The 53,782-nt window shown below is 68.3% G+C and carries 62 protein-coding genes (1 of these 62 cut by a window edge); 13 read left to right on the top strand and 49 right to left on the bottom strand.

Going from position 1 to position 53,782, the window contains the following annotated elements:
• On the bottom strand, positions 1-260 hold the 5' portion of the coding sequence (locus tag AC2YHT_RS10730) for a polyprenyl synthetase family protein (RefSeq protein ID WP_487289645.1). It extends 637 nt beyond the left edge of the window; only the first 260 of its 897 coding nucleotides appear in the window; the start codon lies at positions 258-260; its stop codon lies beyond the left edge, outside the window.
• Positions 261-411: 151 nt separating this feature from the next.
• Here AC2YHT_RS10730 and amaB point away from each other — a divergent pair, with 151 nt between their 5' ends.
• The 3 genes from amaB to AC2YHT_RS10715 all read left to right on the top strand — a co-directional run bounded on the left by amaB (position 412) and on the right by AC2YHT_RS10715 (position 4,908).
• Complete coding sequence (gene amaB, locus AC2YHT_RS10725) at positions 412-1,938, top strand: L-piperidine-6-carboxylate dehydrogenase (RefSeq protein ID WP_487289643.1); 1,527 nt, start codon at positions 412-414, stop codon at positions 1,936-1,938.
• A 290-nt stretch (positions 1,939-2,228) separates the two neighbouring features.
• On the top strand, positions 2,229-3,158 hold the full coding sequence (locus tag AC2YHT_RS10720; RefSeq protein WP_487289641.1) for a hypothetical protein: 930 nt from the start codon (positions 2,229-2,231) through the stop codon (positions 3,156-3,158).
• 118 nt (positions 3,159-3,276) lie between these two features.
• A complete protein-coding gene (locus tag AC2YHT_RS10715) occupies positions 3,277-4,908 on the top strand; it encodes a Na+/H+ antiporter (protein WP_487289640.1) in 1,632 nt (543 codons plus the stop codon).
• Positions 4,909-5,096: 188 nt separating this feature from the next.
• On the opposite strand, the gene AC2YHT_RS10710 is transcribed toward AC2YHT_RS10715, so the two are convergent.
• The 3 genes from AC2YHT_RS10710 to AC2YHT_RS10700 all read right to left on the bottom strand — a co-directional run bounded on the left by AC2YHT_RS10710 (position 5,097) and on the right by AC2YHT_RS10700 (position 7,754).
• Complete coding sequence (locus tag AC2YHT_RS10710; RefSeq protein WP_487289639.1) at positions 5,097-6,629, bottom strand: acyl-CoA carboxylase subunit beta; 1,533 nt, start codon at positions 6,627-6,629, stop codon at positions 5,097-5,099.
• 73 nt (positions 6,630-6,702) lie between these two features.
• Positions 6,703-7,029 carry a YnfA family protein gene (locus AC2YHT_RS10705; RefSeq protein WP_487289793.1) on the bottom strand — a complete coding sequence of 109 codons (327 nt, stop codon included), beginning with the start codon at positions 7,027-7,029 and terminating at the stop codon, positions 6,703-6,705.
• Positions 7,026-7,754: an ATP12 family chaperone protein gene (locus tag AC2YHT_RS10700; RefSeq protein WP_487289637.1), complete on the bottom strand. Its 729-nt coding sequence runs from the start codon at positions 7,752-7,754 to the stop codon at positions 7,026-7,028. Before AC2YHT_RS10700 ends, AC2YHT_RS10705 begins: the two co-directional genes overlap by 4 nt.
• A gap of 116 nt (positions 7,755-7,870) precedes the next feature.
• Between AC2YHT_RS10700 and AC2YHT_RS10695 the strand changes: the two genes are divergently transcribed.
• Together AC2YHT_RS10695 and AC2YHT_RS10690 are read left to right on the top strand one after the other, a co-directional pair.
• On the top strand, positions 7,871-9,310 hold the full coding sequence (locus tag AC2YHT_RS10695) for a DUF1800 domain-containing protein (protein ID WP_487289636.1): 1,440 nt from the start codon (positions 7,871-7,873) through the stop codon (positions 9,308-9,310).
• Positions 9,307-10,551, top strand: coding sequence for a DUF1501 domain-containing protein (locus tag AC2YHT_RS10690; protein ID WP_487289634.1), 1,245 nt, complete (start codon positions 9,307-9,309; stop codon positions 10,549-10,551). Before AC2YHT_RS10695 ends, AC2YHT_RS10690 begins: the two co-directional genes overlap by 4 nt.
• A 63-nt stretch (positions 10,552-10,614) precedes the next feature.
• Here AC2YHT_RS10690 and AC2YHT_RS10685 read toward each other — a convergent pair whose 3' ends face one another.
• The 3 genes from AC2YHT_RS10685 to crcB are packed head-to-tail and all read right to left on the bottom strand — an operon-like array spanning position 10,615 to position 13,471.
• The gene (locus AC2YHT_RS10685) at positions 10,615-12,105 is read right to left on the bottom strand and encodes a 2OG-Fe(II) oxygenase family protein (RefSeq protein ID WP_487289633.1); all 1,491 of its coding nucleotides are present in this window, start codon (positions 12,103-12,105) and stop codon (positions 10,615-10,617) included.
• Positions 12,102-13,091, bottom strand: a complete 990-nt coding sequence (locus tag AC2YHT_RS10680) for an RluA family pseudouridine synthase (RefSeq protein WP_110118191.1) — start codon at positions 13,089-13,091, stop codon at positions 12,102-12,104. Before AC2YHT_RS10680 ends, AC2YHT_RS10685 begins: the two co-directional genes overlap by 4 nt.
• Positions 13,088-13,471, bottom strand: a complete 384-nt coding sequence (gene crcB, locus AC2YHT_RS10675; RefSeq protein WP_110118190.1) for a fluoride efflux transporter CrcB — start codon at positions 13,469-13,471, stop codon at positions 13,088-13,090. Before crcB ends, AC2YHT_RS10680 begins: the two co-directional genes overlap by 4 nt.
• A gap of 113 nt (positions 13,472-13,584) precedes the next feature.
• Between crcB and AC2YHT_RS10670 the strand changes: the two genes are divergently transcribed.
• Both AC2YHT_RS10670 and AC2YHT_RS10665 read left to right on the top strand, forming a co-directional pair.
• Entirely contained in the window at positions 13,585-14,745 is a 1,161-nt protein-coding gene (locus tag AC2YHT_RS10670) for a hypothetical protein (RefSeq protein ID WP_487289631.1), read from the top strand.
• Positions 14,746-14,882: 137 nt separating this feature from the next.
• Entirely contained in the window at positions 14,883-16,115 is a 1,233-nt protein-coding gene (locus AC2YHT_RS10665; protein ID WP_110118188.1) for a hypothetical protein, read from the top strand.
• Positions 16,116-16,163: 48 nt separating this feature from the next.
• Here the strand turns inward: AC2YHT_RS10665 and AC2YHT_RS10660 are convergent, their stop codons facing one another.
• The 10 genes from AC2YHT_RS10660 to AC2YHT_RS10615 form a co-directional block, all read right to left on the bottom strand.
• Complete coding sequence (locus AC2YHT_RS10660; RefSeq protein WP_487289630.1) at positions 16,164-16,670, bottom strand: CC0125/CC1285 family lipoprotein; 507 nt, start codon at positions 16,668-16,670, stop codon at positions 16,164-16,166.
• A 38-nt stretch (positions 16,671-16,708) separates the two neighbouring features.
• Complete coding sequence (locus AC2YHT_RS10655) at positions 16,709-17,494, bottom strand: RluA family pseudouridine synthase (RefSeq protein WP_487289629.1); 786 nt, start codon at positions 17,492-17,494, stop codon at positions 16,709-16,711.
• A 5-nt stretch (positions 17,495-17,499) separates the two neighbouring features.
• Positions 17,500-18,801 (bottom strand): replication-associated recombination protein A, encoded by a 1,302-nt coding sequence (locus AC2YHT_RS10650; protein WP_487289628.1) that lies wholly within the window; start codon positions 18,799-18,801, stop codon positions 17,500-17,502.
• Between the two features lie 69 nt (positions 18,802-18,870).
• Complete coding sequence (locus AC2YHT_RS10645; RefSeq protein WP_487289627.1) at positions 18,871-20,301, bottom strand: Do family serine endopeptidase; 1,431 nt, start codon at positions 20,299-20,301, stop codon at positions 18,871-18,873.
• 101 nt (positions 20,302-20,402) lie between these two features.
• Complete coding sequence (locus tag AC2YHT_RS10640) at positions 20,403-21,668, bottom strand: TCR/Tet family MFS transporter (RefSeq protein ID WP_487289626.1); 1,266 nt, start codon at positions 21,666-21,668, stop codon at positions 20,403-20,405.
• A gap of 167 nt (positions 21,669-21,835) precedes the next feature.
• The gene (locus AC2YHT_RS10635; RefSeq protein ID WP_487289624.1) at positions 21,836-22,309 is read right to left on the bottom strand and encodes an SRPBCC domain-containing protein; all 474 of its coding nucleotides are present in this window, start codon (positions 22,307-22,309) and stop codon (positions 21,836-21,838) included.
• Positions 22,306-22,626, bottom strand: coding sequence for an ArsR/SmtB family transcription factor (locus AC2YHT_RS10630; protein WP_487289622.1), 321 nt, complete (start codon positions 22,624-22,626; stop codon positions 22,306-22,308). The genes AC2YHT_RS10635 and AC2YHT_RS10630 overlap by 4 nt, the downstream gene beginning before the upstream one ends.
• On the bottom strand, positions 22,623-22,964 hold the full coding sequence (locus AC2YHT_RS10625) for an MmcQ/YjbR family DNA-binding protein (protein ID WP_487289621.1): 342 nt from the start codon (positions 22,962-22,964) through the stop codon (positions 22,623-22,625). Before AC2YHT_RS10625 ends, AC2YHT_RS10630 begins: the two co-directional genes overlap by 4 nt.
• Positions 22,961-23,404, bottom strand: coding sequence for a VOC family protein (locus AC2YHT_RS10620; protein WP_487289620.1), 444 nt, complete (start codon positions 23,402-23,404; stop codon positions 22,961-22,963). Before AC2YHT_RS10620 ends, AC2YHT_RS10625 begins: the two co-directional genes overlap by 4 nt.
• Before the next feature lie 99 nt (positions 23,405-23,503).
• Positions 23,504-24,763 (bottom strand): alkaline phosphatase family protein, encoded by a 1,260-nt coding sequence (locus tag AC2YHT_RS10615; protein ID WP_487289619.1) that lies wholly within the window; start codon positions 24,761-24,763, stop codon positions 23,504-23,506.
• A gap of 161 nt (positions 24,764-24,924) precedes the next feature.
• Here AC2YHT_RS10615 and AC2YHT_RS10610 point away from each other — a divergent pair, with 161 nt between their 5' ends.
• Genes AC2YHT_RS10610 through AC2YHT_RS10595 form a run of 4 tightly spaced genes read left to right on the top strand, consistent with a single transcriptional unit; the run spans position 24,925 to position 27,550 of the window.
• On the top strand, positions 24,925-25,827 hold the full coding sequence (locus tag AC2YHT_RS10610) for an ABC transporter ATP-binding protein (RefSeq protein WP_487289618.1): 903 nt from the start codon (positions 24,925-24,927) through the stop codon (positions 25,825-25,827).
• A complete protein-coding gene (locus AC2YHT_RS10605; protein WP_487289617.1) occupies positions 25,817-26,623 on the top strand; it encodes a DUF2705 family protein in 807 nt (268 codons plus the stop codon). The genes AC2YHT_RS10610 and AC2YHT_RS10605 overlap by 11 nt, the downstream gene beginning before the upstream one ends.
• The gene (locus tag AC2YHT_RS10600) at positions 26,620-27,267 is read left to right on the top strand and encodes a hypothetical protein (RefSeq protein ID WP_487289616.1); all 648 of its coding nucleotides are present in this window, start codon (positions 26,620-26,622) and stop codon (positions 27,265-27,267) included. The genes AC2YHT_RS10605 and AC2YHT_RS10600 overlap by 4 nt, the downstream gene beginning before the upstream one ends.
• Positions 27,268-27,325: 58 nt before the next feature.
• Positions 27,326-27,550 (top strand): hypothetical protein, encoded by a 225-nt coding sequence (locus AC2YHT_RS10595; RefSeq protein ID WP_487289615.1) that lies wholly within the window; start codon positions 27,326-27,328, stop codon positions 27,548-27,550.
• A 116-nt stretch (positions 27,551-27,666) separates the two neighbouring features.
• Here the strand turns inward: AC2YHT_RS10595 and rplQ are convergent, their stop codons facing one another.
• The 27 genes from rplQ to rpsJ form a co-directional block, all read right to left on the bottom strand.
• Positions 27,667-28,080, bottom strand: a complete 414-nt coding sequence (gene rplQ / locus AC2YHT_RS10590) for a 50S ribosomal protein L17 (RefSeq protein ID WP_110119927.1) — start codon at positions 28,078-28,080, stop codon at positions 27,667-27,669.
• Between the two features lie 196 nt (positions 28,081-28,276).
• Positions 28,277-29,293 carry a DNA-directed RNA polymerase subunit alpha gene (locus tag AC2YHT_RS10585; RefSeq protein WP_101715822.1) on the bottom strand — a complete coding sequence of 339 codons (1,017 nt, stop codon included), beginning with the start codon at positions 29,291-29,293 and terminating at the stop codon, positions 28,277-28,279.
• A 73-nt stretch (positions 29,294-29,366) separates the two neighbouring features.
• Positions 29,367-29,756: a 30S ribosomal protein S11 gene (rpsK, locus tag AC2YHT_RS10580; RefSeq protein WP_058348453.1), complete on the bottom strand. Its 390-nt coding sequence runs from the start codon at positions 29,754-29,756 to the stop codon at positions 29,367-29,369.
• Between the two features lie 13 nt (positions 29,757-29,769).
• On the bottom strand, positions 29,770-30,138 hold the full coding sequence (gene rpsM, locus AC2YHT_RS10575) for a 30S ribosomal protein S13 (RefSeq protein ID WP_110119926.1): 369 nt from the start codon (positions 30,136-30,138) through the stop codon (positions 29,770-29,772).
• Between the two features lie 172 nt (positions 30,139-30,310).
• Entirely contained in the window at positions 30,311-30,880 is a 570-nt protein-coding gene (locus tag AC2YHT_RS10570; RefSeq protein WP_487289613.1) for an adenylate kinase, read from the bottom strand.
• A gap of 120 nt (positions 30,881-31,000) precedes the next feature.
• Positions 31,001-32,356, bottom strand: a complete 1,356-nt coding sequence (gene secY, locus AC2YHT_RS10565) for a preprotein translocase subunit SecY (RefSeq protein ID WP_487289611.1) — start codon at positions 32,354-32,356, stop codon at positions 31,001-31,003.
• Between the two features lie 283 nt (positions 32,357-32,639).
• Complete coding sequence (gene rplO / locus AC2YHT_RS10560) at positions 32,640-33,125, bottom strand: 50S ribosomal protein L15 (protein WP_110119923.1); 486 nt, start codon at positions 33,123-33,125, stop codon at positions 32,640-32,642.
• Positions 33,126-33,276: 151 nt separating this feature from the next.
• The gene (gene rpmD, locus AC2YHT_RS10555; protein ID WP_099579521.1) at positions 33,277-33,462 is read right to left on the bottom strand and encodes a 50S ribosomal protein L30; all 186 of its coding nucleotides are present in this window, start codon (positions 33,460-33,462) and stop codon (positions 33,277-33,279) included.
• Between the two features lie 3 nt (positions 33,463-33,465).
• Positions 33,466-34,071 (bottom strand): 30S ribosomal protein S5, encoded by a 606-nt coding sequence (gene rpsE, locus AC2YHT_RS10550; RefSeq protein ID WP_110119922.1) that lies wholly within the window; start codon positions 34,069-34,071, stop codon positions 33,466-33,468.
• Positions 34,072-34,081: 10 nt separating this feature from the next.
• Entirely contained in the window at positions 34,082-34,432 is a 351-nt protein-coding gene (rplR, locus tag AC2YHT_RS10545) for a 50S ribosomal protein L18 (protein ID WP_487289608.1), read from the bottom strand.
• Between the two features lie 3 nt (positions 34,433-34,435).
• Positions 34,436-34,969, bottom strand: a complete 534-nt coding sequence (gene rplF / locus AC2YHT_RS10540; protein ID WP_110119920.1) for a 50S ribosomal protein L6 — start codon at positions 34,967-34,969, stop codon at positions 34,436-34,438.
• A gap of 18 nt (positions 34,970-34,987) precedes the next feature.
• Positions 34,988-35,386 carry a 30S ribosomal protein S8 gene (gene rpsH / locus AC2YHT_RS10535; protein WP_110119919.1) on the bottom strand — a complete coding sequence of 133 codons (399 nt, stop codon included), beginning with the start codon at positions 35,384-35,386 and terminating at the stop codon, positions 34,988-34,990.
• A 10-nt stretch (positions 35,387-35,396) separates the two neighbouring features.
• A complete protein-coding gene (gene rpsN / locus AC2YHT_RS10530) occupies positions 35,397-35,702 on the bottom strand; it encodes a 30S ribosomal protein S14 (RefSeq protein WP_110119918.1) in 306 nt (101 codons plus the stop codon).
• A 22-nt stretch (positions 35,703-35,724) separates the two neighbouring features.
• On the bottom strand, positions 35,725-36,282 hold the full coding sequence (gene rplE / locus AC2YHT_RS10525) for a 50S ribosomal protein L5 (RefSeq protein ID WP_487289607.1): 558 nt from the start codon (positions 36,280-36,282) through the stop codon (positions 35,725-35,727).
• Positions 36,275-36,589, bottom strand: a complete 315-nt coding sequence (gene rplX, locus AC2YHT_RS10520; protein WP_110119916.1) for a 50S ribosomal protein L24 — start codon at positions 36,587-36,589, stop codon at positions 36,275-36,277. Before rplX ends, rplE begins: the two co-directional genes overlap by 8 nt.
• Entirely contained in the window at positions 36,589-36,957 is a 369-nt protein-coding gene (gene rplN, locus AC2YHT_RS10515; RefSeq protein WP_058348440.1) for a 50S ribosomal protein L14, read from the bottom strand. Before rplN ends, rplX begins: the two co-directional genes overlap by 1 nt.
• 19 nt (positions 36,958-36,976) lie before the next feature.
• The gene (rpsQ, locus tag AC2YHT_RS10510; RefSeq protein ID WP_101715813.1) at positions 36,977-37,216 is read right to left on the bottom strand and encodes a 30S ribosomal protein S17; all 240 of its coding nucleotides are present in this window, start codon (positions 37,214-37,216) and stop codon (positions 36,977-36,979) included.
• Between the two features lie 10 nt (positions 37,217-37,226).
• Entirely contained in the window at positions 37,227-37,418 is a 192-nt protein-coding gene (gene rpmC, locus AC2YHT_RS10505; protein ID WP_110119915.1) for a 50S ribosomal protein L29, read from the bottom strand.
• A 5-nt stretch (positions 37,419-37,423) separates the two neighbouring features.
• The gene (rplP, locus tag AC2YHT_RS10500) at positions 37,424-37,855 is read right to left on the bottom strand and encodes a 50S ribosomal protein L16 (protein ID WP_109455088.1); all 432 of its coding nucleotides are present in this window, start codon (positions 37,853-37,855) and stop codon (positions 37,424-37,426) included.
• A 12-nt stretch (positions 37,856-37,867) separates the two neighbouring features.
• Positions 37,868-38,617, bottom strand: coding sequence for a 30S ribosomal protein S3 (gene rpsC / locus AC2YHT_RS10495; RefSeq protein ID WP_110119914.1), 750 nt, complete (start codon positions 38,615-38,617; stop codon positions 37,868-37,870).
• Positions 38,617-38,997 (bottom strand): 50S ribosomal protein L22, encoded by a 381-nt coding sequence (rplV, locus tag AC2YHT_RS10490; protein WP_058348435.1) that lies wholly within the window; start codon positions 38,995-38,997, stop codon positions 38,617-38,619. Before rplV ends, rpsC begins: the two co-directional genes overlap by 1 nt.
• Positions 38,998-38,999: 2 nt before the next feature.
• On the bottom strand, positions 39,000-39,278 hold the full coding sequence (gene rpsS / locus AC2YHT_RS10485) for a 30S ribosomal protein S19 (RefSeq protein ID WP_012285669.1): 279 nt from the start codon (positions 39,276-39,278) through the stop codon (positions 39,000-39,002).
• Between the two features lie 3 nt (positions 39,279-39,281).
• Positions 39,282-40,118 (bottom strand): 50S ribosomal protein L2, encoded by an 837-nt coding sequence (gene rplB, locus AC2YHT_RS10480; protein ID WP_110119913.1) that lies wholly within the window; start codon positions 40,116-40,118, stop codon positions 39,282-39,284.
• Between the two features lie 3 nt (positions 40,119-40,121).
• Positions 40,122-40,418, bottom strand: coding sequence for a 50S ribosomal protein L23 (locus AC2YHT_RS10475; protein WP_110119912.1), 297 nt, complete (start codon positions 40,416-40,418; stop codon positions 40,122-40,124).
• Positions 40,418-41,056 carry a 50S ribosomal protein L4 gene (rplD, locus tag AC2YHT_RS10470; protein ID WP_487289604.1) on the bottom strand — a complete coding sequence of 213 codons (639 nt, stop codon included), beginning with the start codon at positions 41,054-41,056 and terminating at the stop codon, positions 40,418-40,420. The genes AC2YHT_RS10475 and rplD overlap by 1 nt, the downstream gene beginning before the upstream one ends.
• Entirely contained in the window at positions 41,056-41,820 is a 765-nt protein-coding gene (rplC, locus tag AC2YHT_RS10465; RefSeq protein WP_110119910.1) for a 50S ribosomal protein L3, read from the bottom strand. Before rplC ends, rplD begins: the two co-directional genes overlap by 1 nt.
• Before the next feature lie 14 nt (positions 41,821-41,834).
• A complete protein-coding gene (gene rpsJ / locus AC2YHT_RS10460; protein WP_004616952.1) occupies positions 41,835-42,143 on the bottom strand; it encodes a 30S ribosomal protein S10 in 309 nt (102 codons plus the stop codon).
• A gap of 616 nt (positions 42,144-42,759) precedes the next feature.
• On the opposite strand from rpsJ, the gene AC2YHT_RS10455 reads away from it, so the two are divergent.
• Positions 42,760-43,515 (top strand): outer membrane protein, encoded by a 756-nt coding sequence (locus AC2YHT_RS10455; protein ID WP_487289602.1) that lies wholly within the window; start codon positions 42,760-42,762, stop codon positions 43,513-43,515.
• Between the two features lie 194 nt (positions 43,516-43,709).
• On the opposite strand, the gene AC2YHT_RS10450 is transcribed toward AC2YHT_RS10455, so the two are convergent.
• The 5 genes from AC2YHT_RS10450 to fdhD all read right to left on the bottom strand — a co-directional run bounded on the left by AC2YHT_RS10450 (position 43,710) and on the right by fdhD (position 49,953).
• Positions 43,710-44,552: a GIN domain-containing protein gene (locus AC2YHT_RS10450; protein ID WP_487289601.1), complete on the bottom strand. Its 843-nt coding sequence runs from the start codon at positions 44,550-44,552 to the stop codon at positions 43,710-43,712.
• 102 nt (positions 44,553-44,654) lie between these two features.
• Positions 44,655-45,560, bottom strand: a complete 906-nt coding sequence (locus tag AC2YHT_RS10445) for a transcriptional regulator (RefSeq protein WP_487289600.1) — start codon at positions 45,558-45,560, stop codon at positions 44,655-44,657.
• A 45-nt stretch (positions 45,561-45,605) separates the two neighbouring features.
• Positions 45,606-46,775, bottom strand: coding sequence for a GNAT family N-acetyltransferase (locus AC2YHT_RS10440; protein WP_487289599.1), 1,170 nt, complete (start codon positions 46,773-46,775; stop codon positions 45,606-45,608).
• Positions 46,776-46,828: 53 nt separating this feature from the next.
• Positions 46,829-49,138 carry an FdhF/YdeP family oxidoreductase gene (locus tag AC2YHT_RS10435; protein WP_487289598.1) on the bottom strand — a complete coding sequence of 770 codons (2,310 nt, stop codon included), beginning with the start codon at positions 49,136-49,138 and terminating at the stop codon, positions 46,829-46,831.
• Positions 49,138-49,953, bottom strand: a complete 816-nt coding sequence (gene fdhD, locus AC2YHT_RS10430; protein ID WP_487289597.1) for a formate dehydrogenase accessory sulfurtransferase FdhD — start codon at positions 49,951-49,953, stop codon at positions 49,138-49,140. Before fdhD ends, AC2YHT_RS10435 begins: the two co-directional genes overlap by 1 nt.
• 357 nt (positions 49,954-50,310) lie before the next feature.
• On the opposite strand from fdhD, the gene AC2YHT_RS10425 reads away from it, so the two are divergent.
• Entirely contained in the window at positions 50,311-53,262 is a 2,952-nt protein-coding gene (locus AC2YHT_RS10425) for a TonB-dependent receptor domain-containing protein (RefSeq protein ID WP_487289596.1), read from the top strand.
• Positions 53,263-53,782 lie beyond the last annotated feature (520 nt).

Here is a 53,782-nt window from a genome sequence, read left to right as displayed (position 1 = left end):
ACCAGCGAGGCGGCGTGGATCATCTCGAAGGCGCAGGCCGCGTCCAGCGCCGCGCCTTCATTGGCGCCGAACGCCTCGGCGGCCAGCAGCACCAGCATCGGACGGAAACGCTTGCCCGGGGCCAGCAGCGAATAGCGCACCGCCTCGACCAGGCGGTCGGGCGCGGTGCCCGGCGCGGGCGCCAGCTCGGCCAGGCGACGATCGACGCGAGCGCGCAGGGCCTCGACGCGCGTCGGGAGTCCCTGTTGGATTTGTTGCAACGTGCCCTGGTCGTCCATCTCGCGAGTCGCGCCGTACGTAGCCACCCCGTCGCGGGCGATTCATTTGAAGGCGCCCCGGCGCTGCGTCAACCCAAGCGGGTCGCGGTATGCGGGTCTTGACCCGACGCCCGAGGGGCGCGTCCATGGCGGCATGTCCAAGCCCCTCCCCGCTCCCGCCGCCCACGCCCGCGAGATCCTGGCCCGCCTGGGTGTCGATGGACTGTCCGCCGACGGCGGCAGCCCGGTACGCTCGCCGATCGACGGCCAGGTCCTGGCCCATGTCGCCTTCGACGACGCCAAGGCCATCGAGGCCAAGGTAGCCGGCGCGGCGCGGGCCTTCCGGACCTGGCGCTGCGTTCCGGCCCCGCGCCGGGGCGAACTGGTGCGGCTGTTCGGCGAGGAATTGCGGGCCGCCAAGGCCGACCTCGCCGCCCTGGTGACGCTGGAGGCCGGCAAGATCGCCTCCGAAGGCGCCGGCGAGGTGCAGGAGATGATCGACATCTGCGACTTCGCCGTCGGCCTTTCGCGACAGCTGCACGGCCTGACCATCGCCTCGGAGCGCCCCGGCCACGCCATGCGCGAGACCTGGCACCCGCTGGGTCCTGTCGCGGTGATCAGCGCCTTCAACTTCCCGGTCGCGGTGTGGGCCTGGAATGCCTGCCTGGCCCTGGTTTGCGGCGATCCGGTGGTCTGGAAGCCGTCGGAGAAGACGCCGCTGACGGCGCTGGCGACCCAGGCCCTGCTGGAACGGGCGTTGGCCCGCTTCGGCGACGAGGCGCCGGCGGGCCTGTCGAGCGTGGTGCTGGGCGGCCGCGACGCCGGCGAGCGCCTGGCTCGCGATCCGCGCATTCCGCTGGTCAGCGCCACCGGTTCGACCCGGATGGGCAAGGCCGTCGCCCCGCTGGTGGCCGAGCGCTTCGGCCGCTCCATCCTGGAGCTGGGCGGCAACAACGCCATGATCGTCACGCCCAGCGCCGACCTCTCCCTCGCTTTGCGCGCCATCGTGTTCTCGGCCGCCGGCACGGCCGGCCAGCGCTGCACGTCCCTGCGCCGACTGATCGTGCACGAGAGCCTGGTCGACAAGGTCAGCGACGCCGTCGCCGCCGCCTTCGAGCGCCTGCCGGCCGGCGATCCGCGCCAGGACGGGGTGCTGCTCGGTCCGTTGATCGACAAGGGGGCCTACGAGGCCTTCGTCCACGCCCTCGACCAGGCCCGGGCCGACGGCGCCGCTGTGGTCGGCGGCGAGCGGCTGCGCGAAACCGAGGCGCCCGACGCCTTCTACGTCCGCCCGGCCGTGGCCCGCCTGCCCGCCCCCACCGCCGGCATGGCCCGCGAGACCTTCGCGCCCCTGCTCTACATCGTGCCCTATGCCGAGTTCGACGAGGCGGTGGCGATCCAGAACGACGTCCCCCAAGGCCTGTCGTCCTGCGTGATGACCAACGACGTGCGCGAGGCCGAGGGCTTCCTCAGCCCCTGGGGCAGCGACTGCGGCATCGCCAACGTCAATATCGGCCCGTCGGGCGCGGAGATCGGCGGGGCGTTCGGCGGCGAGAAGGAGACCGGCGGCGGACGCGAGAGCGGCTCCGACAGCTGGAAGCAGTACATGCGCCGCCAGACCGCCACGGTGAACTATTCCGGCGCCCTGCCCCTGGCCCAGGGGGTGCGGTTCGACCTGTAGGGCGAGGCAGTTTTTATCCGCCCACCATCCTCAAATCCGTCCTTCCCCGCGCAGGCGGGGATCCAAGCTGACTTTCAGGAGAGACAAGGCCGTGGGAGATCCGCGACCTCGGCTTGGATCCCCGCCTTCGCGGGGATGCTCGGTGAAGGGTGGCCGAGCTTCCTGAATGACGAATCCAGCTCCAAGTCAGCTTGGCCATATCAACTCTTGGAGAAGGTGAGAAAATTCACACTCCCAGGTTGTTGCGCGAACTAGCGTGCGCCCGCTCATTCCGAGCCGGAGGCAACGTCATGTCGGCCTATCCCATCGCCATCTACGGCAACGGCCTGTTCCAGGACGGCTATCCCACCCCGCCCGTGCCCTATGCCGAGCAGGCGGCGCAGCTGAACCAGGGCATCACCACCGTGATCCTGTGGTCGATCCACATCCATGCGGGCGGCGACCTCTATCTCAACGACACGCTGTTCGTGCAGAACGGCAAGATCCAGTACGCCACCGACGGCAAGAGCGGGATCAATCCGGACTTCCCCGAGTTGATCAAGGCGCTGATGAACTGCGGCGGCAGCGTGCGCGACCTGATCGTCTCGGTCGGGGCCTGGGGCACCACCAGCGACTTCACCGCCTGGCTGGGCTCGCGCGACGCGGTGAAGACCAACCTGGCGGCGCTGAAGTCGGCCTTCGGGGTCAGCGGCGTCGACTTCGATTACGAGTCCCAGACCGGCTACACAAACGACGAGCAGAAAATGATCGTCACCCTGACGCTCGACGTCGGGTCGCTGGGCCTCTACGCCACCTACTGCCCCTACACCGTCCCCGACTTCTGGACCGGCGCGCTCAGCGCGGTCTACGCCCAGAACGGCCAGTCCCAGATCGTCAAGTGGATGAACCTGCAGTGCTATGCGGGCGGCGCCAGCAACACGCCGAGCGACTGGATCGCGGCCGTGCAGGGCACGCCGAACATCGGGGTGACCAACCCCGGCGCGTTCATCGTGCCGGGCTATGCGGTGGAAGGCGCCGACGGCGGCGATCCCAGCTATATCGAGCAGGCCTTCGCCCAGTCGGCGGGAACCGGCGTCACCGGCGGCTTCCTGTGGAACAGCGGCGGCATCTGGTCGACCGAAGCCTCGAATGGAGGCGAACCGACCCCGGCCGACTACGCCCAGGCGATCACCGCCGGCCTCGGCGCGACGACGACCGCGCGCGAGCCGGTGGACGCCTGACGCCCAGGCCCTGAAGACCCTCGCCTCTCGGGTTCGCCCGGGAGGCGAGGTTTGTGGGTCGCGCCGCCGGACGCATCACCCTAGGGTAACCTCGCCCCCAACGGAGACGAGGTAACGCGTGGAGACTGTCGAGATCGTTCTGGCCCTGCTGGCCGCCGTCGTCCTGAGCGGCGCCGCCGCCCGGTTCCTGCCCCTCGCCGTTCCCGCGCCCCTGGTGCAGATCGGCCTGGGCGCGCTGATCGCCCTGGTCACCAAGACGCCGGTCTCGCTCGATCCGCACCTCTTCTTCCTGCTGTTCCTGCCGCCGCTGCTGTTCCTCGACGGCTGGCGGATCCCCAAGGACGAGTTCTTCAAGGACTTGCCGGTGATCCTGGAGCTGGCGCTGGGCCTGGTGGTGCTGACCGTGGTCGGGGCCGGGTTCTTGATCCACTGGATGATCCCGGCCATGCCGCTGGCCGTGGCCTTCGCCCTGGCCGCGGTGATCTCGCCGACCGACCCGATCGCGGTGTCGGCCATCGCCCAGCGGGTGCCGATCCCCAAGCGCCTGATGCACATCCTGGAGGGGGAGTCGCTGCTCAACGACGCCTCGGGCCTGGTCTGCCTGCGCTTCGCCATCGCCGCGGCCCTGACCGGCAGCTTCGTGCTGCACGAGGCGGTGCTGAACTTCGCCTGGGTGGCCCTGGCCGGCGTCGTCGTGGGCGTCGCCTCCACCCTGGTCGTGACTACCCTGAACGCCTGGCTGACCCGCTCGGGCGCCGAGGACGCCGGTCCGCAGACCCTGATCAGCCTGCTGATCCCGTTCGCCGCCTATCTGCTGGCCGAGCGGGTGCACGCCTCGGGCATCCTGGCCGCCGTCGCAGCGGGCGTGGCGATGAGCTTCTCGGAAGTCGCCCGCCAGACCGTGGCCGCCACCCGCGTCCGCCGCAACATGGTCTGGGACACCCTGCAGTTCACCGCCAACGGCGTGATCTTCGTGCTGCTGGGCGAGCAACTGCCGTCGATCCTGGCCGGGGCGGTCGAGACCGTGCAGACCACGGGCCACCACGAGCCCTGGTGGCTGGGCGTCTATGTGGTCGCCATCACCCTGAGCCTGGGCGCGCTGCGCTTCGCCTGGGTGTGGGGCTCGCTGAAGCTGACCCTGCTGCGCGCCAAGCGTCGCGGCGACGAGCGGTCCAGCCCGGACTGGAAGATCATCGCCGCCACCGCCTGCGCCGGGGCGCGCGGAGCCATCACCCTGGCCGGCGTGCTGACCCTGCCGCTGGTCACCGCCTCGGGCGAGGCCTTCCCCGCTCGGGACCTGGCCATCTTCCTGGCGGCCGGCGTCATCGTGCTGTCGCTGCTGATCTCGGCGACCGCCCTGCCGCTGCTGATGAAGAACCTGCAGCTGCCGCCCGACACCGCCAGCCACGAGCAGGCCGAACGCGCCCGCGAGGCCCTGGCCATCGCCGCCGTCCAGGCCGTGGAACAGATGCAGGCCGCCTCGCCGCATGCCGCCGACGCAGACTTCCAGACGGCCTCGGCCCGGGTGGTCGACATCTATCGCGACCGCCTGGACGGCCTGGCCCAGACCGGCGAAGCGGCCCTGGCGGCCCGTCGCGGACGCGGCTTCGAGAAGGAGGTGCGGCTGGTGGCCTTGCAGGCCGAGCGGCAGGCGCTGCACGGGCTGATCCGGCAACGCACGCTGGACGGAGAAGCGCAGGCCAGGCTGACGCGGGAGATCGATCTGGCGGAGGCGAGGCTGAGGGTTTGACGGTAGATCCTCCCCCTCTGGGGGAAGTTGCTGCTGAAGGGCGGAACACCCCTCCCGTAAAATCCCCGCGAAAGCGGGGACCCAGGTGTTTTATCGTCGAGCGCCTGGGACTTCAGAAAAAGCCTGGGTCCCCGCTTTCGCGGGGATTTTACGGATTGAGAGGAGCGTTCTGCGGGCGGCCGGCATCGTCAAAGCGGAATGTTGTCGTGCTTCTTCGTCGGATTGGTCAGCACCTTGCCCTTGAGCGAGTGCAGGGCCCGGACGATGCGCTTGCGGGTGCCATGGGGCATGATGACGTCGTCGACATAGCCGCGTGAGGCGGCCACGAACGGGTTGGCGAAGCGGTCCTTGTATTCGGCCTCGCGGGCGGCGAGCGCTTCGGGGTCCTTGGCCTCCTGGCGGAAGATGATCTCCACCGCCCCCTTGGCCCCCATCACCGCGATCTCGGCGGTCGGCCAGGCGTAGTTGACGTCGCCACGCAGGTGCTTGGAGCTCATCACGTCATAGGCCCCGCCATAGGCCTTGCGGGTGATCAGGGTGACTTTCGGCACGGTGGCCTCGGCGTAGGCGAACAAGAGCTTGGCGCCGTGCTTGATCAGCCCGCCGTACTCCTGCTTGGTGCCCGGCATGAAGCCCGGCACGTCGACCAGGGTGACGATCGGGATCTCGAAGGCGTCGCAGAACCGCACGAAGCGGGCGGCCTTGCGGGAGCTGTCGATGTCGAGCACCCCGGCCAGCACCTGCGGCTGGTTGGCGACGACGCCCACGGTCTGGCCGTCCATCCGCGCGAAGCCGCAGACGATGTTCCTGGCCCACTCGGACGAGATCTCGAAGAAGTCGGCCTCGTCGACGATCTTCAGGATCAGCTCCTTCATGTCGTAGGGCTTGCCCGGATCGGTCGGGACCAGACTGTCGAGGCTGGCCTCCTGGCGATGCGGGTCGTCGAAGCTGGGACGGATCGGCGCCTTCTCGCGGTTGGACGAGGGCAGGAAGTCGATCAGGCGGCGCACCTGGGTCAGCGCCTCCAGGTCGTTCTCGAACGCGCCTTCGGCCACGCCCGACTTGGCCGCATGGACGCGGGCCCCGCCCAGCTCCTCGGCGGTGACCACCTCGTTGGTGACGGTCTTGACCACGTCCGGCCCGGTGACGAACATGTAGCTCGTATCCTTCACCATGAAGATGAAGTCGGTCATGGCCGGGCTGTAGACGTCGCCGCCGGCGCAGGGGCCCATGATCACGCTGATCTGCGGGATGACGCCCGAGGCCAGAGTGTTTTCCAGGAAGATGTCGGCATAGCCGGCCAGGCTGTCGACGCCCTCCTGGATGCGCGCCCCGCCGGCGTCGAACAGGCCGATGATCGGCGCGCCGGCCTTCATCGCCTGGCGCTGGACCTTGACGATCTTGGCCGCGTGCGCCCCCGACAGCGAGCCGCCGAACACCGTGAAGTCCTTGGAGAACACGAACACGACCTTGCCGTTGATCGTGCCCCAGCCGGTGACCACCCCGTCGCCGGCCACCTTCTGCTCGGCCATGCCGAACTCGACGCCCCGGTGCTCGACGAACATGTCGAACTCCTCGAACGAGTCCTCGTCGAGCAACAGGTCGATCCGCTCGCGGGCCGTCAGCTTGCCCTTGGCGTGCTGGGCGGCGACGCGGCGCTCGCCGCCGCCGGCGCGGGCCTGCTCACGACGACGATCCAGCTCTTCGAGGATGTGTTGCAAGGTCTTGGGCTCCAAGCAGGGACTGGAACCCAAAGGCGTAAAGAGCCCAGGCGGGGCTGGCAAGGCGCAGCCTTCAGGCTGCTCTCGGTCCAAACAGGATGATCGCCGCGCCGGCGAGGCAGACCACCGCCCCGATCAGGTCCCAGCGGTCGGGACGCACCTGCTCGACCGTCCGCATCCAGACGATGGACGAGGCGATGTAAATCCCGCCATAGGCCGCGAAGGCCCGGCCGGCGGCGTCGGCCTCGACCTTGGTCAGCAGCCAGGCGAAGGCGACCAGGGCCACGACGCCGGGGATGGCCCACAGCGCCGAACGGCCCTGCCGCAGCCAGGTCCAGAAGGCAAAGCAGCCGCCGATCTCGCAAGCCGCGGCCAGGATGTAGACGAGGAAGCTCTTCACCGTCGCAAGGCGGCGAACCACCGCTCGAGCGCGGCCGCCTCGAGCGCCAGGTTGGCGGCGCGGGTCACGGCCTCGTGGTCGTCGCCCCACTGCTCGGCCTGATAGATCTCGTCGAGGCGGGAGAGATCCAGCGCCTTCTGGCCGGTGACGCGGCCGGCGCGTAGGGCCAGGGCCAGCACCGTCGAGCCCAGCAGGCCGGCGGCGTAGGCCACGCCTGTCAGGCTGAAGTCGTCCAGGGTCAGGGCCAGGGCCTCGACCGTGGCCAGGGTGGCCGGCGGCTGCGGGGCGTGGATGATGCCGGTGACCGGCGTCAGCGCCACGCCGTGCTCGGCCTTGGCCCAGTCGAGCATGGCGCCCCATTCGCGCTCCTGGCGCTCGATCAGGGGCGTGGGGCCGTCGGCGCGGTAGCACAAGAGGTCTGAGCCGGCGTAGGCGGCGACCTCGCGGGCGACCTCGGCCCGGGTTTCGGCGATGCGGTCGATGGCGGTGAAGGCCAGGCGCGTGGCGGGCATGGCCGTGGAGTCGATGACCTTTGCCTGGGCCTCCCACTCGCCGGCGACGACCTGGGCCAGGGCCAGGGTCGGCAGGGCCAGCGGCTTCTTCTGCGGCGACTTGGGCGTGCGGCCGTCCAGCAGCACCGGATAAGCGCCGTCCTTGGCCTCGCCGGCGGTCGCGGCCTTGTAGAAGCGGCGCGGCTTGTCGATCAGGTCGGGCTTGTCGGACACGGGAAAGGCTCATTTCTTGGATAGGGACGAAGCAAGAGCGTCGCCGCCGCGTTGAATGAGCGATCGTCAACTGGACTGCAAGCCAGACCGCAAACCAGACCTTGGGGAGAGCCGCCTTGAGCCTGCCTTCGAAGGACCTGATGGCCGCCCTGGCCGCCACCCGCTTCGGGATGGGCGCGCGACCGGGCGAGCTCGACGCGGCCCGAAGCGATCCCAAGGGGTTCCTTACCGACCAGATCCGCCGCGAGGGCGCCGACCAGCCGCAAGGCGACGGCGACAGCGCCGCCACGCGCTTCGCCGCCTTCGCCGACTACCGCATGGAGCGGCGCGCCATGCGCCAGGAGACGCGGGCGATCAAGGGCGAGGACGGCATGAAGCCGATCCCGCTGGTCGACGCCAAGCCCGGCCGCGACGCCCTGCAGCAGGCCCAGAAGGACGCACAGCGCTATCTGCGCGACAAGACCAGTGACGACTTCCTCTGCCGCGCCCAGCTGGCCTGCGACACCCCGGCCGGCTTTCGCGAGCGCTGGGCGCTGTTCTTCGCCAACCACTTCACGGTGTCGGCGACCAAGCAGCAGACGGCGGTGATGATCGGGCCGTTCGAGCGCGAGGCGATCCGGCCCAACGTGTTCGGGCGCTTCGAAGACCTGCTGGTCGCCTCCAGCACCCATCCGGCCATGCTGACCTATCTGGACCAGGCCCAGTCGATCGGCCCGACCAGCCGGGCGGCGGGACGCGGCAACAATCGACGAGTTGGGCTGAACGAGAACCTGGCCCGCGAGATCCTGGAGCTGCACACCGTCGGCGTCGACGGCGGCTACGCCCAGGCCGACGTCACCGAGTTCGCCCGCGCCCTGACAGGCTTCAGCATCGGCCGGGCCCAGGATCCGGACGCCGGCGCCTTCCTGTTCCGCGTCAACGCCCACGAGCCGGGCCAGCGGACCATCCTGGGCGCGCGCTATGTCGAGGACGGCGAGGGCCAGGGGCTGGCGGTGCTGAAGGCGCTGGCGAACGATCGGCGCACCGCCCGCCACGTCTGCGGCAAGCTCGCCCGCCACTTCGTCGCCGACGATCCGCCGCCGACCCTGATCGCGCGTCTGGAGAAGCGCTGGATGGACACCGGCGGGCGGCTGGATGAGGTGGCGCAGGCCCTGGTCGAGGCGCCGGAGGCCTGGGATCCGGACGCGGCCAAGATCAAGACGCCCTACGAGTTCGTGGTCTCGACCTGGAGGGCCGTGGGCGGCCGGCCGGAGAAGATCGAGAAGCTGAACCCGATCCTGACCAGCCTGAACCAGAAGCCGTTCACCCCGCCCTCGCCCAAGGGCTGGCCCGAGGAGGCGCAGGCCTGGGCCTCGCCCGACGGGCTGATCAAGCGCATGCAGTGGGCGCAGGGCTTCGCCTCGGCCGTCGCCGACACCCGCGATCCCGACGCCCTGGCGCGCTCGGCTCTGGGGGCGCGCCTGACCGACCCCACGGCCCGCGCCGTCGCCCGCGCCGAGACGCGCCGTGAAGCCTTCGCCCTGCTGGTGATGAGTCCGGAGTTCCAACGCCGATGACCGCTGCCTCGCCCTCCTCCTCGCGTCGTTCGTTCCTGGCCGCGGCCGCCAGCCTGGGCGTGGCCGTCAGCTTCGTCGGACGACAGGCCCACGCCGCAAGCGGGACCAAGAAGCTGATCGTCGTGGTCTGTCGCGGCGGCATGGACGGGATGTCGGTCGCTCCGCCGGTGGGCGATCCGGACTACGCCGCCCTGCGCGGGGCCATCGCCATCAAGCCGGAAGAGGCGCTGAAGCTGGATGGGACCTTCGGCCTGCATCCGTCGCTGACCGCCGTCCACGCCCTGGCGCTGAAGGGCCAGGCGCGGATCGCCCCGGCCATCGCCACGCCCGACCGCGCCCGCTCGCACTTCGAGGCCCAGGACGTGCTGGAGACCGGCGAGGCCAAGGTCTATGGCGCCGACAGCGGCTGGCTGAACCGCACCCTTCAGGTGATGGGGCCGGGCAGGACCGAGGCCCTGTCGGTGGGCGGCACGGCGCCGCTGATCCTGCGCGGACCGGTGCAGGCGGCCAGCTGGTCGCCCGGCAAGGGCGTCGACGAGACCGCGCGCCTGCCCACCCTGCTGCAGGACCTCTACAAGGGCGACGCCCTGCTCGGCCCCGCCTTCGCGCGCGGGTTGGAGACCGAGGCCATGGCCCAGGCGGCGATGACAGCCATGGCCCCTGCCCCGACCACCGCCCAGGGAATGGCGCCCGCCATGAATGCGCCGGGCGGTCGTCCCGCCGACAACCGCCAGGGTCGCGAGGCCGCGCGCAAGCTGGGCTCGACCCTGGCCGGCTTCATGCGCCAGGCCGACGGCCCGCAGATCGCCGCCCTGTCGCTGGACGGCTTCGACACCCACGCCGGCCAGCCCGGCCAGATCGCTACGCGGCTGGCCTATCTGGACGCCGTGCTCGACGGCCTGCACGAGGGGCTGGGTCCGGACTGGAAGGACACGGTGGTGGTCGCCGCCACCGAGTTCGGCCGCACGGCCCGGGTTAACGGCACCGGCGGCACCGACCATGGCACAGCCTCAAGCGCCCTGGTCCTGGGCGGGGCCTTGAAGCCCGGCGGGATCATCGGCGACTGGCCGACGCTGAAGGAGATCGCCCTGTTCGAGAACCGCGACGTCGCTCCGACGCTGGACATGCGCGGCCTGTTCAAGGGCGTGCTGGTCGATCACCTGGGCGTGGATCGGGCGGCGGTGGAGCGCAAGGTGTTCGCGGATAGCGCGGAGGCAAAGGCGGTGACGGGGCTGGTCTGAGACCGCTCGATCCCTATCCGTAAAACCCCCGCTTTCGCAGGGATTCTACGGAGTTTTGGAGACCTAACCAGGAACCGCGTCGAAGGCCATGGTCAGACGGCGGGTGTCGCCGGTGAAGGGCACGGTGCCATGCCACATGTAGGACGGGAACAGCACCAGGGTCCCCGGCGCGGGCTTCACCGCGTGCTCGGCCGCCAGCTTCGGCGCCGTGGCGCAGCCGGGCTGGCCGAACTTGATCCAGCCTTCGCGCTTGCTTTCGTCGTCCACGCCCGGCGGCAGGTCGATGTAGAAGGCCGACGACACCCAGCCCTGCGGGTGGACGTGGTCGGTGTGGAAGCCGTTCGGCTTGAGGCTGACCGACCAGCCGCCCTGGATGACCGCCCGCCCAGTGCGCCGGGCGCGGAGCGGATCGCTCCCCTCCCCGATCTCGGCGGCGTAGCGCTCGACGGTGGCGCGGGCGCTGGCGAAGAAGGCCTGGAACAGCGGTTCAGGCGAGGAATGCAGCGACTGCACCTGGGCGCCGCCGCGCAGCGACTGCTGCAACGGGTGGGTTTCCAGGTCGTGCAGCTGGCCCAGACGCGTGCGCAGGTCGGCCAGGAAGCTCGGCAGGTCGGGCCACCCCTGCGGCGTCGGCAGGACGTAGGGCCGCACGAAGGCGTCGTAGTCGTGGAGCACGCCGTAGCGAGGATCGCCCAGGATCCGCCAGGCCGTGGCCTGCAAGGCGAGCGCGTGCTGGTCGTAGGGCAAGGCGGCCACCACCGCGCCGGCCGCCGAGGACGCGCCGCCCGCGTCGCCGGTCGCCAGAAGGGCTTCAGCCAGGGCCTTGAGCACGGGAGCGGCGTTGGGCGCCAGGCGGGCGGCCGCCTGGGCGTGGGCCAGGCCCTCGGCGCTGTCGCCCAGTTCGGCGGCGGCGTGGGCGGCGGTCAGCAGCAGGTAGATGTCGCCCGGATGGCGACGCAGGCCGCCGCGCAGAGTATCGAGCGCCTGGGGCAGCTTGCCGGCGAACTCCTCGACCAGGGCCTGAACCTGCAGCAGGCGCGGGTCGGACTGCCCGGCCAGCACAGCCTTCAGCGGCGCGAGCGCGTGGTCGAGGTCGGCCGTCCGCATCCAGCGCAGCTGGGCCAGATCCCGGTGGGCGTCGACGAAGGCGGCGCGCCGGGCGATCGCGCCCTCGAAGGTGGCTTCCGCCTCGTCGTAGCGGTGCTGGAACTGGATGGCGCGGGCCAGGACCAGCCAGGCCTCCGGCGCGTCGAGGCCCAGGGCCATGGCCTTGCGCACGGCGGCTTCGGCTTCGGCCTGACGGCCAAGATCACCGTTGGTGGCGGCAAGATTGTACCAGGCCAGCCGGTCCTGCGGCGCGGCGCGGGCGGCGCGTTCGTTGAAAGGCAGAGCCTGGGCATGACGCCCCAGGCCCTTGAGCGCGGCGGCGTGGACGATCAGCAGGCCCGGCATGGCGGTGGCGCGCGCGGCGCCCTCCGCCGTCAGGGCGGCGGCCTGATCGGCGCGGCCTCGGCCCAGGAGATCCCAGGCCTGCTGAACGAGGTTTTGGTTCATCGCCGCTTGGTTTGGCGCCGGGCGAACGGGTTCTGCTCGGCCTCGTCCTCGGAGAAGCCGAACTTGGCGAAGCCGGCCTGCATCTCGGGGCTCAGCGGAGCCTCGATGTGCAGCATGCCGGCGCTGGGGTGCGGCAGCAGGATCGAGCGGGCGTGCAGCTGCAGCTTCAGCCCTTCCGAAAGCTGGGCCGACTTCTCGTCGCCGTACTTGGGATCGCCCAGGATCGGGTGACCGATGGCCTTCATGTGGGCGCGCAGCTGGTGGGTGCGGCCGGTGTGTGGGCGCAAGGCCATGAAGCTGACGCGCGGGCCGGCGCGGCTGATGGTGACGAACTCGGTCTCGGCCGGCGAGGCGTCCTTGTCCTTCGGGTCGGCGGGCACGACGATCTCGCGGTCGTTGACGCCGCGCTTGGCCAGGTGCAGCTCGATGACGCCCTCGGTCGGGTGCGGATTGCCGACGACGATCGCCCAGTAGGTCTTCTGGGCCTTGCGCTTGGCGAAGGCGCCCGAGAGGCGGGCCGCGGCGCTGGGGGTCTTGCCCAGCAGCAGCACGCCGGAGGTGTCGCGGTCGAGGCGGTGCACGAGGCGCGGACGGTTGACGCCCTCGCCCCAGGCGCTGAGCAGCTTGTCGATGTGCTTGGTAGTCTTGGTGCCGCCCTGCACGGCCAGGCCGGCAGGCTTGTTGAGGGCCAGGACGTCCTCGTCCTCGTAGAGCACCAGCGAGCGGGCGTAGGCGATGTCGCGCGCCGACAGCTTGCCCTTGTCGGCCGGATCGGGCGCGTCGGGCAGCGGCGGCACGCGAATCTGGCTGCCGGCCGCCAGCTTGGTGTCGGCCTTGGCGCGCGAGCCATCGACCCGGACCTGGCCCGAGCGGAACAGCTTGTTGAGCTGGACGTGGTTCAGGTGCGGCCAGCGGCGCTTGAACCAGCGGTCGAGGCGGACCCCGTCCTCGCCCCCATCGACGTAGATGGTGCGAACTTCTTTCATGCGAACATCCTGCGGGCGAGATAAAGGCCCGCGAAAAGGGCCGTCACGGCGAACACGACGCTGACGGCGGTATAGGTGAAGGCCGAGCCGTAGGCGCGCTTCTCGATCATGAGCGCGGTCTCCAGCGAGAAGGCCGAAAAGGTGGTGAAGCCCCCGAGGACGCCGGTTCCCAGCAGCACCCGGAAGGTTTCCTGCTGGCCGGCCGAGCGGAAAGCCAGCCAGCCGGTCAGCATGCCCATCAGGAAGCCGCCGACCAGGTTCACGGTCAGGGTGCCCCAGGGCCAGCCCGGTCCGATCCAGCGCAGCGCGGCCGTTCCCACGAGATAGCGGGCGACGGAGCCGGCGGCGCCGCCCACGGCGACGAGAAGCACCTTGGTCATGGGCCCCTTATGCGCCGACAGGCCCTGAACGCCAAGGTGCGAACGCCAAGGCCGGCTTGACCTTGGGTGACAGCCACGCTTAGCGTCGCCGCGTTAACTCTCGCGGAGATGGTATGCGCAAGTTCCTCGCACTGGCCCTGGCGCTGTGCGCCACGCCCGTCCTCGCGCAAGGCCCCGTTCCTCAAGGCTCGACCAAGCCTCCGCTGCCGCTGGCGCCGCCGGTTCCGACGCCGGCCGCCCTGGCGCCGGTGACGCAGATCCGCAGCTATGGCCCGCCGCCCGCCGTCGTCCGCTGCGATGGGCGCGACGTCCGCGTGGTCGAGAGCGCCGCGTTCCATCCCGACGTCGCGGTTCGCTACATCCCGCCCGGCGCCTCGCCGGAAGCCTTCCCCTTTGACGAGGGCAAGATCAGCGCCCTCACCTTCGCCATCGACGCCAAGGGCGCGCCGATCGACATCCGCCGCGTGGCCGAGATCCAGGTCGATCAGAACCTGATCGCCGCCTTCGCCCGCTGGCGCTTCGCCCCCGGCCAGGCGGCGAGCGGCTGCCGGCTGGAGGTCTCGCAGACCTATACGCCGCTGGCCAAGGCGCCGACGGCCATCCTGCTGGAGCACGTAGCGACGCGGAAGCGCGAGGCCTCACCCGTGGTGCGCGCCGCTCTCTCGGCGCGCGGCGACTGCGGCAAGGCTCCTCGCCGCGCCCCGGCCCTGATCAGCTATCCCGACCTGCGCCGGTTCGACGACCGCGACTTCGCCGGCGCCTGGGCCGGCGTGCTCTACGACATCGACGCCGAGGGCGTGGTGCGCAACGTGCGGATCGCGGCCCAGGGTGGCGATCCGGTGCTGGCCGACCAGGCCGCCTTTGCGATCGCCGAGTCCCGGTTCCAGTCGGGCAAGCCGGTGAAGGGCTGCTATGGCGTGCAGGCCGCCCGCCCCCGGCCGACCGATGCGCCGCCCCGCACCCCGACCAAGCCGATCAAACGACCCGAGATCGCCTGCCGCGTCGAGCGCGCGGCCCTGAACCTGTCGCTCGACAAGGCATATCCCGCCCCGTTCGCCCGCGAGCGGGTCGAGGGCTGGGCGCTGCTGCAGTTCGACATCACGCCCGAGGGCCGGATCTGGCCGATCGAGATCCTGGGCGCCCAGCCCGTGGAGACCTTCGGCCTGGCGGCCCGTAGCATGCTGTACAAGGCCCGCCCCGACCGCTCGGTGTGGGGCCAGAAGGGCTGCCTGATCCCGGTCACGTTCGCCATCCCCGACATCGTCGAGGATTAACGCGCCCGGAACCAAGCGGGGCCTTGCCGGGCAAGGCTTTGAAGACAAGGTAAAGACGACCTAAACCCTCTTCCTGCACCGGAGGTTAAGGGCGAGGAGGTCAACCTCTGATCTCCTCCCGCGAATCCCACGGTCCGATGCCCGCCTCCCTGCCTCCCAAGGACGACACGACCGAACGCCTGGCCCTGCCGCCGGCGATGCTGAACCGGCTGGCCAGTTCCGACCTGATCGGTCGCGGCTCGGTCAACGTGATCAGCATCAAGGCCATCCGCCGCTGGGCCGGCGACTGGTGGGAGCACAAGCGCACCGACGTCTGGACCTATGTCGAGCGCAAGCTGAACGAACATCTCGACCGCGCCGACCTGCGGGGGCGGGTCAGCGAGGACGACTTCCTGATCGCCACGCACAACGACCAGGGCCTGTCGGCCCAGGCCGCCAGCATCCGCATCCTCGAGGACGTGCTGACCCACCTGCTGGGCGCGGCCGAGCTGCGCGACATCGGCGTGCGCTCGGTGATCGGGGTCGAGGCCGGCGGCGTCGTCTGCCGCACCATCGATCCGTCCGTCGTGCTGGCCGCCCGCGCGCGCCGCGACTCCGAGCGCTCGCCGTTCCGCACGGACATGGACGTCAGCGACGAGATGCGCCGCACGCCCGTGGCCTTCACCACCAGCGGCGGCGCGGCCCTGCGGGTCGACTTCGCGCTGGAGCACGTGATCGGCCTGCGCCGCAACGTCACGACGGCCATTCGCGTCGAGCCGATCGTCACCCACCTGGGCACCGGCCGCTCGATCAGCGGGCGGGCGATCACCAAGCTGGCCGACAAGGACATCGCCTTCATCGACGAGGCGACGCTGCGCTACGGCGCGGCCTTCGCCAAGGCCGCCCAAGGCAACGAGCGCCCCGACCTGGTGCTGCCGGCCTCGTTCCGCACCCTGGGCACCCAGCGCGGCCGCGACCTGCTGACCGGCACCTCGGGCCTGTCGCTGGCCTTGCTGCGCGGCGGAGTGATGATCGAACTGGTGGACGTCACCCGCGGCACGCCCGCCGGGCGTCTGCTGGAAGTGGTCGGCCTGCTAAAGGCCCTGACCCGCGGCGTCGTCGCCCGCGTGCCGCCGGACAAGGAAGCCTTCAAGCACCTGCGCGACGCCCGCCTGGCGGGGCTGACCCTGGACGCCTGCGACCTGAGCGGACCGGCCGAGAAGATCGCCGCCGACATCATGGCCTTTGGTCGCGAGGCCCGCGGCCTGGCGCCGATGGTTTCGCTGCAGGGCCTGCCGGCGGAAGGCTATTTCGCCGCCGCCGAGACCGCAGGCCTCAGCCACGCCTCGCTGCGGGCGGCTCACCCCTACGCGGCGCGCGTGGCGGCCTGAGCCCTTTTCCGTACCCCCTGCGAAAGCGGGGTACGGATATGAGTGGGTTCAGACCCGGCCCATGCCCTTGCCGATGGTGTTGACCACGCTCTGGGCGTCATAGGCCTCGCCCGGCGGGCGCGGCCCCTTGCCGAACACGACTTCCAGCGTGGTGCTGAGCGCCGGGCCGGGACCGAGATTGAAGCTCGTTCCCAGACCCAGGCCGACGCCGGAACGGCGGCCATAGCTGCCCGAACCGGCGCCGACCGAGAAGGTCGGACCTCCCCCGCCCCCCGTCGACTGGGTGATGCGGTCGGCGACGCGGAACCAGCTGTAGCCGTCGGCCAGGGCCAGCTCGGCCGCCCGCAGCAGGGCGTAGTCGGTCACCTGGCCGGCCGGCGCGCCGGGGCCGCCGCGGAAGGTCACACGATAGCGCCCCTCCTCCATCTTGTACTGGGCGAAGCCGACGTCGGTGGCGGCGGCCTGCGGCCGGTAGACGGTGGGCTTGGCGGTGGCGCAGGCGCCCAGGACCAGAGCGCTGGCGGCGAGGACGCAGACGAGGCGGGCGGACTTCATGGCGTTTCTCCCTTGCCTCTCAAACGGCTCGGCCAAGTTCAGCGTTCCGGGAGCGCCAAGTCCAGCTTTTCCAGCACGGCCTTCATGTCGTCGGGGACCTCCGCCTCGATCCGCCGCTCGCCGCCTTCGGGGTGGGGAAACACCAACCGCGCGGCGTGCAGCATAAGCCGAGGCACCGGCGCGCCGGCCAGCATCAGCGCACCGCCGTAGCGGCTGTCGCCGGCGATCGGCCGGCCGATCGAGGCCATGTGGACGCGCAGCTGGTGCATGCGGCCGGTGTCGGGGGAAAGCTCGACGAGCGCGGCCTGGGCGTTGGCGGCCAGGGTGCGATAGCGGCTGCGGGCGTTTTCCGCGTCCGGATGATCGTCCTCGCAGACCCGCATATAGGCCTCGCGGCCGATGGATTCGCGGCGCAGGGCCTTGTCGATCTGGCCGCCGCGCGGCTCGGGCGCGCCCGGCGCGACGATGGCGAGGTAGGTCTTGCGGAAGCGCTTGCCCATCAGCGCCTTGCCCAGGAAGGTCGCCGCCGGCTTGGTGCGGGCGGTGAGGATCACGCCCGAGGTGTCGCGGTCCAGGCGATGGATCAGGCGCGGACGCGGCCGGTCGCGGCGGGCCAGGGCCCACAGCAGATCGTCCAGAGTATGGGCCTTGATCCGGCCGCCCTGGCTGGAGAGGCCGGCGGGCTTGTTGAGCACGAAGACGCTGTCGTCCTCGTGGATCACCAGTGAGCGCGTGAAGGCGATCTCGTCCGGCGTCAGTTCGATCGGGCTATCGGAGGCCTTGGGCTTGGGCGCGGCGGGCGGACGGCGGGGCGGTTTGGACATCGCCGTCACTTACCGCCCCGGCGCAGTTGGCTCCAGTGGTCGAGGCGGTCCTTGACCTTGGCCTCGGCGCCGATGGGCTTGGGCTCGTAGAACTTCGGGCGGGCCATGCCGTCGGGGAAGTAGTTCTGGCCCGAGACGCCGCCCTCGACGTCGTGGTCGTAGGCGTAGCCGTCGCAATAGCCGAGGGTCTTCATCAGCTTGGTCGGGGCGTTGAGGATGTGGGAGGGCGGCATGAGGCTGCCGGTCTCCTTGGCCGCGCGGCGGGCGGCCTTGTAGGCGTTGTAGACGGCGTTGGACTTGGGCGCGCTGGCCATGTGGACCACGGCCTGGGCCAGGGCGAGCTCGCCTTCGGGCGATCCGAGGAAGTCGTAGGCGTCTTTCGCCGCGGTGGTCAGAAGCAAGCTGAGCGGGTCGGCCGCGCCGATGTCTTCGGAGGCCATGCGCACCAGGCGGCGGGCGATGAACAGCGGGTCCTCCCCGCCCTCCAGCATCCGCGCCAGCCAGTAGAGGGCCGCGTCCGGATCGGAGCCGCGCACCGACTTATGCAGGGCGGAGATCAGGTTGTAGTGCTCTTCCCGGTCCTTGTCGTAGGCCGGGCGGCGCTTCTGCAGCAGTTGGCCCAGCTGGGTCGGATTGAGCGGCGTGTCCGTGCCGATCGACAGCAGGGTCTCGGTCAGGGTCAGCAGGTAGCGGCCGTCGCCGTCGGCCATGGCGATCAGCACCTGGCGGGCCTCGGCGTCGACCGGCAGCTTGCGGTTCTCGGCGGCTTCGGCTTTCGCGAGCAGGCTCTCCAGCGCCGTCTCGTCCAGGCGCTTGAGCACGAACACCTGGGCCCGCGACAGCAGGGCGCCGTTGAGCTCGAACGAGGGGTTCTCGGTCGTCGCGCCGACCAGGGTGACGATCCCCTCCTCCACGAACGGCAGGAAACCGTCCTGCTGGGCGCGGTTGAAGCGGTGGATCTCGTCGACGAACAGCAGGGTGCTCTGGCCGGCCTGGCGGCGCATGCGGGCCTGCTCGAAGGCCTTCTTCAGGTCGGCGACGCCGGAGAAGACGGCCGAGATCTGCATGAACTCGTAACCGCCGGCCTTGGCCAGCAGGCGGGCGATGGTGGTCTTGCCGGTGCCGGGCGGGCCCCAGAGGATCATCGAGGCCAGGCGATGGGCCGCCGCCATCCGGCCGATCGGGCCGTCGGGGCCGAGCAGATGCTCCTGGCCCACCACCTCTTCGAGGCTCTGGGGACGCAGGCGGTCGGCCAGCGGCGCGGGCGCGTGGGGCGCGATGCCGGCGGCTTGGAAGAGATCGGACATGGGAAGAGGTTTAGGAGGTTCCGCGGTCAGCGGAAACCCTCTCCCCGAAGGGAGAGGGTCGCGGCCGGATCAGGTGCGGAAGCGGGCCGAGATGCGCTGGCCGCCCCGCTCGATGACGACGGTCCAGGTGGCCGTCTCGTTGCGGATGGCGGCGGCCAGGTCGGCGGTGGTGTTGACGGCCTTGCCGTTGACCTCGCGCACGAAGTCGCCCGGACGCAGGCCGGCGTTCAGCGCGAAGCCCTGGCCGACCTTGGTGACCAGCACGCCCTTGCCGGAGAAGGCGTCGGCGCCGACGTCCTGGGCGGCGGCCGGCGACAGGTTCATCACCGTTGCGCCCTCGAAGGGGTTGCGGCCGGTCAGGGTGCGCTCGTCCTTGGCCGGGATCTCGGGCGCGGCCTCGGCGCGGACGGTCAGGGTCTGCTCGCGGTCGCCGCGGCGGACGACCACCGGCACGCGGTCGCCGATCTTGTGGGTGCCGATGGCGAAGGCGCCGCCGCCCTCGTCGTTCACCGGCTGGCCGTCGATCGACAGGATGACGTCGCCTTCCTTGACGCCGCCCTTGTCGGCCGAGGCGCCGGGATAGACGTCGGAGATCAGCACGCCGCGCGGGGTGGACATGCCCAGGCCCTTGGCGATCTCACCGGTGACCGGCTGGCCGCGCACGCCCAGCCAGGGCCGCACGACGCTGTGGGCGCCGCCGAGGGCGGTCGAGACCACCTGGCGCACCACGGCGGCCGGAATGGCGAAGCCGACGCCGCTGGACGAGCCCGAGCGCGAGATGATGAAGGTATTCACCCCGATCAGGTCGCCGTCCATATCGACCAGCGGGCCGCCTGAGTTGCCGGGGTTGATGGCCGCGTCGGTCTGGATGTAGCTGCCGAACTCGGCCGCGCCGACATCGGTGCGGGCCAGGGCCGAGACGATGCCGTTGGTGACGGTCTGGCCGACGCCGAACGGGTTGCCCATGGCCAAAACGAGGTCGCCGACCTCGAGCTGCTCCTGGTCGTCGATGGCGATGGTGGGCAGGCGCTCGCCCTTGGTGTCGATCTTCAGGACGGCGAGGTCCGAGCGCGGGTCGTCGAGCAGCACCGTGGCCGGGAACTCGCGCCGGTCGGCGAGTTGCACGGTGATGTCGCTCATGTTCTCGATGTTGTGGTGGTTGGTGATGATCACCCCGTCGGCGCGGACGATGGCGCCCGAGCCGAGCGAGCCCTGCACCTGCGAGCGGGGCGCGCCGCCGCGGCCGCCCATGAAGAAGTCCCAGAACGGATCGGCCTGCTGGCGCACGACGCGGCGGCTGGCGACGTTGACGATGGCCGGGGCCGTCTTCTTCACCACCGGGGCGAAGGAGGCCTTCATCGACACCGGATCGGTCGGCGACTTGCGGGTCGGCTGGGCGAGGTCGGGGATGGACTGGGCCTGGCTGCGCGAGGCCGGATCCGAGCAGGCGGCCAGGAGGGCCAGGGTCGGGATCAGGACGCGAAGGGCGGGCTTGGACAAGTCGGTGACTCCGTCAGTCTTCAGGACGCGACCGCCCGAAAGGCGAGCGGACGCGTTTGTTCATCCCTAAACAGCGAAGGTTTCGGGCGCATTCAAGGCCTTCAGCGCGCGGGATCAAGGCCGGGTTCCCCGACCGCCAGCGGACGGGCGCGGCGGGTGCGCAGGATCACGGCCAGACCGCCCAGGGCCAGCAGGCCGGCGATGACCAGCGGCAGGCCCGGCAGGTGCAGGGTCTGCTCGTGACGCACGGCGAAGGCCAGGGTCAGGCCGTAGAGCACCGGCCCGACGATGGCGGTCAGGCCCATGATGGCCGAGTTGGCGCCCTGCAGCTGGCCCTGCTCGCTGGGACCGACGCGCTTGGTCATCATGCCCATCAGGCCAGGCTGGATCAGGGCCGAGAAGGCGCTGACGGCCAGGCCCGAGGCGAAGATCCAGCCGGTCGGGGCGAAGGCGAAGATCCCGAACGAGACGACGAAGCACACCAGGCCCGCGATCACCGCCCCGCGCTCCTTCAGGCGATCGACGATCGGCCCGATCAGCACGGCCTGGACGATGACGCCCAGCACGCCCGACAGCATCATCAGCAGGCCGATCTGGGCGGTGTCCCAGCCGTAGCGATAGCCGGTGTAGAGCACGAAGATGCTGGGATAGGCGTTGTGGGCCAGCTGCATCAGGAAGCTGACCACGCCCAGGCGCGGCAGGTCGGGATGCGAGCCCAGCAGCTTCAGCGAGCCGACGGGATTGGCCTTGGTCCAGTCGAAGCGGGCCACGCGGCGCTCGGGCGGCAGGGACTCCGGCAGCACCAGCAGGCCGTAGAGCCAGTTCAGCAGCGCCATGCCGGCCGCCACCCAGAACGGCAGGTGCAGGTCGATCTTGCCCAGCAGCCCGCCCAGCGCCGGGCCGACGATGAAGCCCGCGCTCCAGGCCGCGCCGATCAGGCCGAAGGCCTTGGCCCGGCCCTTCTCGGGCGTGACGTCGGCGATATAGGCGCCCGCCGCCGAGAAGCTGGCCGCCGTGGCCCCGTGGATGATCCGGCCGAGGAACAGCCACCACAGGGTCGGGGCCAGGGCCATGAAGATGTAGTCGATCCCCAGTCCGAAGATCGAGATCAGGATCACCGGCCGGCGGCCGTAGCGGTCGGACAGCATGCCCAGGATCGGCGAGCAGACGAACTGCATCACGCCCCAGACCATGCCGAAGGCGGCGGTCCATTGGGCCGCGTCGTCGGTGCGCCCGCCGGCCATGGACTTCACCAGGCTGGGCAGCACCGGAATCATCAGTCCCAGCGACAGCACGTCCATCAGGGCGGTGACGAAGATGAAACCCAGGGCCGCCTTGCGGGCCGGATGGGCGATGGGTTCGGACATGGGACCTCCCGAGGGGCGGGATCTTTGACCGCTTGGCGGATAGTCGGCAAGGGCTGAAGCCCCGGTCTTCTCTCCGTAAAATCCCCGCGAAAGCGGGGACCCAGGTGTTTTGTCGTCGAGCGCCACGCGTTTCAGAAAAAGCCTGGGTCCCCGCTTTCGCGGGGATTTTACGGGTGGATATGCCCAGCCAGCCCCTCCAGCAGCCCCGTCCACCACTGGCCGTGACGCAGCAGGAACAGCTGATCCGGAAAACCATGGCGGGCCACGTGCTCGGCGGGCACGGTCTCCCAGCCGCGGTGCTCGACGGTGACGCGGGTCTCTTCCCCGACGGGTTCGAAGCGGACCTCGACCTCGGTGTCCATGCCGGCGGCGAAGGCCGCCTGGCGCCAGCCGAACACCAGCCGCTCGCCCGGCGCCCAGACCCGTACCCGGCCGATCTCGAAGGCCTTGCCCGAGGCCAGGCGCTCGACCAGGCGCGCGCCCTCCCCTTGCCCCTCGAAGGCCAGTACGCCGGGCGAGCGCGGGGTGAACGAGAACAGCGGATTGGGCCGCCACCAGGCGCCGATCTCGCCGACGAAGGCGTCGAACACCCGGGCGGGCGCAGCCTTGATGCGCAGGGCCACGAGGATGCGGGCGCTCACCCTTCCGTCTCCAGGTGAGCCTTCAGCGCCAGGAGCTGGTCGCTCCACAGAGCCTCGGCCGCGGCGGCCCAGGCCTTGAGCTCGGCCATCGGCTGGGGCTTCAGGGCGTAGACCCGCACCCGGGCGTCGAACGGCGGATGGCTCTCCTCGACCAGCTCCGCCTGCCGCAGCGTGCGCAGGTGACGGCTCATGGCCGGGGGGGACAGGCCCAGGGCGTCGGCCAGTTCGCCGGCCCGGCGCGGGCCGTCGGCCAGCAGCTCGACCGTGCGGCGGCGGTGCGGGTCGGCCAGGGCCGCCAGGGTGCGGTCGATGCTCACCGGGCCGCATCCAGTTCGGCGATCAGGCGCTTGCCGGCCTTCAGCCGCCAGGCCTGCTCCAGGGCGCTCTTCAGGGTCGGCTCGTCGATGGCCTCGAGCACGACATTGGTCGATCCCTTCAGGCCCCAGCCGCCTTTCACCGGGACGAAGGCGGCCGGCTCGGCGGCGACCAGCATCGCCTGCAGGTCGGGCGTCAACTGCACCATGCCATGGCGGGCGTCGGGATAGCCGAGGGTGGCGAAGATGCGGCCGACGCGGAAGTCGGTCGTACCCATGTGCGCGCCCTCGACCACGCCAGGCAGGGCCAAGGCGAGACGACGGAAGTCGTCGGGGCTCACGCCCAGCCCTGGATCTTCAGTCCGGTGGCGGCCTCGGCCTCCTCGCGGGTGACGGCCTGGACGGTCTGGCCCACGGTCCAGATGTGGCCCTCGGAGTCGCGACAGCGATAGGTGCGGTCGCCGTAGAACTGGGTCTCGGGCTCGGCAAGGATCTCGGCCCCGGCGGCGCGGGCGCGCTGGCAGTGGGCGTCGACGTCCTCGTCGATATGAATGTGCACCGTCTGGGTGTTCTTGCCGCCCAGCGAGGCGGGGCTGGCGTGGTCGGCGCTCCACTCGTTGCCGACCATCACGTGGGCCTCGCCGAACGTCATCTGCGAGTGCGCGAGATTGCCCTCGCCGTCTTCGATCAGCAGCACCAGCTCGAAGCCGAACGCGGCCTCCAGCCATTTGAGGGCGGCCTTGGGATCCTTGTAGCAGAGGGCCGAGGTCAGGCGGGCCATGCGCGCCTCCTATTGCGTTGGGACGCAATATTTAACGCATAACGCAATTATCTGGGCAAGAGAAAAGGGCGAGCCTTCCGACCCGCCCTTGCCTTTCGATCAGCGCAGCGCGGCCTTCACCGGGGCCAGTTCGCCGTCGACCTTTTCCGGCTTCACGCCGATCACCCTGGCCAGCAGCGGGTAGACGTCGACATTGTCGAACACCGGCAGGGTCTTGCCCGACTTGAAGGATGGACCGCTGGCGATGAACACCGCCTGCATCAGCGGGTCGGCGTTGTCGTAGCCGTGGGCCCCGCCGTCGCGCATCTCGCCGCCCTCGCCCTCGCGCTTCTTCTGCGAGGCGGCGGTGGTGATGTACCAGCCGGTCTGCGCCGAGCAGACGATCGGGCCGATGCGGCGGTTGGTTCCGTAGTGCAGGCGGGCCGGGATCTTGGCCTTTTCCCAGCAGCTCATGTGCGGGTGCGGCTTGACCAGGGCGGCTGTCACCGCGGCCTCCTCGCCGGCCTTGGGATAGATGCTGGCGATGGCGCCGAGGCCCACGTAGCGCAGCTTGGCGAGGTCGACGCTGTCGTCCAGCACCACGCGCTGGCTGGCCGGCAGCGGGGCCATGCCGTGGTCGGCGACGATGATCAGGTTGGTGCGGTCGTAGAGGCCGCGGGCCTTCAGCCCCTCGACCAGGCGGGCGATGGCGACGTCGACATCGGCCGAGGCCTTGCGGACCTCGGCCGAGTCCGGGCCGTACTTGTGGCCGGCGCTGTCGACGATGTCGAAATAGAGGGTGGCCAGGCCCAGCGGCGCGTCCTTGGTCTCGTCCAGCCACGACAGCAGGGTGTCCACGCGGTCGTTGGACGGCTTCTTCTGGTCGAACACAGCCCACTTGGTCGGCCGCACGCCGGCGATCTGCGCTTCCGAACCGGGCCAGAACATGGTGCCGGCGCGCACGCCCTGTTTCTCGGCCGTGGACCAGATCGGCGTGGCCATGCTCCACCAGCGGGTGTCGGTGACGGCGTCGTGGTTGGAGAGGGTGAAGGTGACGCCCGGGATCTCCGGGTCCTCCATGGTGTTGCTGACGATGCCGTTGTGGTCGGGGCGCATGCCGGTGACCAGGGCGTAGTGGTTGGGGAAGGTCAGCGACGGAAACGAGGGCCGCATGGCCGCCCGCACGCCGCCGTCGGCCAGGGCCTTCATGGCCGGGGTGTCGCCGCGGTCGAGATAGTCGGCCCGGAAGCCGTCGATCGAGACCAGGATGGTCAGGGCGGACTTGGGCGGCGGCGCCTGCGCCGCCTGGCGGGGCGCGGTGGCGCAGCCGGAAAGAACAACGATCGCCAGAAGTGCGGCGAAACGGGAAAGCACGGTCATGGCCAGGCCCTGAAGCGAAGACTTCCGCCCCTATAGAACAGCTTGGCGACAATTCGTATTGCTGGCGCCAAACAACTTGGCCGACCGGCGTTTCCGCGCCCATAGTCGCGCCAAGTTCATAAGGGAGAGTCGCCGATGCCGCCGAGCCGGGACCGCGCCGCATGAGTTTCGCGCTGGAGGCCGAGGGGCTGACCAAGACCTACGGCGCCGTACGGGCGCTGGACGACCTGACCCTGAAGATCCCCGCCGGCGGCGTGTTCGGCGTGCTGGGTCCCAACGGCGCGGGCAAGAGCACCCTCTTCCGCATCGCCATGGGCCTGGTGCGGCCGACCTCGGGCGTCGCCCGGCTGTCGGGCGCGCCGGCCGGCCACGCCTCGTCGCTGCGCCAGGTGGGCGCGATGATCGAGACGCCGCGCTATCCGCCCTACCTGACCGCCCGCGACGCCCTGAAGATGCTGGCCCTGCAGAGCGGCGCCGCCGACGCCGACATCGGCGGCTGGCTGGAACGCGTGGGCCTGGCCGAGGCCGCCGACCGCAAGACCTCGACCTTCTCGGTGGGCATGAAGCAGCGGCTGGGCCTGGCGGCGGTGTTCTTCACCCGCCCGTCGCTGGCCATCCTCGACGAGCCGACCAGCGGCATGGACCCGGCCGGCATCCAGGAGATCCGCGAACTTATCCGCCGCCTGGCGGCCGAGGAAGGCGCGACCATCATTCTGGCCAGCCACCAGCTGGACGAGGTGCGCCGGGTCTGCGACCGGGTGGCGATCCTGTCGAAGGGCAAGCTGGTCGCCGAAGGTCCAGTCGAAACCCTGGCCGGCCGCAAGCCCGCCCTGCGCCTGGTCGCCAGCCCCGTAGCCCAGGTGCTGGAGGTGCTGGGCGACCAGGGCCGCGCCGATGGCCCCGACGCCGTTCTGGCCCAGATCGAGCGCGGCGAGGCCCCTGCCCTGATCCGCGCCCTGGTCGGCGCCGGCGTCGACATCCACGAGGCCCGCTGGCGCGAGGCCGACCTGGAAAGCGCCTATCTCGACATCCTGCAAGCCAAGGAGCCGGCCGATGCTCGTTGACGCCCTCGCCGCCGAGCGCTTCCGGCTTCTGAAGGACCGCGGCACGGTGTTCTGGGGCGTGCTGTTCGCGCCCATCGCCGGCCTGGTGCTGACCATCGGCGGCGAGCTGTTCGCCCGCCGGCTGATGAAGGGCGCGCCGCCCATTCCGGTCGATCTGGTGGGACGGATGGTCAAGGCCCTGGCCGGCGGCGCCTCGCCGGTCATGGGGCTGTTCGTGCTGATCCTGTCGGCGGCCGTGCTGGCCGGCGACTATCGCTGGGAGACCTGGCGCCTGCTGACCCCGCGCAACGGCCGGGTCAACCTGCTGCTGGCCAAGCTGGCGACGGCGGCGATCGCGGTGGCGGTCAGCCTGGTGCTCTACGCCCTGGCGGCGGCCCTGGGCGGCCTGTTCAGCGCGGCGACCAGCGGCGGGGTCTTCGTGGCCTATCGCGGCGAGGCGCTGACCGACCTGGCCGGGACCTTCGCGATCAGCTGGCTGCAGCTGGTGGTGCTGGTCGCCCTGGTGGCCCTGGTGGGCGTGGCCACGCGCTCGACCATGGGGGCGCTGATCGTCGGCTTGGTGTTCGCCGCCGCCCAGTCGATGGTCGCTGCCTGGATGCACGAGCCGAGCCTGAAGGCCCTGCTGCTGCCGGCCTTCTCGGGCGACCTGCTGAAAACGGCGCTGCTGCAGGACCGCAGCGTGGTCGACGAGCCCCTGCCCTGGGCCAAGGCCCTGGCCTTCCTGCTGGCCTGGGCGGTCGGCCTCTCGGCGGCGGCGCTGGCGCTGTTCCAGCGGCAGGATCTGACGCGCGAATGAGGGCGGCTCTCATTGTCCTGACCGTGGCGGCCCTGGCCGGCTGCGCGAGCGCGCCGTCGCGCGAGCCGGACTTCGTCCTGTCGGAAGCCCAGCAGAAGCAGGCCTTCGCGGCCGCCGTCTTTCAGGCGATGGCCAAGGAAGAAGCCATGGGCTTTGAAGTGCAGCCCCCACCCACGCCGAGCGCCTGGCGTCAGGCCCCTTGCCGCCTCACCTCGGTCACCGATGTCGCGCTCTGCCGCGAGACCAGCCGGCTCTATCGTGACTGGCGGACCGCCGACGTCCGCTATGTTCGCGGGGCCGGCAATTCGGGCTGGACGCTATTCAACGGGACCTACGAGACCGTCGCCGGGCGATATCGCCTGGCCTCGGACGCCAAGGGCGAGCACCTGAGCCTGTGCTGGGAGCGAGACGCCCTGACCTGCGAGACGGTGCTGGGACCGCGCATCGACCAGTACGGCGGCAACGATCGCTATGTCGTCATCGCCCGTCGCGACCTGCCCGACGAGACGCCGCGCTTCTACTACGTGGAGGCGGCCAAGGACGGGCCGGGAACCGTGCACGGCCCGCTGACCGCCAGCGCCTTCACGCGCGAGAAGCTGACCCTGGCCCTGCCGGAGTTCGATGGGATCATCGTCAGCCGTTGAGGCCCCAAGGGGCCCCGGCCCTCTCGGATCACGAAACCGGCCTTGAATGGGTTTGGATATGGAAACCGACGAAGCTTGGTTCGAGGTTTGGGCGGACCGGGAGCTGCAGCCGCCCTACCTTCTCATGTTGCTCGGCGGCGCCCGTCCGAACGTCTTTGAGATTTTCGATCCCAAGGAGCAGAGCATCGTACATGTCGCCTCGTCTTACCAAGAGGCGAGGTTCTGGCTCAGCGAAGACGAATACGAGCCCGTCGGCGACCGGACGGCTATGGAGGGCGACTAAAGGATCAAGCCGCCCACGTCCGAATGCATAGACGCCGCTCCTGCCCGCCCCAAACAGCAAAAAGGCCCCGGATCGCTCCGGGGCCTTTTCGTTTCAGCCTGTGAGGCCGAGATCTCTTAGTCTTCGGCTTCGTTGACGTAGACCGGACCCGAGTCCTTGCCCTTTTCCGAGACGTCGCGATCGACGAACTCGATGACGGCCATCGGGGCGTTGTCGCCGTAGCGGAAGCCGGCCTTCAGGACGCGGATGTAGCCGCCTTGACGGTCCTTGTAGCGCGGGCCGAGCACGGCGAAGAGCTTGCCGACTTGTTCGACGTCGCGAACCGAGCTGATGGCCTGACGACGAGCGTGCAGGTCGCCGCGCTTGGCCAGGGTGACCAGCTTTTCGACGATCGGACGCAGTTCCTTGGCCTTCGGCAGGGTGGTGACGATCTGCTCGTGCTTGATCAGCGAGGCCGACATGTTGGCGAACATGGCGGTGCGGTGAGCCGAGGTGCGGCCGAGTTTGCGGTGGGCGTAACCGTGACGCATTGTCTTATCTCCTGGGCATTCAAGCCCGCAGCGGCGCCTAGAGGTCGGCGCCGATTGTCACCAGTCCCAGCTCGCCTCCCGGCCGGGTCACAACGAAGCGCCGGGGCCCTCCACCGCAGAGCGGCTTCAAAAGGCCCAGGCCGCCCTTCGACCTCATGGAGGACAAAGAGCGGCCCGGATTCAGCGCGATAGTGTCTTAGATCTGGTCGTCGAACTTCTTGGCCAGGTCTTCGATGTTTTCCGGCGGCCAGTTCGGCACGTCCATGCCGAGGTGCAGACCCATGCCGGCGAGAACTTCCTTGATCTCGTTCAGCGACTTGCGGCCGAAGTTCGGGGTGCGGAGCATCTCGGCTTCGGTCTTCTGGATCAGGTCGCCGATGTAGACGATGTTGTCGTTCTTCAGGCAGTTGGCCGAACGGACCGACAGTTCCAGCTCGTCGACCTTCTTGAGCAGGGCCGGGTTGAACGGCAGCTCGGGCTTCGACTCGTCTGCGGCCTTGGCCTTGGGCTCTTCGAAGGTGATGAAGATCTGCAGTTGGTCCTGCAGGATGCGGGCGGCGTAGGCCACGGCGTCCACCGGAGTGACGGCGCCGTTGGTCTCGACTTCCAGGGTCAGCTTGTCACGGTCCAGGCGCTGGCCTTCGCGGGTCGGCTCGACCTTGTAGGCCACGCGCTTCACCGGCGAGTACAGGGCGTCGACGGCGATCAGGCCGATCGGCGCGTCTTCCGGACGGTTCTGGTCGGCCGGGACATAGCCCTTGCCGGTGTTGACCGTGAATTCCATGCGCACCGAGCCGCCCTCGTCCAGCGTGCAGAGCACGTGGTCGGGGTTGAGGATCTCGATGTCGGCCGGGGTTTCGATCTGGCCAGCGGTGACCGGACCGGCGCCCGAGGCGCGCAGGGTCATGCGCTTGGGGCCCTCGGCGTGCATGCGCACGGCGAGTTGCTTGATGTTCAGAACGATGTCGACGACGTCTTCACGAACGCCCTCGAGCGAGGAGAACTCGTGCACCACGCCATCGATCTGGATGGCGGTGACGGCGGCGCCTTGCAGCGACGAGAGAAGAACGCGACGCAGGGCGTTGCCGAGCGTCACACCGAAACCGCGCTCGAGCGGTTCGGCGACGATGCGGGCCTTGCGGCTGGCGTCGGCGCCGGTTTCGATCTGCGGCTTCTCAGGACGGATCAGCTCGTTCCAGTTTCTTTCGATCACGTGGTGTCCCTTGAACGCGACTCGCCGGCCGCGTTTCACGCAGCCGGCGAAGGAGAATTGGATCTAAAAAATACTAGACGCGACGACGCTTGGGCGGACGGCAGCCGTTGTGCGGGATCGGCGTGACGTCGCGGATCGTCGTGATGGTCATGCCGACGGCCTGCAGAGCGCGCAGAGCCGACTCACGACCCGAACCCGGACCCGAGACGTTCACTTCCAGGGTCTTCACGCCGTGTTCCGCAGCCTTCTTGCCCGCGTCTTCGGCGGCCATCTGAGCGGCGTACGGGGTCGACTTGCGCGAGCCCTTGAAGCCCATCATGCCGGCGCTCGACCAGGAGATGGTGTTCCCCTGGGCGTCGGTGATGGTGATCATGGTGTTGTTGAACGAGGCGTTCACGTGCGCCACGCCCGAGGTGATGTTTTTGCGTTCGCGCTTTTTAACGCGACCCGGTTCCTTGGCCATCGGTCAGGCTACCTTACTTCTTCTTGCCGGCGATCGGCTTGGCCGGACCCTTGCGGGTGCGGGCGTTCGTGTGGGTGCGCTGGCCGCGGACCGGCAGGCCCTTACGGTGACGCAGGCCGCGGTAGCAGGCCAGGTCCATCAGACGCTTGATGTTCATCGAGTTTTCGCGACGGAGGTCGCCTTCCACGGTGAACTCACGGTCGATCGTCTCGCGGATCTGCAGGACTTCCGCGTCGGTCAATTGATTGACGCGACGGGCGTCCTCGATGCCCACTTTCGTGACGATGTCACGAGCGGACTTCGGGCCGATGCCGTGAATGTACTGAAGCGCGATGACAACGCGCTTGTTCGTCGGGATGTTGACGCCTGCGATACGGGCCACGTCTAATGTTCTCCTAGTCACGCACCAAAGACGCGAACGGCGCGCTCGGCCCGATCCGAAGACCCAGACCGACGCGCACAGATCGCGCCCTTTCGCGGAAGCGCCCCGTTATAGGGATAGTTGCGCATCCGTCAATGGCGGAATCCGTTCAGGGAACGGATTCCGTTAAAAGTCACGCCACGACCGAAAGGGCCGTGTCGATCGCTCCGGCGACCGCTTCCACGGTCCCCATGCCGTCGACCGCCACCAGCTTGTTCTGCGCACGATAGTACGGCAGCAGCGGCGCGGTGTCGGCGTTGTAGCGGGCCAGACGGTTCACGAAGGTTTCGGGGTTGTCGTCAGACCGCCCCTGCTCCGCGTATCGCTTGGTGATCCGCTCGATCAAGGCTGGCTCGTCTACTTCGAGTCGCACGACGGAGTCGATCTTCTGGCCACGCTTGGCCAGCATCACGTCCAGAGCCTCGGCCTGAGCGACCGTGCGCGGGAAGCCGTCGAAGATCGCGCCGCCGGCGGCCTCGGCCTCGGGCAGGCGCTCTTCGATCAGAGCGATGACGATTTCGTCGGTGACCAGGTCGCCGCGGTCCAGCACGTCCTTGACCTTCAGGCCGAGCTCGGAGCCCGAGGCGATGGCGGCGCGCAGCATGTCGCCGGTCGAAAGCTGGACCATGCCGCGCTGTTCGACCAATCGCTTGGCCTGGGTGCCCTTGCCCGCCCCGGGAGGGCCAAACAGGATCAAGTTCATATAAGCCCCTTTACGCGTTTCCCAGGGTCTGACGCCCTCTCTTGGTCAGACCTAGAATGCGTACAAAGAAAACGGAAGCCGGATTGTCACAATCCGGCTTCCGACGGTTTCACACCTGCGTCAGCGACCGCGGCCGCCCCGCAGCTTCGACTTCTTGATCAGGCCCTCGTACTGGTGCGCCAGCAGGTGGGACTGGATCTGGGCGACGGTGTCCATGGTCACCGTCACGACGATCAGGATCGAGGTGCCGCCGAGGGCGAAGTTCTTGTTGCCAAGAGCGCCCATCAGGATCTCGGGGAACAGGCAAACGGCCGTGATGTAGGCCGCGCCGATCACCGTCAGGCGGGTCAGCACATAGTCGAGATATTCGGCGGTGCGCTTGCCCGGACGGATGCCCGGCAGGAAGCCGCCGTACTTGCGCAGGTTCTCGGCCGTCTCGTCCGGATTGAACACCACCGAGGTGTAGAAGAACGAGAAGAAGATGATCAGGCCCGCGTAGCAGAGCATGAACAGCGGCTGACCGTGCTGCATGGCGCCGACCACGGACGGCAGCCACTGGCCCCAGCTGGGCAGGTTGGCCGGGTTAAGGAACTGCATGGCGGTCGTCGGCAGCAGCAGCAGCGACGAGGCGAAGATCGGCGGGATGACGCCCGCGGTGTTGATCTTCAGCGGCAGGAACGAGCTGTCGCCCCCGACCATGCGGTTGCCCTGCTGGCGCTTGGGATAGTGCACGAGCAGGCGGCGCTGCGAGCGCTCCATGAACACGATGGCGAAGATCACCGCCACGGCGAGCACGAAGATCACCAGGAGCGGGAAGTAGTTGCCGGTGTTCTGGGCGGTCACGAACAGCTGGCCAAGGCCGCGCGGCAGAGCCGCGACGATGCCGGCGAAGATGATCAGGGACACGCCGTTACCCACGCCGCGGCTGGTGATCTGCTCGCCCAGCCACATCAGGAACAGGGTGCCGCCGGTCAGCGAGACCACGGTCGACAGGACGAAGAACCAGCCCGGCAGGTCGGAATAGACCAGGTTCGGCTGGCTCTGCAGGCCGACGGCGATCGAGAACGACTGCACCAGGGCCAGGATCACCGCCAGGTAGCGGGTGTACTGGTTCAGGGTCTTGCGGCCGGCTTCGCCGCCTTCCTTCTTCAGCTTCTCCCACGGCGGATACACCGAGCCCATCAGCTGCACGATGATCGAGGCGCTGATGTAGGGCATCACGTTCAGCGAGAAGATCGCCATCCGCTCGACGGCGCCGCCCGAGAACATGTTGAACATGCCCAGGATGCCCTTCGACTGGCCGGCGAAGGCGCTGGCGAAGGCGTCCGGATTGATGCCCGGGATCGGCACGTAGGTGCCCAGGCGGTAGACCACCAGGGCGATGAGCGTAAACCAGATGCGCTTGTGAAGTTCGGTGGCCTTCTGGAAGGACCCGAAGTTCATATTGGCTGCGAGCTGTTCGGCGGCCGAGGCCATTCAATTCCCCACGACGAGAACGCGACCGGCCGTCTTCAGCGACGGACGCGGAGCGCGCTCCAAGTATTGGACGGGGCCTGGCCGAAGCGCCGGAGGAATCGCCGGTCGCTGGGCGTAGGCCCCAGTGCGGAGCCACACATAGGTGAGGCTCGCCGTGATGTCACGGCGAGCCTCGAAAGAACGTCATCCCGATGGGGCTTTATGGCGGACTGGTGCGCGAACGCCCCTCCCCGCCTGGGCTCCCGCGCGATCCGACAAGACCGCCCGGGATGACACTGTGGTCTTAGGCTTCGGCTTGCGCCTTGGCCTTCTTGGTCACGGTGACCGAACCACCAGCCGCTTCCACGGCCTTGATGGCGGCGTCGGTGGCCGAGTAGACGGTCAGCTTCAGGGCGGTCTTGATCTCGCCCTTGCCCAGCAGCTTCACTCCGTCGAGTTCGCGACGGATGACGCCGGCGGCGATCAGAGCGGCCGCGTCCAGCTCGGCGCCGGCCTTCAGCTTGCCGGCTTCGACGGCTTGTTCCAGGCGCCACAGGTTCACTTCAGCGAACTCGAGACGGAAGGGGTTGTTGAAGCCGCGCTTCGGCATCCGCATGTGCAGCGGCATTTGACCGCCTTCGAAGCCGTTGATGGCGACGCCCGAGCGCGCCTTCTGGCCCTTCACACCGCGACCGCCGGTCTTGCCCTTGCCCGAACCCGGGCCGCGGCCGACGCGCATGCGGCCCTTGGTGGAGCCGGGGGCCGGAGCCAGATCGTTCAGCTTGGTCATATGTGCCTCTCCTTGGAGATCTGCGCCCGGCCGCCTGGCCGGACTCGGCGTTGAAATTCTTGGCGAAACCCCATCCGAGAAGACGGAGCTTCAAACGAAAGCCACCCCGGTTTTCACCGGGGTGGCGATCTTGGGTCGTCGTGTAACAGACTTACTCGACGATTTCCAGCAGGTGCGCGACCTTACGGATCATGCCGCGGACCGACGGGGTGTCTTCCAGCGTGGACGTGCGGCCCAGCTTGTTGAGACCCAGACCGGCGAGCGTGGCGCGCTGGTCCTTTTCGCGACGGATCGGGCTGCCGGTTTGGCGGACCGTGACTTGCTTAGCTTCAGCCATGACTTAGCCCTCGATAGCGTCCGGAGCCGAAGCTCCGTCGGCGCGGCGGCCGAGGATGTCGCCGACCTTCTTGCCGCGCTTGGCGGCGATCTGGCGGGGCGACGATTGAACCTTCAGGGCCTCGAACGTGGCGCGAACCATGTTGTACGGGTTCGAGGAACCCGTCGACTTGGCCACGACGTCCTGGACGCCCAGGGTTTCGAGAACCGCGCGCATCGGACCACCGGCGATGACGCCCGTGCCCGGAGGGGCAGCGCGCATCATGACCTTGCCAGCGCCCCAACGGCCAGCGCCGTCGTGGTGCAGGGTGCGCGACTCGCGGAGCGGGACGCGGATCATGGTCTTCTTGGCTTCTTCGGTCGCCTTGCGGATGGCTTCCGGCACTTCACGCGCCTTGCCATGACCGAAGCCGACGCGGCCCTTTTGGTCGCCAACGACCATCAGAGCGGCGAAGCTGAAGCGACGGCCGCCCTTAACGGTGGCGGCGACGCGGTTGATGTGAACGAGCTTTTCGACGATGTCGCTGTCGACCCGCTCTTCGGGGGCGTTGCGGTCGCGACGGTCACGGCGTTGACCGCCTTCACCGCGCTGTTGGTCACCACGAGCCATTGTGTTTCCCTTAGAAGTTCAGGCCGGCTTCGCGCGCGGCGTCGGCCAGGGCTTTCACCCGTCCGTGGAAGATGTAGCCGCCACGATCGAAGACGACGTCCTTGACGCCCTTTTCGATCGCGCGCTCGGCGACGAGCTTGCCGACGGCGGCGGCCGCGTCCTTGTCCGCGCCCTTGCTGTCGGCTTCCAGAGTGGAAGCCGACGCCAGGGTCACGCCGCGTTCATCATCGATGACCTGGGCGTAGATGTTCTTGGACGAACGGAAGACCGACAAGCGCGGACGGCCATTGGCCAGCGACTTGAGACGGGTGCGGTTGCGCTGAGCGCGACGCACGGCGGATTCGCGAGGTGAGAGCGCCATGGCTTACTTCTTCTTGCCTTCCTTGCGGCGAACCTTCTCGCCAGCATAACGCACGCCCTTGCCCTTGTAGGGCTCCGGCGGACGAATGCGGCGGATCTTCGCGGCAATCTCGCCGACCGCCTGCTTGTCAGAGCCGGCGATCTTGATTTCGGTTTGCTTCGGCACGGCGAACGTGATGCCGGCCGGGGCCGGGACGTCCACATCGTGGCTGAAACCGAGCTGGAGGCTCAGGGCGGTGCCCTTCATGGCCGCGCGGTAACCGACGCCGACCAGCTCGAGGGTTTCCTCGAAGCCGGCGGTGACGCCGTGCACCATGTTGGCCACCAGGGTGCGGGACAGGCCCCACATCGCCTTGGCGCGCTTGGTATCGTCGCGAGGAGTCAGCGAGAGCTCGGAGCCCTCTTGCTTGATCTCGATCTCGTCGGCGATGGTCCACGACGACTGACCCTTGGGGCCCTTCACCGTGACCGTCTGGCCTTCGAGCGTCAGGGTGACGCCCGAGGGGATTGCGACGGCTTTCTTACCGATACGTGACATGCTCTTTCCCTCCCGCGCCTAGTAGACGCGGCAGAGGACTTCGCCGCCGACGTTAGCGTCGCGAGCAGCGGTGTCCGACATGACGCCCTTCGGCGTCGAAAGGATCGAGATGCCCAGGCCGTTCTTGATCGGCTTGAGGTCCTTGATCGACGAATAGACGCGACGGCCAGGCTTGGACACGCGGCTGATCTCGGCGATCACGGGCTCACCGTCGAAGTACTTGAGCTCGATCTCGAATTCGGGGAACGCACCGGGCTTCTCGACGAGCGAGTAGCCGCGGATGTAGCCTTCGTCGGCCAGCACGTCGAGGACGCGGGCGCGCAGCTTGGAAGCCGGCGTCGAGACCTTGGAGCGCTTGCGCGTGGCGGCGTTCTTGATGCGAGCGATCAGGTCGCTCAGGGGGTCGTTCATCGACATATGATCGTCCTCACCAGCTCGACTTGACGAGACCGGGGATCAGGCCCTGCGAGCCCAGCTCGCGGAGCGCAACCCGGCTCATCTTCAGCTTGCGGTAATAGGCGCGCGGGCGGCCCGTGACTTCGCAGCGGTTGCGGATGCGAACCGGCGACGACGAGCGGGGCAGCTTCGCGAGCTTCAGGCGAGCTTCGAAGCGTTCTTCGAGCGGCAGGGTCTCGTCGTTGGCGATCGCCTTCAGCGCGGCGCGCTTGTCGGCGAGTTGCTTGACGAGAGCCTTGACGGCTTCGTTGCGGTTGACGGCGCTTTTCTTGGCCATGTGCTTTTCCCTTCCCGCTCTCTTAGTTGACGAACGGGAACTGGAATTCCTTCAGGAGAGCCTTGGCTTCCTGGTCGGACTTCGCAGTGGTGCAGACGATGATGTCCATGCCCCAGATCTGTTCGATCTGGTCATAGTTGATTTCCGGGAACACCAGGTGCTCCTTCAGGCCCATGGCGTAGTTGCCACGGCCGTCGAAGCTCTTGCCGTTCAGGCCGCGGAAGTCCTTCACGCGCGGCAGCGCGATCGTGACCAGGCGGTCCAGGAATTCGAACATCCGGTCCTTGCGGAGGGTCACCTTGGCGCCGACCACCATGCCTTCGCGCAGCTTGAAGCCGGCGATGGACTTGCGGGCCTTCGTGGCGACCGGCTTCTGACCGGCGATAGCCGTCAGATCCTTGATGGCCGTCTGGACCTTCTTGGAGTCAGCCACCGCCTCGCCGACGCCCATGTTCAGGACGATCTTGTCCAGCTTGGGGATCTGCATTTCGTTGGTGTAGCCGAACTGCTCCTTCATCGCGGCGCGGATGCGCTCGCGATAAACGGTCTTCAGCCGGGGCTCGTAAGCTTGATCAGCCATTGATCACCTCGCCGGTCGTCTTGGCGACGCGCACCTTCTTGTCGCCTTCGATCTTGAAGCCGACGCGGGTGGGCTTGCCGTTGGAATCCACGATGGCGACGTTCGAGACGTGCAGCGCGGCTTCCTTGTGCTTGATGCCGCCCTGGGGGTCGGCTTGGGTCGGCTTGGTGTGGCGGGCGACCATGTTCACGCCCTCCACGACAACCCGGTTTTCCTTCGGCAGGACCTGGGACACAGCGCCTTGCTTGCCCTTGTCCTTGCCGGCCAGAACGACGACGCGGTCGCCCTTCTTGATCTTAGCAGCCATTACAGCACCTCCGGCGCGAGGGAGATGATCTTCATGTGGTTCTTGGCGCGCAGTTCGCGAGGAACCGGGCCGAAGATCCGCGTGCCGACCGGCTCGCTCTGCTTGTTGACGATGACGGCCGCGTTCTTGTCGAAGCGGATCATCGAACCGTCTTTGCGCTTCAGGCCTTGGTTCACGCGAACCACGACGGCGCGCAGAACGTCACCCTTCTTCACGCGACCGCGCGGGATGGCTTCCTTCACGGAGACGACGATGACGTCGCCAACGCTGGCGTAGCGACGGCCTGCGCCGCCCAACACCTTGATGCACATGACCCGGCGAGCGCCAGAGTTGTCGGCGACGTCCAGGTTAGTTTGCATCTGGATCATGGTTTAGACCTTCCAGATATTAAGCCGAAGCCTTGGGAAGCACTTCCCAGGTCTTCAGCTTGGACTTCGGAGCGCACTCGACGATGCGAATGGTTTCGCCCGTCTTGTACACATTGGCTTCGTCGTGCGCGTGGTACTTCTTAGAGCGGCGCACGATCTTCTTCAGAAGGGGGTGGACGATGGTGCGTTCCACCTTCACCACCACGGTCTTGTCACCCTTGTCGGAGACGACGACCCCTTCGAGGATACGCTTGGGCATATCGTTCTCCTTAAGCCGCGGCCTTGGCGCGCAGCACGGTCTTGATCCGCGCGATATCCTTGCGGATTTCGTTGACGCGGTGGGTCTTCTCGACCTGGCCCGTCGCACCTTGGAAGCGCAGGTTGAACTGCTCCTTCTTCAGGGTCAGCAGGGTTTCGGCGAGCTGATCGGGGGTCATGCCCCGGATGTCGGCGATCTTCATGAGCCTCAAGCCTCCACGGCCACGCCCGCGTCGAGGCGGGTGACCACACGAGTGCGGATCGGCAGCTTCGCCGCGCCGAGGCGCAGCGCTTCACGCGCGACATCGTCCGGCACGCCGTCGATTTCGAACATGATGCGGCCGGGGGCCACGCGAGCGGCCCAGTAGTCGACGGCGCCCTTGCCCTTACCCATCCGGACTTCAGCGGGCTTGCCGGTGACCGGCACGTCCGGGAAGATACGGATCCAGACGCGGCCTTGACGCTTCATCTGGCGGGTGATGGCCCGACGAGCAGCTTCGATCTGGCGAGCCGTGATGCGCTCCGGCTCAACGGCCTTAAGGCCGTAGGAGCCGAAGTTCAGCAGGGTGCCGCCCTTCGAAGCGCCGTGGATACGGCCCTTGAACTGCTTGCGGAACTTGGTTTTCTTCGGTGACAGCATAGCGCTCTATCCTTAGTCCCGATTGCGACGGCCGCGGTCGCCGCGGTCCGAGCGATCGCCGCGCTCACGTCCGCCGCCTTCGCCGGCCGGGCCGGATTCAGAAGCGAGACGCTTGTCCAGCGCCATCGGGTCATGCTCCAGCACTTCGCCTTTGAAGATCCAGGTCTTCACGCCGATGATGCCGTAGGTGGTCTTGGCTTCCGCGAAACCGTAGTCGATGTCGGCGCGCAGCGTGTGCAGCGGCACGCGACCTTCGCGGTACCATTCCATGCGGGCGATTTCCGCGCCGCCGAGGCGGCCCGAAACGTTGATCCGGATGCCCTTGGCGCCGAGGCGCACGGCGGACTGGATCGAACGCTTCATGGCGCGACGGAAGGCGATCCGGCGCTCGAGCTGCTGAGCGATCGACTCGGCGACCAGCTGAGCGTCGGTTTCCGGCTTGCGGATCTCGACGATGTTCAGGTGGACGTCGCCCTCGGTCATCACCGAGAGATCCTTGCGGAGCTTCTCGATGTCAGCGCCCTTCTTGCCGATGATGACGCCCGGACGGGCGGCATAGATCGTGACGCGGCACTTCTTGTGCGGACGCTCGATGATGATCCGCGAAACGCCGGCTTGATACAGGCGCTTCTTCAGCATCGTGCGGACCGCGAGGTCCTGGTGCAGCAGCTTGCCGTACTGGGCGCCGTCGGAGAACCAACGGCTGTCCCAGGTGCGGTTCACGCCGAGCCGCAGCCCGACCGGATTGACTTTCTGACCCATCAGGCGGCCTCACCCAGTTCGCGGACCACGATGGTGATCTCGGAGAACGGCTTTTCAACGCGCGTGGCCCGACCGCGAGCACGCGGCGAGAAACGCTTCATCACCAGGTTCTTGCCCACATAGGCCTCGGACACGACCAGCGAGTCGATGTCGAGGTTGTGGTTGTTCTCGGCGTTGGAGATCGCCGAGTACAGCGCCTTGCGGACGTCCTGGGCGATGCGCTTGTGGCTGAATTCGAGCTCGTTCAGAGCGCGCTGGACGTTCAGGCCACGGATGGACTGAGCGACCAGGTTCAGCTTGCGGGCGCTGGTGCGCAGGGTGCGCACCTTGGCCATCGCCTCAACGCCTTCAAGGCGGCGAGCTTGCTTTTGCTTGGCCATGATTACTTCCTCTTGGCCTTCTTGTCGGCGGCGTGGCCGGGGAAGTTACGGGTGGGAGCGAACTCACCGAACTTCATGCCGACCATGTCTTCCGACACGGAGACCGGGACGTGCTTTTGGCCGTTGTGGACGCCGAACACCAGACCGACGAACTGCGGCATGATGGTCGAACGACGCGACCAGGTCTTGATGACGTCCTTGCGGCCCGACGCGAGAGCGGCGTCGGCCTTCTTCAGGAGGTACCCGTCGACAAACGGGCCTTTCCAGACGGAGCGGGTCATGGCTTAGCGGCCCTTCTTCGCTTTGTGGCGCGAACGGATGATGAACTTGTCCGTGGCCTTGTTGACGCGGGTCTTGGCGCCCTTGGTCGGCTTACCAGCCGGGGTCACCGGGTGGCGGCCGCCCGAGGTGCGGCCTTCACCACCACCGTGGGGGTGGTCGACCGGGTTCATGGCGACGCCGCGGACGTGCGGGCGACGACCCATGTGACGAACACGACCGGCCTTGCCGAGGTTTTCGTTCATGTGGTCGGGGTTGGAGACCGCGCCGACGGTGGCCATGCAGGTGTCGAGGACCATGCGCAGCTCGCCCGAGTTCAGGCGGATCTGGGCGTAGCCGGCGTCACGACCGACCAGCTGGGCGTAGGCGCCAGCCGAACGGGCGATCTGACCGCCCTTGGCGGGCTTCAGCTCGACGTTGTGGATGATCGTGCCGATCGGCAGCGTGCGCAGCGGCGAAGCGTTGCCCGGCTTCACGTCGACCTTGTCGGCGGTGACGACTTCGTCGCCGGCCTTGAGGCGTTGCGGGGCCAGGATGTAGCTCAGCTCGCCGTCCTGATACTTGATCAGGGCGATGAAGGCGGTGCGGTTCGGATCGTACTCGAGACGAACGACCGTGGCCACGCCTTGCTTGCGACGCTTGAAGTCCACCAGACGGTAGAGGCGCTTGGCGCCGCCGCCGCGGAAGCGGACGGCGATGCGGCCGTTGCCGCCACGACCGCCGGACTTCGAGAGGCCCTCAACGAGCTTCTTTTCCGGACGGCCCTTGTGGAGCTCGCTGCGGTCGATCAGCACCAGGCCGCGTTGGCCGGGGCTGGTCGGGTTAAAGTGCTTCAAGGCCATGTCTTAGAGCCCCGTCGTGATGTCGATCGACTGGCCTTCGGCCAGGGTCACGATCGCTTTCTTGACGTCGGAACGGCGTCCGACGATGCCGCGGAAGCGCTTGGTCTTGCCCTTGGTGACCAGGGTGTTGACCTTGGTGACCTTGACTTTGAACAGCTCTTCGACAGCGGCGGCGATTTCGTCCTTCGTCGCGTCGGCGGCCACCTTGAAGACAACCTTGTTCAGCTCGCTGAGCAGGGTCGACTTTTCGGTGATCACCGGCGACAGGATCGTGTCGTAGTGGCGAGCGGTGGCGGCCATTAGGCGGCTTCCTTCTCAGCGAAACGGGCCGAGATCGCTTCGACCGCGTCCTTGGTCAGGACGAGGGTTTGGCGACGCAGCACGTCGTAGACGTTCAGGCCGGCGTTCGGCAGCACGTCCACGTTCGGAATGTTGCGGGCGGCGAGCTTGAAGTTCGCGTCCACTTCCGGACCGGCGATGACCAGGGCGTTCTTCAGGCCGATCTTGTCGAAGGTGGCGCGCAGGGCGGCCGTCTTCGCTTCGGTCAGAACCACGCTGTCCAGCACGACCAGCGTGCCGGCCTTGGCCTTCGACGACAGGGCGTGACGCAGAGCCAGAGCCCGGATCTTCTTCGGAAGATCGAAGGCGTGGCTGCGGACGACAGGGCCGTGGGCCTTGGCGCCGCCGACGAACTGAGCCGCACGGCGCGAACCGTGACGAGCGCCGCCGGTGCCCTTCTGCTTGTACATCTTCTTGCCCGTACGAGAGACCTCGTTACGAACCTGAATCTTGTGGTTGCCCGAGCGGCGCTTGGCCAGCTGCCAGGTCACGACGCGCTGCAGGATGTCGCCGCGGATGTCTTCGATGCCGAAGATGGCGTCGTCGAGATCCACGGAGCCGGCCTTGCCGCCGTCAAGTTTGATGACGTCGAGTTTCATTAGCCTTCGCCCTCTTCGGTCGTCGCCGCGGGGGCCTCTTCAGCGGGGGTTTCAGCAGCCGGAGCGGCTTCACCAGCCTTACGGAAGGCGCCCGGACGCGGCAGATCGGCCGGAGCGGCCTTCTTCACGGCGTCGCGGATCTTCACGTAGCTGCCTTCGTGGCCCGGGACGGCGCCCTTGACCAGGATCAGGCCGCGCTCGACGTCCACCTTCCAGACGGTGACGTTGAGGGTGGTGACGGTTTCTTGACCGAGGTGACCAGCCATCTTCTTGCCCGGGAACGTACGACCCGGATCCTGGCGGTTACCGGTCGAACCGTGCGAACGGTGCGAGACCGAAACACCGTGGGTGGCGCGGAGACCACCGAAGTTCCAGCGCTTCATGGCGCCGGCGAAACCCTTACCGACGGTGACGCCCTGGATGTCGACCTTCTGGCCGGCGACGTAGTGGTCGGCGGTGAATTCCGCGCCCACTTCGATCAGAGCGGCCTCTTCGACGCGGAATTCGGCGACGATCCGCTTGGGCTCGACCGAGTTCTTGCCGAAGTGACCACGTTGGGCCTTCGAGGTGTTCTTGGGCTTGCGAGCACCGGCGCCGAGCTGCAGGGCGGTGTAACCGTCCTTCTCGACCGTGCGCTGAGCGATAACCTGGCAACCGTCGAGCGACAGGACGGTGACCGGCACGTGCTGGCCAACTTCGTCGAAGAAGCGGGTCATGCCGAGCTTCTTGGCGATCAGGCCGGTGCGGTTAGCGGGGAGAGTCATCAGTTCGGCCCTCCTTACAGCTTGATTTCGACGTCAACGCCGGCCGACAGGTCGAGCTTCATCAGCGCGTCCACGGTCTGCGGAGTCGGGTCAACGATGTCGAGAACGCGCTTGTGCGTACGGATCTCGAACTGCTCGCGCGACTTCTTGTCGACGTGCGGCGAGCGGTTGACGGTGAATTTTTCGATAAGCGTGGGCAGGGGGATGGGGCCCCGCACCGTCGCACCCGTGCGCTTGGCCGTGTTCACGATCTCGCGCGTGGAATGATCCAACACGCGGTGATCGAAGGCCTTGAGCCGGATGCGGATGTTCTGACGATCCATATCGCTCGGTTTCCTAGTGGGCTGCGCCCGCGTCTCGAACCATTTCAAAGACCAACCCGGACTCCTCTTTCGAGACGTCCGAACGCAGCGTCCGCAAAACAAATTGGCCCGCGCAGTCGCCTGCGAGGGCCGGTGATCCACAACCTCGCCGTCCTCCGAGGAGAACCCTCCTCTGGATGAGAAGGACGCTAGGGTACGGGTCGCTTGCGAACCGCGTTTGAGCCCTGAAGCTCACAGCCGGTCCAACAGAGGGGCGCTTTTACGTGCCTGAATCGGTTTCGTCAAGCGCCCCGGGCGGGGTTTCGGAAGGGTTTGATTAATACTTCCCTACCCCGCGCGAGGCCCCTTAATGGAGACGGCGAAAACAAGGCCTCAAAGAGCATTGTTCACCGCCCGCCGCTAGATGGACACAATCTTTATGCGCGACCCGCGCGTATAGGGACGGAATTCGTGCCTGCAAGTGTAGTATTTGCGCACCATCCAGCCTCGAACGGTCAGACGAAGCCTTGCGGCCGTCATCGAACCTTCATAGATCCGCCCCGCTCGCCGGACGGGAGGCCCTCCCCCAAAACGACCGCCCGCCGGCGAGCCCACATGAGTAAGGGGATTACCCACTATGAAGACCCAACTGTTCGCCGCCGCCGCCGTCCTGGCCGTGGCCGTTTCGGCTCCCGCCTTCGCCCAGAACATCGGTTCGGTCGGCGCCGCCGTGAACTACAACAACCTCGACACCAACGTCGCCAACGCCGACGGCACCTCGGTGAAGATCGACGGCTCGGTCGCCGTCCCGACCGGTTCGTGGACCGTCACCCTGAACGGCGACGTCTCGATCTCGGACAACGACATCGCTGACGAAACCGTCGCCTCGGGCGCCGCTCACCTGACCACCACGGTCGGCGACGGCTGGCGCGTCGGCGGCTTCACCGCCCTGTCGCGTCCGCAGAACGACACCCTGTGGGCCGTCGGCGGCGAAGCCCAGAAGTACCTGGGCAACGTCACCCTGACGGGCCTGGTCGCCTACGGCCAGTCGAACGACCTGGACGCCGACCTGTGGACCGTCCGCGGCACGGCCAACTACTTCGTCTCGGACGACTTCCGTCTGGACGCCGGCCTCGGCTATGCCAAGATCGACTCCTCGATCGACGCCGACGCCTGGGACGTGAACCTGGGCGGCGAATACAAGTTCGCCAACTCGGGCTGGTCGACCTTCGGCAAGTACACCCACACCGAATCCGAAGACCTGGCCGACCTGAAGTCGGACGCGGTCAAGATCGGCGTGCGCTACACCTTCGGCGGCAGCCTGAAGGCCCGCAACGCCGCCGGCGCCGACCTGGCCCAAGCCAGCGACCTGTTCGGCTTCGGCGTCCGCTAAGCGGAAGCCCGGACCTCCCCGTTTCGGCGGGAAGGCTCCGACCGATCGTCCGCGGCGCGTGCCCACGCGCCTCAAGGGCCCCGCCCTCCCCCTCCTCCCAAAGGCGGGACCCGACGGACAGCAAGACGCCCCGGAGCGAAAGCTCCGGGGCGTTCTTCTTTATATAGGGCTACGTGGGCGTGGAGTCGGTCGGCTCACTGGCCGATATAGATGTTGCCCGAGCCCATGGACGACTTCTTGACAGGGCCGTTGACCTTGGCGACGCGGACGTCGCCCGAGCCGGCCACCGACAGCGACACCTTGTCGGCCTCGCCGCCGAAATTGACGTCGCCCGAGCCCATGATGCTGACGTCGAGGTCGCGGGCCCGGCCTTGCGTGATCTTGACCCCGCCCGAGCCGGCGATGCTGACGTCGATGTCGCCACCACGGATCGCCGCGGCCTTCACGTCGCCCGAACCGGCGATCGCCACTTCCAGCTCTCGTACTTCCTGCAGGCTGATATCGCCGGACCCGGCCAGGCTGATCTCGACGCGGTCGGCGTTGCCGGCCTTGGTGTCGCCCGATCCCGCCAGGCTGATCTCGAGCTTGCCCTTGGTGTTGGCCACCGTCCAATCGCCGCAGCCGGCGTTGGCCAGCTCGACGCTGTCGCTGCGGCCGATGCTGCCGTAGACCGCGCCGGAAGCGCCGACCGAGACGTTCTGCGGCACGCGCACGACCACCTGCGGGATGTCGGCCCACTTCACGACGCCGAGGTTGCGCACCTTCACCGAGGCGGCGTCTCCCGAGCCGTTGCAGCTCTGGATGCGCTTGAGGTGCAGGTTGCCGTCGATGATCGTCTGGCCGCCAACGACGCGGACCTCCAGCGGCAGCGACGAATTGCGGGTCAGGAACTCGACCTTCACGTCGCTGCGGGCTTCGGGAATGACCACGACGCGGGCGACGGCGTCCTTGATCTTCACATTGGCTTCGGAGGCCGAAGCGGTTCCGGCCAGGGCCAGGACGGCCGCGCCGGCGGCCAGGCTGAAGAGTGCGCGCATCTGTTTGTCCCCTCGGATGGCGTTGCGTTGAGGGAACGCTAGTCGGCGAGATCCGCCAGGACGACTTAAATCGAGGTCATGACGCGGTTGTCACGTACCCGATCAGGCCGCCTTCTGGGCGTCGCCGATCTCGAAGGTGCGCTCAAAGGCCTTGATCCGGTCCTCGACCAGCCGCAGGCGCTTGAGGCCCAGCGAGGCGGCCCAGAGGCCGGCCCGGGCCGCCATCGGCGTCTTGTCCATGGCCGCTACCGGCAGGCCCCAGCGGCGCAGCACGCCGTTGGCGTAGTGCGCGCCGTTGGTCAGGCGCGAGCCCCAGGTCTGGTAGTCCACCGACAGCGAGACGTTGAATGTGCCGAGGTTCTCGATCCGGTGCGGCGCGTGCAGCGGCCAGGCGGCGGCCGTGCCGGGCTCGAGGTCGTAGACCACGGCCCCGACGTCCATGTCGCGGCGATAGGGCAGGTCCTCGGTCTGCTGCTTGAGCAGGATGTTCTCCATGCCTTGCTGGGGCATGTGGGCCTCGTCGGGCGGATAGATCCAGATCCTTTTCCGGCCGCGCAGGTGGAACAGGATGACGCCGGGCGCATCGGCGTGGAACGGCACCTTGGCGCCGGGGGCCGACATGATCAGCTGGCCGTTCAACTGGACGGGCGAGAAGCCCCTCGCCTGCCCGGCGATCTCCGCGAAGGCCTGCTGCATCAGCGGGGTCAGGGCCGGATACCAGGCCTCGGCCCGGCGCAGCTGCACCCAGATGCGACCTTCCTTGACCCCGGCCAGCACCTCTCGGCCCGGCAGGCGGCCGCGGGCGCCGGTGCGCATGGTCGCCTGCCCCTCGGCGTCGAAGTCGAAGAGGTTGATGTCGTAGAGCTCGGCCGGATAGGCGTCGAGCAGGCGCGCCAGGGCGTCGTCGTCGAACAGGCCGGTTTCGGCGAGGTTGTGGCGGAAGGTGACGGGGGCCTTGCGGAAGCTCTGGATCTGGTCGGACGACCAGGGCGCGACGAGACGGGTCATTGGCGTTCCTCCCTCACTTCTAGTCAGGGGCGCGATCGCCGCGCCCTAGTCGGCCAGTAGGCCCAGGCTCACTCCAAGTCCGATGACGCCGATGCCGGCGCCCAGCCCTGCCCCCACCTTCGGGTGTCGGCGGCCAAGGCCGGTGACGAAACTGGCGCCGCCCTTGACCTGGCCAATCAGCCCGGGCTCGCAGGCGGCGATGCGGTCGAGACGGCGCGCCAGGCGCTTGCCGACCTCGTCGATGCGATCGACGCCGGGCGCGCCCTTCAGGTGCGTCATCAGCGACGGTCGGACGGCGATCGCGCCCTCCAGCACCGTCTCCATCGGATCGGCGAAGTCTTCCTTGTAGGCTTCCTCGCTGGGACCGAAGTCCACGCGAACCACGCCGCGCTCGGCCGCGACGCGCAGGGTTTCCAGCGTCATCAGCGCGCCCGGCGAATAGCGGGCGAAGGCCGGGTCGTAGATCGGGAACCACAGGTGATGGCGATCGCCGGCGGTCAGGCCCAGTTCGGCGGCGACGATCGTCCCACCCGCCCGCAGCACCGCCAGCCGCAGGCCGAAGTCGGGGGAGTCGTGCTCGGCCAGGCGCAGCAGCAGGTCCTGGGTCCAGCCGCAGGCGAAGATGTCGTGCTGATGGGTGCGGCGGATCTGTTCGCGCTTCTGGGCGACCAGCCAGGCCAGCAGATCCGGCGCTGGGCGCTCGAAGGTGAAGACCGTCTCGCCGTGGTCGCGCTCCAGCGCGCGGGCCCGCCGGCGCTTGTCCTTCAGGAAGGCGGCGCTGCGGCCGGCCTGATAGGCCTCGAAGCCGCCCGACAGGTCGGCGGCCATGGCGTGGCGCACCGACAGCTCGCCGGCCGGCTCGCGGGTGACCAGGCCGCTGACCCGCATGCGCTCAGCGCCCAGCAAGGCCAGCACCGTGGAAAGCTCGACATCAGGCTCGGCGACCAGGCCGTGGAAATCGCTCATCGGCGCGCCCAGCGGCTGCAGCAGAGAGCCGCGCCGTTGGAACGGCAGGAAGCCGACGATGCGACCGCCGCGCTCTAGCACCGCGATCCGCGCGCCCGGCGCGCAGTCGGCGGCCGTCTCTATATAGCGAAGGTCGAAATAGGGTCCGCCCAGCAGCGGATCGGCGGCGCGCAGGGCGTTCCAGCGCGCGCGCTCGGCCACGCCGAGATCGGCGGCCTCGATGACCCGCGCCTGCAGTGCTCTGTCCACCGCCCTTGCTCCCTCGTCCTTGCGGACAACGCCGGACGGTGGAGACGGCCCGGTCAGCCGCCGTGCAGCGAAAGCCGCACAGGCGCCGACTTGTAGGCCGGCGTACCACTTCGCCGGTCGTGATCCTCCAGCGCTACCAGAGCATTGGTTTCCGGATAGTATGCGGCGACGCACCCGCGCGGAATTTTTCTAGCGACGGCCGTAAAGGCGCGAACGACTCGCGCTCCAGTTTCATCGAAGGCGGCGGCCAGATCGATGGCGTCGCCCTCGCGGATTCCACGCTCGGCCAGGTCGTCGGGATGGACGAAGACCACGTCGCGCCGCCCGAACACGCCGCGGTAGCGGTCGTTCTCGCCATAGATGGTGGTGTTGTACTGGTCGTGGCTGCGCAGGGTGGTCAGCAGCAGCACGGAGGCGTCGCCCTTGCGCGGATCATCGAGCCCCGGATGGGTGAGGAAGTTGGCCTTGCCCGAGGGGGTGTTCCACTTCCGCTCGGCGTGCGGCAGCGGCAGCCGGAAACCGCCGGGCTGGCGAACGCGGGTGTTGTAGTCGGTGAAGGCGGTCGGGAAGACCCGTTCGATCAGGTCGCGGATGCGGTCGTAATCGGCGACCAGGCCTTCCCAGTCGACCGGATCCGCCTCGCCCAGCGCCGCACGGGCGATGCCGGCGACGATGGCCGGTTCGGACATCAGGTGCTCGGAGGCCGGTGGGTTGAGGCCGCGCGAGGCGTGGACCATCGACATCGAGTCCTCGACCGTTACCGACTGGCGCACGCCACCCTGGACGTCCATCTCGGTGCGGCCCAGGCATGGCAGCAGCAGCACCTCTGGCCCGACCAGCAGGTGCGTGCGGTTGGGCTTGGTGGCGATGTGGACGGCCAGGTCGACCTTGCGCATGGCCGCGTGGCTGCGCAGCGGATCGGGCGCGGCGACGGCGAAGTTGCCGCCCAGGCCGACGAACACCTTGATATCGCCCGCCTCCATGGCCTCGATCGCCTCGACCACGGTGTGGCCGTGATCGCGCGGCGGGGTGAAGCCGAACACCTGGCCCAGGCTGTCGAGCAGGGCCGCCGAAGGTTTCTCCCAGATGCCGACCGTGCGGTCGCCCTGGACGTTGGAATGGCCCCGCAGCGGGCAGATCCCCGCCCCCGGCCGCCCCATGTTGCCGCGCAGGAGCAGCAGGTTGACCAGCTGCTGCACGGTGCTGGACGAGTTGCGGTGCTGGGTCAGGCCCATGCCGTAGCAGAGGATGACGGCGCTGGACCGCGCATAGATGGCGGCGGCCTCCTCGAGTTCGGCGCGGGACAGGCCGCCGACGGCGACGATCTCGTCCCAGGACGCGGCGTCCAGCTGGGCGACCAGGGCCTCGAAGCCGGCCGTGTGCTCGGCGATGAAGTCGTCGTCGAGGATGGCGGGCTCGCCGGCGTCGCGCGCGGCGCGGTCGAAGGCCAGCACGGCCTTCATCAGACCCTGCAGCACGGCCGCGTCGCCGCCGACGTTCACTTGATAATAGCGCGAGGCGATCGGGGTCGAGGACAGGGTCGCCATCTCGACCGGATCCTGCGGCGAGGCGAACCGCTCGAGGGCCCGTTCGACCAGCGGGTTGAAGGCCATGATCGTCGCGCCTCTGCGCGAGGCTTCGCGCAGGGTGGCCATCATCCGGGGGTGGTTGGTGCCGGGGTTGTGGCCAAAGCACAGGATCAGGTCGGCGTGGTCGAAGTCCTCGAGGCTGACCGAGCCCTTGCCCATGCCCAGCGAGTCCGGCAGGCCGACGCTGGTCGGCTCGTGGCACATGTTGGAGCAGTCGGGGAAATTGTTGGTCCCGACCTTGCGGCCCAGGAGCTGGAACAGGAAGGCCGCCTCGTTGCTGGCCCGGCCCGAGGCGTAGAACTCGGCCTGGTGCGGATTGTCCATGGCCTGGATCGCCGCGCCGGCGCGGGCGAAAGCCTCGCTCCATTCGATCGGCAAGTAGCGGTCGCTGGCCGGATCATAGGCCATCGGATGGGTCAGCCGGCCCAGGTCCTCGATGGCGTGGTCGCTCCAGGTCAAAAGCTCGCTGACCGTATGGGCGGCGAAGACCTCGGGCGTGGCGCGCTTGCTGGTCGCCTCCCAGGCCACGGCCTTGGCCCCGTTCTCGCAGAACTCGAACGACGAGGTGTGCTTGGGATCGGGCCAGGCGCAGCCGGGACAGTCGAAGCCCTCGGGCTGGTTGGCCCGCATCAGGGTCTTGCCGCCCTCGACCACGGTTTCCTGGTCGGCCAGGGCGCCGGCCACGGCCTTCAGCGCGCCCCAGCCGCCGGCCGGGCCGCCATAGGGTTTCACGCCCGGGATCTTGGCGCCGGGATTGTTGGCGTCGTCGGCCATCACGCTTGCTCCAGAACCGCCTCGACCAGGCGGTCGGGACGGGAAAACACCATGTGGCCGTCGGCGCGGGCCAGGGCCACCAGGGTCAGGCCGGACTCCTCGGCCCGGCTCACGGCCAGGTCGGTCGGCGCGGACACCGCCACGATCATGCCCGCCCCCATGCGCACGGCCTTCTCGACCATCTCGAACGAGCAACGACTGGTCACCAGCACGAAACCAGCCCCGGCGTCGCGGCCTTCGCGCGCCATGGCCCCGGCCAGCTTGTCCAGCGCGTTATGACGTCCGACGTCTTCACGCAGCAGCACGACCCGGCCTTCGGCGTCGCAGAAGGCCGCCGCATGGGTGGCGCGGGTGCTGCGGCCCAGGGCCTGGGCCTCTTCCAGATTCGCCAGGGCGGCCGTCACGGCCTGGTGGGCGACGCGAACGCCCGCCCCCGCCGACGGCAGCGGCCGGACGGCGTCGGCCAGGCGCTGGACACCGCACAGGCCGCAACTCGACCGGCCTTCCAGGTTGCGCGGACGGGCCTTGCGGCGCGCCGCGCCCTCGACCAGGCGGATGTCGACCAGCACGCCCAGCGCGTCCGGCTTGACCTCGACGGACAGGATGTCCTGCGGCCGGGCGACGCCTTCGGTGATGGTGAAGCCCCGCGCCAGGTCCTCGACCTCGGTGGGCGTGGCCATCAGCACGGTGTGGGGACGGCCGTCGAACGACAGGCCCACGGCCGTCTCGTCCGGCGTCCAGCGGTCGATGCGCGCGGCCCGCCCGGACGCGCGCCATTCGAGAGCGGGACGAAGGCGGGCGGAAGCATCGGACATGGGCGAAAGACTACCGTTTAGGCGCCGGCGCCGCCATGACGAAACGCGGACACGGGGTGTGGCCTTCCCGCCACGCGCGCCAACATTGCCACAAGATATCGCCAGACCGAGAGAACGCCGGTTTGTTTCAGATATGGAGGCATAGGTTGCCGCAAATGTTCCAATGACATCCAGTGTACATCGGCATGCGACTGAACCCTACTTTAGTTTATTCGATATTGTAATTCGTATACATTTTACAGAACCTTCATCTCACAATTGAGAAACAAAAGGCCCCCATCCCTCCCCTTACGGCGGAATTTTATTTCGCCACCACGACCATTGCGGCGACGCTTTGGCGAATACTGGGGACTATGAATGGCTAGAAATACCTATCTGCTGAGCGCGTCCGCGCTCGTCATCGCCATGACGGCAGCGCCCGTGTTGGCGCAGGCCCAGACGAACGACGAACCGGCCGCCGTCGAAGAAGTCGTCGTCACGGGCTCGCGCATCGCGCGCCGAGACTACGTTTCCAACAGCCCGATCGTGACCATGGACCAGGGCGCGATCGAGAAGACCGGCTCGGTCACCGTCGACACTCTGCTCAACCAGATGCCGCAGTTCGTGCCGTCGGTGTCGTCGACCTCGAACAACCCGTCGAACGGCGGCCAGGCCAATATCGACCTGCGCGGCCTGGGGACGGCCCGCACGCTGGTGCTGGTCGACGGCCACCGCGTGGTGCCGTCGAACTCGGACGGCACGGTCGACATCAACATCATCCCTGCGGCGCTGATCCAGAACATGGAAGTGATCTCGGGCGGGGCGTCGGCGACCTACGGCTCGGACGCCCTCTCGGGCGTGGTCAACTTCAAGCTCAACAAGAACTTCACTGGCCTGCAAATGGACGGCCAGTACGGTGTCACCGAGCAGGGCGACGGCAAGGAAAGCTCGCTGGCGGTGACCGCCGGCGGCAAGTACGCCGAAGATCGCGGCCATGCCGTGTTCTCGGTCAGCTACTCGCAGCGCGGCGAAGTGTTCAACGCCGCCCGCGACTTCTCGAAGGTCTCCGGCGCTTCGTCGACCACGCCCTACGGCCGTTATGACGTCAACGGCTCGCTGCTGCCCACCCAGGCCGCCGTGGACGCCGTGTTCGCCCAGTATGGCTACGCCGCCGGAACCGTGAAGAACACCGCCAACCTCGGCTTCAACGACGACGGCACGCTGTTCTACAACGGCGTCAACTACAACGGCTCGACCGCGATCGACTATTCGACGATCCCGGTCAACGGCACCTACAACACCGGCGCCCTGAACCTGCTGCAGCTGCCACTGACCCGCTATTCGGCCTACGCCGCCACCGAGTACCAGATCAACGAGCACGTCGAGTTCTACGGCTCGGCCAACTTCACGCACTACGACTCGCGCACCGTCCTGGCCCCGTCGCCGGCGGCCAGCTCGACCGGCTTCAGCGTGCCGGTGACCAACCCGTTCATCCCGGACGACCTGTCGACCCTGCTGGCTTCGCGCCAGTCGTCGTGCTCCTACCAGAACACGGCCGGCCAGACCGTCACCGTCACCAGCCCCTACGTACTGACCGGCGACGACTGCCATGCCACCACGGCGCTGGCCGCCGACCAGGACTTCTCGCTGCGCAAGCGCTTCACGGACGTCGGCCCGCGTATCTCGGAAACCACCTTCAACGTGTTCCAGATCGCCGGCGGCTTCCGTGGCGACATCGGCTTCAAGGACTGGACCTACGACGCCTACGCCTCGTTCGGCCGTTCGGAGCAGAATGAAACCCAGTCGGGCAACGTCAGCCATTCGGCCGTCCAGACCCTGCTCGACGCCGCCGACGGCGGCGCCAGCATCTGCACCGGCGGCTACGACCCCTTCGGCAACAACGCCCTGTCCGACGCGTGTCGCTCTTACATCTCGCGCACGACCAAGAACTGGACGGCCGCCGAGCAACGCGTCGTGGAACTGAACTTCCAGGGCGGCCTGTTCAACCTGCCGGCCGGCGAAGTCCGCGGGGCCTGGGGCGCCGACTACAAGTTCGACAGCTTCAAGTACGTTCCCGACAGCCTGCTCTCGACCGGCGACGTGGTCGGCTTCAACGCCGCCGACGCTATCAACGCCCACGCCGACGTCTATGAACTGTACGGCGAAGTCCTGGTGCCGGTCCTGAAGGACCTGCCGTTCATCAAGGCCCTGAACCTGGACGCCGGCTACCGCCTGTCGGACTACCAGACGATCGGTTCCGTCGGCGCCTACAAGATCGACGGCGACTGGGAAATCGTCGACGGCTTCCGTCTGCGCGGCGGCTACCAGCGCGCCGTCCGGGCCCCGTCGATCGGCGAACTCTACTCGCCGCAGAACCAGGGCTACCCGGCGATCGACGAGGATCCCTGCGCGATCGACAGCAGCGCCCGCACGGGCTCCAACGCCGCCGCCGTCCGCACCCAGTGCCTGGCGCAAGGCGTGCCGTCGGGCATCATCGACAGCTACACCTACACCAACGGCCAGGTGAACGCGCTGAGCGGCGGCAACCCGGACCTGAAGGAAGAAACCGCCAACACCTACAACGTCGGTTTCGTCTGGACCCCGCGCTTCGACAACCCGCTGTTCGAACGCGTCTCGCTGTCGATCGACTACTACTCGATCGACATCAAGGACGCGATCGGCACCATCGACGCCTCGACCGTGCTGGACAAGTGCTACAACGGCGACGCCAACGCGTCGTACTACTGCAGCATGATCAGCCGGAACACGTCGACCGGCGAGATCGACACCCTGACCCTGACCAACCTGAACCTGGGTCGCTACAAGACCTCGGGCGTCGATTTCCAGGCCGACTGGGGCTTCGGCCTCGGCGCCGTCGGCCTCGACGACAAGTACGGCTCGCTGAAGTTCAACCTGGTCGGCAACTACCTCGACAGCTTCAAGGTCCAGAGCCTGGTCGGCGAAGCCTTCCAGGACCTGAAGGGCACGATCGGCAACACCTCGATCAGCTCGACGGCCGTCGCCCACCCCGAATGGAAGCTGGTCAGCTCGGCCACCTACTCCATCGGTCCGGTGGAGCTGGGCGCCCGCTGGCGCTACATCGGCGAGATGGAAGACGCCCAGACCGCCGCCAAGGTCAAGGCCGTCAACTACTTCGACCTGAACGGCAGCTGGAAGGTCACCGACACCTACTCGATCCGGGGCGGCGTCACCAACCTGACCGACCGCGCTCCGCCGACCTTCACCGCCTACGTCCAGGCCAACACCGATCCGTCGACCTACGACGTGCTCGGCCGCCGCTTCTACGTGGCGATCAAGGCCAAGTTCTAGGCCTGACGGCTTAGGCCAAGACCTAGGTTGAAACTGGGGCGGCGGGTTCGAAAGGACCCGCCGCCTTTTCTTTGGGCGCTGCGTGGACGCGCGGCTGCGGCCTCTCGCGCGTTTGCGCAGAGTTTGTGGAGAGGGCGCGGGGCGTCCGGGCCTCGCCCGGAGTTGTGATTTGAATACCGTTTCGACGAAGCTCTGACGCCCCGCGCGATCGTTATGCCTCAGGCCGGGGCGCGCGGGCCTTTTCCGCCCTTCACCCCCTTCGGCTTGTGCCTTCCCCGGAACCGGGCTGTAAGCTTCGCTAGCCATCGCGTGCAGACAGAAGGCGCCGGAGCGGACCCTCGGACGGGCGGGAGCCTATGAGGCAAGCTCCCGATGGATGGGTTTACGTCCCCCATCCTCATTTAAGCCGTTCGGCCCTGCTCACGCAGCTCCGGCGGCCCCGCTCGATCGCATCGCCGTCGCACGCTTCGGGCCGGATCCTTGCGCCCTCTCCCTGCGACGGGACGGGGTCCATTATGCA

Source organism: Caulobacter sp. SRI_008 (assembly GCF_057586355.1).
Note: the sequence above shows the minus strand (reverse complement) of the source record. Positions and strands in the feature narration are given on the sequence as shown.

Bases quoted from the DNA above. Each gene is read 5' to 3' on its own strand.
- AC2YHT_RS10620 (WP_487289620.1), bottom strand. From the start codon at position 23,404: ATGGCCCGCCTGACCTCGGCCCTCTGCTACAAGGATCCCAAGGCCGCC.
- rplF (WP_110119920.1), bottom strand. From the start codon at position 34,969: ATGTCACGTATCGGTAAGAAAGCCGTCGCAATCCCCTCGGGCGTCACC.
- AC2YHT_RS10605 (WP_487289617.1), top strand. From the start codon at position 25,817: ATGCTCGTTGACGCCCTCGCCGCCGAGCGCTTCCGGCTTCTGAAGGAC.
- rpsK (WP_058348453.1), bottom strand. From the start codon at position 29,756: ATGGCCAAGGAACCGGGTCGCGTTAAAAAGCGCGAACGCAAAAACATC.
- rplB (WP_110119913.1), bottom strand. From the start codon at position 40,118: ATGGCCTTGAAGCACTTTAACCCGACCAGCCCCGGCCAACGCGGCCTG.
- rpsN (WP_110119918.1), bottom strand. From the start codon at position 35,702: ATGGCCAAGAAAAGCGCCGTCAACCGCAACGAAGCCGTCAAGGCTCTC.
- fdhD (WP_487289597.1), bottom strand. From the start codon at position 49,953: ATGTCCGATGCTTCCGCCCGCCTTCGTCCCGCTCTCGAATGGCGCGCG.
- amaB (WP_487289643.1), top strand. From the start codon at position 412: ATGTCCAAGCCCCTCCCCGCTCCCGCCGCCCACGCCCGCGAGATCCTG.
- rplE (WP_487289607.1), bottom strand. From the start codon at position 36,282: ATGGCTGATCAAGCTTACGAGCCCCGGCTGAAGACCGTTTATCGCGAG.
- AC2YHT_RS10600 (WP_487289616.1), top strand. From the start codon at position 26,620: ATGAGGGCGGCTCTCATTGTCCTGACCGTGGCGGCCCTGGCCGGCTGC.
- AC2YHT_RS10670 (WP_487289631.1), top strand. From the start codon at position 13,585: ATGCGCAAGTTCCTCGCACTGGCCCTGGCGCTGTGCGCCACGCCCGTC.
- rplO (WP_110119923.1), bottom strand. From the start codon at position 33,125: ATGACCAAGCTGAACGATCTGGCTCCGGCCCCCGGCTCCACCAAGGGC.
- AC2YHT_RS10655 (WP_487289629.1), bottom strand. From the start codon at position 17,494: ATGTCCAAACCGCCCCGCCGTCCGCCCGCCGCGCCCAAGCCCAAGGCC.
- AC2YHT_RS10720 (WP_487289641.1), top strand. From the start codon at position 2,229: ATGTCGGCCTATCCCATCGCCATCTACGGCAACGGCCTGTTCCAGGAC.
- AC2YHT_RS10685 (WP_487289633.1), bottom strand. From the start codon at position 12,105: ATGAACCAAAACCTCGTTCAGCAGGCCTGGGATCTCCTGGGCCGAGGC.
- AC2YHT_RS10425 (WP_487289596.1), top strand. From the start codon at position 50,311: ATGGCTAGAAATACCTATCTGCTGAGCGCGTCCGCGCTCGTCATCGCC.
- AC2YHT_RS10475 (WP_110119912.1), bottom strand. From the start codon at position 40,418: ATGGCCGCCACCGCTCGCCACTACGACACGATCCTGTCGCCGGTGATC.
- rpsS (WP_012285669.1), bottom strand. From the start codon at position 39,278: ATGACCCGCTCCGTCTGGAAAGGCCCGTTTGTCGACGGGTACCTCCTG.
- AC2YHT_RS10680 (WP_110118191.1), bottom strand. From the start codon at position 13,091: ATGAAAGAAGTTCGCACCATCTACGTCGATGGGGGCGAGGACGGGGTC.
- secY (WP_487289611.1), bottom strand. From the start codon at position 32,356: ATGGCCTCGGCCGCCGAACAGCTCGCAGCCAATATGAACTTCGGGTCC.
- rplQ (WP_110119927.1), bottom strand. From the start codon at position 28,080: ATGCGTCACGGTTACGCCCACCGCAAACTCGGCCGCACCTCGGCTCAC.
- AC2YHT_RS10450 (WP_487289601.1), bottom strand. From the start codon at position 44,552: ATGCGCGCACTCTTCAGCCTGGCCGCCGGCGCGGCCGTCCTGGCCCTG.
- rplV (WP_058348435.1), bottom strand. From the start codon at position 38,997: ATGGCCAAGCAAAAGCAAGCTCGCCGCCTTGAAGGCGTTGAGGCGATG.
- rpsQ (WP_101715813.1), bottom strand. From the start codon at position 37,216: ATGCCCAAGCGTATCCTCGAAGGGGTCGTCGTCTCCGACAAGGGTGAC.
- AC2YHT_RS10615 (WP_487289619.1), bottom strand. From the start codon at position 24,763: ATGACCGTGCTTTCCCGTTTCGCCGCACTTCTGGCGATCGTTGTTCTT.
- AC2YHT_RS10435 (WP_487289598.1), bottom strand. From the start codon at position 49,138: ATGGCCGACGACGCCAACAATCCCGGCGCCAAGATCCCGGGCGTGAAA.
- AC2YHT_RS10665 (WP_110118188.1), top strand. From the start codon at position 14,883: ATGCCCGCCTCCCTGCCTCCCAAGGACGACACGACCGAACGCCTGGCC.
- AC2YHT_RS10690 (WP_487289634.1), top strand. From the start codon at position 9,307: ATGACCGCTGCCTCGCCCTCCTCCTCGCGTCGTTCGTTCCTGGCCGCG.
- AC2YHT_RS10570 (WP_487289613.1), bottom strand. From the start codon at position 30,880: ATGAACTTGATCCTGTTTGGCCCTCCCGGGGCGGGCAAGGGCACCCAG.
- AC2YHT_RS10650 (WP_487289628.1), bottom strand. From the start codon at position 18,801: ATGTCCGATCTCTTCCAAGCCGCCGGCATCGCGCCCCACGCGCCCGCG.
- rpsC (WP_110119914.1), bottom strand. From the start codon at position 38,617: ATGGGTCAGAAAGTCAATCCGGTCGGGCTGCGGCTCGGCGTGAACCGC.
- AC2YHT_RS10660 (WP_487289630.1), bottom strand. From the start codon at position 16,670: ATGAAGTCCGCCCGCCTCGTCTGCGTCCTCGCCGCCAGCGCTCTGGTC.
- rpsJ (WP_004616952.1), bottom strand. From the start codon at position 42,143: ATGGATCGTCAGAACATCCGCATCCGGCTCAAGGCCTTCGATCACCGC.
- AC2YHT_RS10455 (WP_487289602.1), top strand. From the start codon at position 42,760: ATGAAGACCCAACTGTTCGCCGCCGCCGCCGTCCTGGCCGTGGCCGTT.
- rplP (WP_109455088.1), bottom strand. From the start codon at position 37,855: ATGCTGTCACCGAAGAAAACCAAGTTCCGCAAGCAGTTCAAGGGCCGT.
- AC2YHT_RS10445 (WP_487289600.1), bottom strand. From the start codon at position 45,560: ATGACCCGTCTCGTCGCGCCCTGGTCGTCCGACCAGATCCAGAGCTTC.
- AC2YHT_RS10610 (WP_487289618.1), top strand. From the start codon at position 24,925: ATGAGTTTCGCGCTGGAGGCCGAGGGGCTGACCAAGACCTACGGCGCC.
- rplX (WP_110119916.1), bottom strand. From the start codon at position 36,589: ATGGCTGCTAAGATCAAGAAGGGCGACCGCGTCGTCGTTCTGGCCGGC.
- AC2YHT_RS10640 (WP_487289626.1), bottom strand. From the start codon at position 21,668: ATGTCCGAACCCATCGCCCATCCGGCCCGCAAGGCGGCCCTGGGTTTC.
- rplC (WP_110119910.1), bottom strand. From the start codon at position 41,820: ATGACTCTCCCCGCTAACCGCACCGGCCTGATCGCCAAGAAGCTCGGC.
- rplN (WP_058348440.1), bottom strand. From the start codon at position 36,957: ATGATCCAGATGCAAACTAACCTGGACGTCGCCGACAACTCTGGCGCT.
- rpmC (WP_110119915.1), bottom strand. From the start codon at position 37,418: ATGAAGATCGCCGACATCCGGGGCATGACCCCCGATCAGCTCGCCGAA.
- crcB (WP_110118190.1), bottom strand. From the start codon at position 13,471: ATGACCAAGGTGCTTCTCGTCGCCGTGGGCGGCGCCGCCGGCTCCGTC.
- AC2YHT_RS10595 (WP_487289615.1), top strand. From the start codon at position 27,326: ATGGAAACCGACGAAGCTTGGTTCGAGGTTTGGGCGGACCGGGAGCTG.
- rplD (WP_487289604.1), bottom strand. From the start codon at position 41,056: ATGAAACTCGACGTCATCAAACTTGACGGCGGCAAGGCCGGCTCCGTG.
- rplR (WP_487289608.1), bottom strand. From the start codon at position 34,432: ATGGCGCTCTCACCTCGCGAATCCGCCGTGCGTCGCGCTCAGCGCAAC.
- rpsH (WP_110119919.1), bottom strand. From the start codon at position 35,386: ATGTCGATGAACGACCCCCTGAGCGACCTGATCGCTCGCATCAAGAAC.
- rpsE (WP_110119922.1), bottom strand. From the start codon at position 34,071: ATGGCTCGTGGTGACCAACAGCGCGGTGAAGGCGGTCAACGCCGTGAC.
- rpmD (WP_099579521.1), bottom strand. From the start codon at position 33,462: ATGGCTGAAGCTAAGCAAGTCACGGTCCGCCAAACCGGCAGCCCGATC.